This window comes from Bartonella sp. AA23NXGY, assembly GCF_042197165.1.
Classification (GTDB): Bacteria; Pseudomonadota; Alphaproteobacteria; order Rhizobiales; family Rhizobiaceae; genus Bartonella.
Window position 1 is genome coordinate 115343 of the sequence record NZ_JBHIRO010000003.1, and the last position, 57671, is coordinate 173013.

At 36.6% G+C, this 57671-nt stretch carries 49 protein-coding genes and 4 tRNA genes (1 of these 53 cut by a window edge); 26 read left to right on the forward strand and 27 right to left on the reverse strand.

All coding sequences use genetic code 11. The annotated features are described in order from the left end of the window. The first annotated feature begins 88 nt into the window (after positions 1 to 88). Complete coding sequence (gene parC, locus ACFINY_RS02655; RefSeq protein WP_375611541.1) at positions 89 to 2338, forward strand: DNA topoisomerase IV subunit A; 2250 nt, start codon at positions 89 to 91, stop codon at positions 2336 to 2338. Positions 2339 to 2804: 466 nt separating this feature from the next. On the opposite strand, the gene ACFINY_RS02660 is transcribed toward parC, so the two are convergent. From ACFINY_RS02660 to rpe, 10 genes are all read right to left on the reverse strand, one after another. After that, entirely contained in the window at positions 2805 to 4061 is a 1257-nt protein-coding gene (locus ACFINY_RS02660; RefSeq protein ID WP_375611542.1) for a multidrug effflux MFS transporter, read from the reverse strand. Between the two features lie 71 nt (positions 4062 to 4132). Further along, positions 4133 to 4465: a Grx4 family monothiol glutaredoxin gene (grxD, locus tag ACFINY_RS02665; RefSeq protein ID WP_375606638.1), complete on the reverse strand. Its 333-nt coding sequence runs from the start codon at positions 4463 to 4465 to the stop codon at positions 4133 to 4135. Positions 4466 to 4563: 98 nt separating this feature from the next. Next, the gene (locus ACFINY_RS02670) at positions 4564 to 4797 is read right to left on the reverse strand and encodes a BolA/IbaG family iron-sulfur metabolism protein (RefSeq protein ID WP_375611543.1); all 234 of its coding nucleotides are present in this window, start codon (positions 4795 to 4797) and stop codon (positions 4564 to 4566) included. A 58-nt stretch (positions 4798 to 4855) separates the two neighbouring features. Next, positions 4856 to 7066, reverse strand: a complete 2211-nt coding sequence (purL, locus tag ACFINY_RS02675; RefSeq protein ID WP_375700801.1) for a phosphoribosylformylglycinamidine synthase subunit PurL — start codon at positions 7064 to 7066, stop codon at positions 4856 to 4858. A 293-nt stretch (positions 7067 to 7359) separates the two neighbouring features. After that, entirely contained in the window at positions 7360 to 8031 is a 672-nt protein-coding gene (gene purQ / locus ACFINY_RS02680) for a phosphoribosylformylglycinamidine synthase subunit PurQ (protein WP_375611545.1), read from the reverse strand. Between the two features lie 11 nt (positions 8032 to 8042). Next, positions 8043 to 8282, reverse strand: a complete 240-nt coding sequence (purS, locus tag ACFINY_RS02685) for a phosphoribosylformylglycinamidine synthase subunit PurS (protein ID WP_375611546.1) — start codon at positions 8280 to 8282, stop codon at positions 8043 to 8045. A 78-nt stretch (positions 8283 to 8360) separates the two neighbouring features. Continuing rightward, positions 8361 to 9125: a phosphoribosylaminoimidazolesuccinocarboxamide synthase gene (gene purC / locus ACFINY_RS02690; protein ID WP_273791179.1), complete on the reverse strand. Its 765-nt coding sequence runs from the start codon at positions 9123 to 9125 to the stop codon at positions 8361 to 8363. 173 nt (positions 9126 to 9298) lie between these two features. Continuing rightward, complete coding sequence (locus tag ACFINY_RS02695) at positions 9299 to 9847, reverse strand: RBBP9/YdeN family alpha/beta hydrolase (protein ID WP_375611547.1); 549 nt, start codon at positions 9845 to 9847, stop codon at positions 9299 to 9301. Between the two features lie 68 nt (positions 9848 to 9915). Continuing rightward, complete coding sequence (purB, locus tag ACFINY_RS02700; RefSeq protein ID WP_375611588.1) at positions 9916 to 11223, reverse strand: adenylosuccinate lyase; 1308 nt, start codon at positions 11221 to 11223, stop codon at positions 9916 to 9918. After that, positions 11223 to 11909, reverse strand: a complete 687-nt coding sequence (gene rpe / locus ACFINY_RS02705) for a ribulose-phosphate 3-epimerase (protein ID WP_375645756.1) — start codon at positions 11907 to 11909, stop codon at positions 11223 to 11225. The genes purB and rpe overlap by 1 nt, the downstream gene beginning before the upstream one ends. 146 nt (positions 11910 to 12055) lie before the next feature. Between rpe and ACFINY_RS02710 the strand changes: the two genes are divergently transcribed. Together ACFINY_RS02710 and dksA are read left to right on the forward strand one after the other, a co-directional pair. Next, positions 12056 to 12595: a flavin reductase gene (locus ACFINY_RS02710; protein WP_375611549.1), complete on the forward strand. Its 540-nt coding sequence runs from the start codon at positions 12056 to 12058 to the stop codon at positions 12593 to 12595. A 300-nt stretch (positions 12596 to 12895) separates the two neighbouring features. Beyond that, complete coding sequence (dksA, locus tag ACFINY_RS02715; RefSeq protein WP_015856486.1) at positions 12896 to 13312, forward strand: RNA polymerase-binding protein DksA; 417 nt, start codon at positions 12896 to 12898, stop codon at positions 13310 to 13312. 52 nt (positions 13313 to 13364) lie between these two features. Here the strand turns inward: dksA and ACFINY_RS02720 are convergent, their stop codons facing one another. Then, positions 13365 to 13841, reverse strand: coding sequence for a hypothetical protein (locus tag ACFINY_RS02720; RefSeq protein WP_375700802.1), 477 nt, complete (start codon positions 13839 to 13841; stop codon positions 13365 to 13367). Positions 13842 to 14058: 217 nt separating this feature from the next. Between ACFINY_RS02720 and ACFINY_RS02725 the strand changes: the two genes are divergently transcribed. Further along, complete coding sequence (locus ACFINY_RS02725) at positions 14059 to 16593, forward strand: response regulator (RefSeq protein WP_375700803.1); 2535 nt, start codon at positions 14059 to 14061, stop codon at positions 16591 to 16593. A 281-nt stretch (positions 16594 to 16874) separates the two neighbouring features. On the opposite strand, the gene purN is transcribed toward ACFINY_RS02725, so the two are convergent. Both purN and purM read right to left on the reverse strand, forming a co-directional pair. Further along, positions 16875 to 17486: a phosphoribosylglycinamide formyltransferase gene (gene purN, locus ACFINY_RS02730; RefSeq protein WP_375613082.1), complete on the reverse strand. Its 612-nt coding sequence runs from the start codon at positions 17484 to 17486 to the stop codon at positions 16875 to 16877. Continuing rightward, positions 17483 to 18574, reverse strand: coding sequence for a phosphoribosylformylglycinamidine cyclo-ligase (purM, locus tag ACFINY_RS02735; RefSeq protein WP_375611553.1), 1092 nt, complete (start codon positions 18572 to 18574; stop codon positions 17483 to 17485). The genes purN and purM overlap by 4 nt, the downstream gene beginning before the upstream one ends. 158 nt (positions 18575 to 18732) lie before the next feature. Between purM and ACFINY_RS02740 the strand changes: the two genes are divergently transcribed. The 5 genes from ACFINY_RS02740 to ACFINY_RS02760 all read left to right on the forward strand — a co-directional run bounded on the left by ACFINY_RS02740 (position 18733) and on the right by ACFINY_RS02760 (position 21928). Next, entirely contained in the window at positions 18733 to 19944 is a 1212-nt protein-coding gene (locus ACFINY_RS02740; RefSeq protein ID WP_375700804.1) for an AI-2E family transporter, read from the forward strand. Next, complete coding sequence (gene hdaA, locus ACFINY_RS02745) at positions 19941 to 20630, forward strand: DnaA regulatory inactivator HdaA (RefSeq protein ID WP_375671874.1); 690 nt, start codon at positions 19941 to 19943, stop codon at positions 20628 to 20630. Before ACFINY_RS02740 ends, hdaA begins: the two co-directional genes overlap by 4 nt. A 710-nt stretch (positions 20631 to 21340) precedes the next feature. After that, positions 21341 to 21417 (forward strand) — tRNA-Pro (locus ACFINY_RS02750). An 89-nt stretch (positions 21418 to 21506) separates the two neighbouring features. After that, the gene (locus ACFINY_RS02755) at positions 21507 to 21812 is read left to right on the forward strand and encodes an ETC complex I subunit (protein WP_375611556.1); all 306 of its coding nucleotides are present in this window, start codon (positions 21507 to 21509) and stop codon (positions 21810 to 21812) included. 39 nt (positions 21813 to 21851) lie between these two features. Beyond that, positions 21852 to 21928, forward strand: a tRNA-Arg gene (locus ACFINY_RS02760). A 1842-nt stretch (positions 21929 to 23770) separates the two neighbouring features. Here the strand turns inward: ACFINY_RS02760 and ACFINY_RS02765 are convergent. From ACFINY_RS02765 to ACFINY_RS02775, 3 genes are all read right to left on the reverse strand, one after another. Then, positions 23771 to 23845: transfer RNA gene (locus ACFINY_RS02765), tRNA-Val, on the reverse strand. Between the two features lie 97 nt (positions 23846 to 23942). Further along, complete coding sequence (cpdR, locus tag ACFINY_RS02770) at positions 23943 to 24305, reverse strand: cell cycle two-component system response regulator CpdR (protein ID WP_005773448.1); 363 nt, start codon at positions 24303 to 24305, stop codon at positions 23943 to 23945. Between the two features lie 841 nt (positions 24306 to 25146). Continuing rightward, a complete protein-coding gene (locus tag ACFINY_RS02775; RefSeq protein WP_375611557.1) occupies positions 25147 to 26064 on the reverse strand; it encodes a serine aminopeptidase domain-containing protein in 918 nt (305 codons plus the stop codon). Positions 26065 to 26322: 258 nt separating this feature from the next. On the opposite strand from ACFINY_RS02775, the gene ACFINY_RS02780 reads away from it, so the two are divergent. Continuing rightward, positions 26323 to 26790, forward strand: coding sequence for an Hsp20 family protein (locus ACFINY_RS02780; RefSeq protein WP_375611558.1), 468 nt, complete (start codon positions 26323 to 26325; stop codon positions 26788 to 26790). A 251-nt stretch (positions 26791 to 27041) separates the two neighbouring features. Here ACFINY_RS02780 and ACFINY_RS02785 read toward each other — a convergent pair. Continuing rightward, positions 27042 to 27118: transfer RNA gene (locus ACFINY_RS02785), tRNA-Pro, on the reverse strand. A gap of 606 nt (positions 27119 to 27724) precedes the next feature. Between ACFINY_RS02785 and ACFINY_RS02790 the strand changes: the two genes are divergently transcribed. Continuing rightward, the gene (locus ACFINY_RS02790) at positions 27725 to 28090 is read left to right on the forward strand and encodes an iron-sulfur cluster assembly accessory protein (RefSeq protein ID WP_375633160.1); all 366 of its coding nucleotides are present in this window, start codon (positions 27725 to 27727) and stop codon (positions 28088 to 28090) included. 70 nt (positions 28091 to 28160) lie between these two features. Here the strand turns inward: ACFINY_RS02790 and mazG are convergent, their stop codons facing one another. The 8 genes from mazG to ACFINY_RS02830 all read right to left on the reverse strand — a co-directional run bounded on the left by mazG (position 28161) and on the right by ACFINY_RS02830 (position 41863). Beyond that, positions 28161 to 28976, reverse strand: a complete 816-nt coding sequence (mazG, locus tag ACFINY_RS02795) for a nucleoside triphosphate pyrophosphohydrolase (protein ID WP_375700805.1) — start codon at positions 28974 to 28976, stop codon at positions 28161 to 28163. Positions 28977 to 29009: 33 nt separating this feature from the next. Beyond that, positions 29010 to 29939: a lipid A biosynthesis lauroyl acyltransferase gene (locus ACFINY_RS02800; RefSeq protein ID WP_375611589.1), complete on the reverse strand. Its 930-nt coding sequence runs from the start codon at positions 29937 to 29939 to the stop codon at positions 29010 to 29012. 6 nt (positions 29940 to 29945) lie between these two features. After that, a complete protein-coding gene (locus ACFINY_RS02805; protein WP_375633158.1) occupies positions 29946 to 30974 on the reverse strand; it encodes a zinc-binding dehydrogenase in 1029 nt (342 codons plus the stop codon). Between the two features lie 57 nt (positions 30975 to 31031). Then, a complete protein-coding gene (locus ACFINY_RS02810; protein ID WP_375633157.1) occupies positions 31032 to 32306 on the reverse strand; it encodes a beta-ketoacyl-ACP synthase in 1275 nt (424 codons plus the stop codon). A gap of 15 nt (positions 32307 to 32321) precedes the next feature. Then, on the reverse strand, positions 32322 to 33497 hold the full coding sequence (locus ACFINY_RS02815; RefSeq protein ID WP_375629402.1) for a beta-ketoacyl-ACP synthase: 1176 nt from the start codon (positions 33495 to 33497) through the stop codon (positions 32322 to 32324). Positions 33498 to 33507: 10 nt separating this feature from the next. Further along, a complete protein-coding gene (locus tag ACFINY_RS02820; protein ID WP_005773457.1) occupies positions 33508 to 33792 on the reverse strand; it encodes an acyl carrier protein in 285 nt (94 codons plus the stop codon). Positions 33793 to 33981: 189 nt separating this feature from the next. After that, positions 33982 to 36300, reverse strand: a complete 2319-nt coding sequence (locus ACFINY_RS02825; protein WP_375611563.1) for an NADP-dependent malic enzyme — start codon at positions 36298 to 36300, stop codon at positions 33982 to 33984. Between the two features lie 1003 nt (positions 36301 to 37303). Next, positions 37304 to 41863 (reverse strand): hypothetical protein, encoded by a 4560-nt coding sequence (locus tag ACFINY_RS02830; RefSeq protein ID WP_375700806.1) that lies wholly within the window; start codon positions 41861 to 41863, stop codon positions 37304 to 37306. Between the two features lie 655 nt (positions 41864 to 42518). Between ACFINY_RS02830 and hfq the strand changes: the two genes are divergently transcribed. The 4 genes from hfq (at position 42519) to ACFINY_RS02850 (ending at position 47350) form a co-directional block, all read left to right on the forward strand. After that, the gene (gene hfq, locus ACFINY_RS02835; protein WP_005773461.1) at positions 42519 to 42758 is read left to right on the forward strand and encodes an RNA chaperone Hfq; all 240 of its coding nucleotides are present in this window, start codon (positions 42519 to 42521) and stop codon (positions 42756 to 42758) included. 53 nt (positions 42759 to 42811) lie between these two features. Then, positions 42812 to 44155 (forward strand): GTPase HflX, encoded by a 1344-nt coding sequence (gene hflX, locus ACFINY_RS02840; RefSeq protein WP_375611565.1) that lies wholly within the window; start codon positions 42812 to 42814, stop codon positions 44153 to 44155. Between the two features lie 144 nt (positions 44156 to 44299). Then, on the forward strand, positions 44300 to 46126 hold the full coding sequence (locus ACFINY_RS02845) for a hypothetical protein (protein WP_375611566.1): 1827 nt from the start codon (positions 44300 to 44302) through the stop codon (positions 46124 to 46126). Between the two features lie 132 nt (positions 46127 to 46258). Continuing rightward, positions 46259 to 47350 (forward strand): COX15/CtaA family protein, encoded by a 1092-nt coding sequence (locus ACFINY_RS02850; RefSeq protein WP_375611567.1) that lies wholly within the window; start codon positions 46259 to 46261, stop codon positions 47348 to 47350. Positions 47351 to 47370: 20 nt separating this feature from the next. Here the strand turns inward: ACFINY_RS02850 and argC are convergent, their stop codons facing one another. Further along, complete coding sequence (gene argC / locus ACFINY_RS02855; protein ID WP_375611568.1) at positions 47371 to 48303, reverse strand: N-acetyl-gamma-glutamyl-phosphate reductase; 933 nt, start codon at positions 48301 to 48303, stop codon at positions 47371 to 47373. A 322-nt stretch (positions 48304 to 48625) separates the two neighbouring features. Between argC and glyA the strand changes: the two genes are divergently transcribed. The 6 genes from glyA to nusB all read left to right on the forward strand — a co-directional run bounded on the left by glyA (position 48626) and on the right by nusB (position 53165). Next, entirely contained in the window at positions 48626 to 49939 is a 1314-nt protein-coding gene (glyA, locus tag ACFINY_RS02860) for a serine hydroxymethyltransferase (protein ID WP_375611569.1), read from the forward strand. A gap of 11 nt (positions 49940 to 49950) precedes the next feature. Next, positions 49951 to 50433 (forward strand): transcriptional regulator NrdR, encoded by a 483-nt coding sequence (nrdR, locus tag ACFINY_RS02865; RefSeq protein WP_375611570.1) that lies wholly within the window; start codon positions 49951 to 49953, stop codon positions 50431 to 50433. Next, on the forward strand, positions 50426 to 51556 hold the full coding sequence (ribD, locus tag ACFINY_RS02870) for a bifunctional diaminohydroxyphosphoribosylaminopyrimidine deaminase/5-amino-6-(5-phosphoribosylamino)uracil reductase RibD (protein ID WP_375611590.1): 1131 nt from the start codon (positions 50426 to 50428) through the stop codon (positions 51554 to 51556). Before nrdR ends, ribD begins: the two co-directional genes overlap by 8 nt. Then, positions 51538 to 52155, forward strand: a complete 618-nt coding sequence (locus tag ACFINY_RS02875) for a riboflavin synthase (RefSeq protein WP_375611571.1) — start codon at positions 51538 to 51540, stop codon at positions 52153 to 52155. Before ribD ends, ACFINY_RS02875 begins: the two co-directional genes overlap by 19 nt. An 81-nt stretch (positions 52156 to 52236) precedes the next feature. Beyond that, the gene (locus ACFINY_RS02880; protein ID WP_375611572.1) at positions 52237 to 52692 is read left to right on the forward strand and encodes a 6,7-dimethyl-8-ribityllumazine synthase; all 456 of its coding nucleotides are present in this window, start codon (positions 52237 to 52239) and stop codon (positions 52690 to 52692) included. 2 nt (positions 52693 to 52694) lie between these two features. Further along, positions 52695 to 53165 (forward strand): transcription antitermination factor NusB, encoded by a 471-nt coding sequence (nusB, locus tag ACFINY_RS02885; RefSeq protein ID WP_015856452.1) that lies wholly within the window; start codon positions 52695 to 52697, stop codon positions 53163 to 53165. A 73-nt stretch (positions 53166 to 53238) separates the two neighbouring features. Here nusB and ACFINY_RS02890 read toward each other — a convergent pair whose 3' ends face one another. Beyond that, positions 53239 to 53718 (reverse strand): outer membrane protein assembly factor BamE, encoded by a 480-nt coding sequence (locus tag ACFINY_RS02890; RefSeq protein WP_375651283.1) that lies wholly within the window; start codon positions 53716 to 53718, stop codon positions 53239 to 53241. A gap of 221 nt (positions 53719 to 53939) precedes the next feature. On the opposite strand from ACFINY_RS02890, the gene ACFINY_RS02895 reads away from it, so the two are divergent. The 5 genes from ACFINY_RS02895 to ACFINY_RS02915 all read left to right on the forward strand — a co-directional run. Then, the gene (locus ACFINY_RS02895; RefSeq protein WP_375651251.1) at positions 53940 to 54497 is read left to right on the forward strand and encodes a DUF177 domain-containing protein; all 558 of its coding nucleotides are present in this window, start codon (positions 53940 to 53942) and stop codon (positions 54495 to 54497) included. A 149-nt stretch (positions 54498 to 54646) separates the two neighbouring features. Then, positions 54647 to 55717 (forward strand): phosphate acyltransferase PlsX, encoded by a 1071-nt coding sequence (gene plsX, locus ACFINY_RS02900; protein WP_375651249.1) that lies wholly within the window; start codon positions 54647 to 54649, stop codon positions 55715 to 55717. Positions 55718 to 55766: 49 nt separating this feature from the next. Further along, positions 55767 to 56741 carry a beta-ketoacyl-ACP synthase III gene (locus ACFINY_RS02905; protein WP_375611575.1) on the forward strand — a complete coding sequence of 325 codons (975 nt, stop codon included), beginning with the start codon at positions 55767 to 55769 and terminating at the stop codon, positions 56739 to 56741. A 77-nt stretch (positions 56742 to 56818) separates the two neighbouring features. Next, positions 56819 to 57133 (forward strand): integration host factor subunit alpha, encoded by a 315-nt coding sequence (locus ACFINY_RS02910; protein WP_273791377.1) that lies wholly within the window; start codon positions 56819 to 56821, stop codon positions 57131 to 57133. Positions 57134 to 57329: 196 nt separating this feature from the next. After that, positions 57330 to 57671: the 5' portion of a MerR family transcriptional regulator gene (locus tag ACFINY_RS02915; protein ID WP_375607116.1), read on the forward strand. 162 nt of this gene lie beyond the right edge of the window; 342 of the gene's 504 nt are visible here — the first part of the coding sequence; it begins with the start codon at positions 57330 to 57332; the stop codon falls past the right edge of the window.

Genomic DNA, 57671 nt, shown 5'->3' on the forward strand with positions numbered 1-57671 from the left:
TAATAAAAAAGTCGACTCATAGAAGATTTCATTAAATAAATCCTATAAAATAATTTCTTATTATTGTGGGAATTGTTGTTTTAATACTATGTCTGATAAAATGAATTTACCTTTTGATAAAGAACATATTGAACCAATAGAATTACGTTCTGCTTTACAGGAACGTTATTTGGCTTATGCACTTTCTACGATTACACACCGTGCATTGCCTGATGTACGTGATGGATTGAAGCCGGTCCACCGGCGGATTGTTCATGCGATGCGTCTTCTCAAACTAAATCCTGGACAGTCTTATGCGAAATGTGCGCGGATTGTTGGTGATGTCATGGGAAAATTTCATCCTCATGGGGATGCGTCTATTTATGATGCCTTGGTGCGCTTGGCTCAAAGTTTTGCTGTTCGTTATCCGTTGGTTGATGGGCAAGGCAATTTTGGTAATATTGATGGTGATAATGCTGCTGCCATGCGTTATACGGAAGCACGTATGACTGAAGTGGCTGCATTGTTACTTGAAGGAATTAATGAGAATGCTATTGATTTTCGTTTAACCTATAATGAGGAAGATGAAGAGCCGGTTGTTTTACCAGGAGCTTTCCCTAATCTTTTAGCAAATGGTTCTTCTGGTATTGCTGTTGGTATGGCAACATCTATTCCACCCCATAATGTTGCTGAGCTTTGTGATGCAGCACTCCATTTGATTGCGCATCCCGATGTAAATGATGAGGAATTAAATCAATTCGTTCTTGGTCCTGATTTTCCGACGGGGGGAATTTTAGTTGAACCTAAAAAAAGTATTGAGGAATCCTATCGTGTTGGGCGTGGATTCTTTCGCTTGCGTTCACGTTGGCATCAGGAACCTGGTAGCCGTGGTTCTTATGTGATTGTTGTGACTGAAATTCCCTATCAGATTCAAAAGTCACGTCTTATTGAAAAAACTGCGGAATTGTTGCTTGCACGCCGATTGCCAATGCTTGAGGATATCCAAGATGAATCAGCAGAAGATATCAGAATCGTGCTTGTTCCTAAAAATCGGTCGGTTGATCCGGAGCTCCTTATGGAGTCTCTTTTTAAATTGACTGACTTTGAAGTAAGATTTCCCCTTAATCTGAATGTTTTGTCTTTGGGAAAAATACCCAATGTTCTTTCTTTGCGAGAAAGTTTGCAGCAATGGCTTGAACATCGTCAAGAAGTGCTTATTCGTCGCTCTTATTATCGGCTTGATCAAATTGATAGCCGATTGGAAATTCTTCATGGATATCTTATTGCCTATTTAAATCTCGATGAGGTCATTCAGATTATTCGTGAAGAGGATGAACCGAAAAAGAAGCTGATTAATCGGTTTGAATTAACAGAAAATCAAGCTGAAGCTATTCTTAATATGCGCTTGCGTTCTTTGCGTAAACTTGAGGAATTTGAAATTCGTAAAGAATTTGAAAGTTTGAAAGCTGAAAAAGAAAAACTACAGAATTTATTAGCTTCTCCTATAAAACAGTGGAAAATAATTTCAGAAGAAATCAAAAAAGTTCGAAACACTTTTGGTCCTGAAACACTTTTGGGGAAAAGACGTACGACGTTTGAAGAAGCACCAAGACATGATCTTGATGATATTCAACAAGCAATGATCGAAAAAGAACCGATTACTATTGTTATTTCTGAAAAGGGGTGGATGCGTGCTTTGAAGGGACACTTGAACGATTATAAAGCACTTTCTTTTAAAGAAGGAGACAGTTTAAAGTTAGCCTTTCCAGCATTTACGACCGACAAGATTGTGCTGATCAGTACGGGGGGGAAGTTTTTTGCTATTGGTGCAAATAATTTACCTGGAGGGCGGGGACATGGTGAACCTATTCGTCTCTTAGTTGATATGGATGATGAGCACGATGTTCTCACAGCTTTTGTGCATCACGCCGAGGAAAAATTTCTCTTGGTTTCATCTCACGGTAATGGTTTTATTGTTTCTTCTGCAGAAGTGATCGCCAATACACGAAAAGGAAAGCAAGTGATGAATGTGAAAGCTCCTGATAAGGTAAAGCTTTGTGTTCCGGTAAATGGTGATCATGTTGCTGTAGTCGGTGAAAACCGTAAAATGCTTATTTTTTCTATTGAACAAATACCAGAAATGAATCGCGGTAAAGGTGTTCGTTTACAGCGTTATAAAGAAGGTGGTGTTGTTGATGCCAAGACTTTTAATTTATCAGAAGGCTTAAGTTGGCAAGATACAGCTGAACGAATCTTTAACCGTCAAGCTGATGATCTCATTGAATGGATGGGAATGCGTGCGGGCGTCGGGCGTTTGGTTCCAAGAGGATTTCCAAAATCAGGAAAATTTATCAATTAAATGTATTTTATAAATGGGAAAATTCCCTATGGTTTTATGATTATGTAAGATATTAATTTATAAAGATAATTTATTATTTTTTATATTGAACGAAAGACCTAAAGCGTAAGTTTTTCTCTTATTTCGATCTTGTTCAGGTTAAATCAATCAAAACTGTTTGTTTTCCTATCATGAGATGAGAGACCAGCCCGTCTTCATAAAAACTATTGAAGAAAAGAATAAAAATATTTTTTAATAAACCGTTTCACAGACAAGAGTTGTTGCAACAATAGTATGTTTGTTTTTTTACATTATACCATTTATGGGTGCTGTCGTGAAATGATTTGATATTTCGAGAGCTGTACCTTTAAACAAACAATGTGAATGTTTAACACAAGAGTGTTCTATTTGGAGATGTTTTATTTTGTCTGATAGGTTTATTTTCTTATTGTTCAAGAGAGATGTTATTAATCTTTCGTAGTAATATTTATTCGTTAGGATTACTATGATATTGCCTAAAAAGATGACCACGTTCAGCCCATAAGACGAGAAGTATGGCAGTGAGACTCAGAAAGAAAAATCCTGCTGAGTTTGGGATGGTTGTTTCATCAAATTGTTGGGCAATAAAAAAGCTAAGTCCTGCACCGATAGATGTTTGAAGAAAGCCGGATACAGAAGAAGCTGTTCCAGCTATTTCTCCTACAGGTTCAAGAGCGAGTGTATTGAAATTAGCCATAATACCACCGCAGGTAAACATTAATATACAATATAACGTCATATAAAAAGGAAAAGGGATAACACCACCTGCTAAGATGGACCCAATAAACCAAATGCATGAAGTGGCACAAAAGAGCAAAAGCATAGTATGAGCAATACGCCGCATTCCAAGGCGTCCAACGAGTTGAGAGTTAAAGAATGATGATAGAGCTTGAAATGCAGCACCAACTGCAAAAGCAATAGGGAACCAAAGTCCTAGATTATAGATCCCTTCATATGTTTGTTGTGATGTATTAACGGCGGTAAAGATACAGCCTAAAATAATGGAAGTTGCAAGTGTATAGCAAAGTGTTGTACGATTGGTTATTACAATCCATAAGTTGTGTTTAACTGAAGAAAAGGAAAGAGAGCGTTGCGCATAAAGAGTTTCAGGCAAGCGCAGTTGAATCCAAATCATCAGTCCTAAACCAATCATTGCCATGAAAATAAAAATATATTGCCAATGTCCAAGAAGTAAAATGATCTGTCCTGTTGCGGGACCAACCATTGGTGCAACAAGAAAAACCATCATAACAATAGACATAACTTCTGCCATTTTTCGACCACTGTAAAGATCACGTACGACGGAAACTGTAAGAACTCGCATAGCAGCCCCTCCAATTCCTTGCAAGATACGTAAAATAAGTAAGAGAGAAAAATCAGTTACAAAGGCACAGCCAATCGCCGTAAATGAATAAAAAGCAAGCCCGAGAAGAATAAGTTTACGTCGTCCATACCTATCGCTTATTGGACCGAAAAATATTTGAGCAATACCATAGCTAATAAGATAACTCGAAATGATATAATGTTGATCATTTTCATTGAGAACATTTAAGCCGTCTAAAATATCGGGCATAGCTGGCAGCATAATATCAACAGCTATAGCGTTAATAGCCATGAGCGAAGCAATAAGAATAACAAATTCTTTATAGCCAATTTTGTTTCTAATCGCATCTCTATGCGTTTGTTCATCGACTGAATATGACATATGGCATCCTTGAAATAAAAATTTCGTCTGAAAACAGCTCTTTTTAAGAGTCTGAATAAAATGAAAGATACCTATGATTGATTACATGGAATATTTTTTTCTTTCAAAAGTTCCTGTAACTCATTGTTTTGAAACATCTCTTTAACAATATCACAGCCTCCGATAAATTCACCTTTGATATAAAGCTGTGGAATTGTTGGCCAATTTGAGTAATCTTTAATCCCTTGACGCAATTCGTTAGAAGTTAAGATATTAATCCCTTTATAATTCAATCCTAAATAATCAAGAATTTGAACAACTTGTCCTGAAAACCCGCATTGCGGAGCGTCAGGTGTTCCTTTCATGAATAAAATGACGTCGTTTGTTTTAATTTCGTTGTCAATAAAATCATGAACAGTGGTCATTTTTATCCCTCGATATTTCAGATTTTTATCAGTGTGTAATTTATATTCATACTGCTTTTAATCGTATTAAATGTGTGAATGCAAGAAGAAATTTTAGATTATTTTGGGACATTTGTTTGCAACATTAAGGCGTGAAGGTCATTTCCCATATTGCCTTTAAGGGCATCATAGACCATTTTATGTTGTTGAACACGGGTTTTACCACGAAAACTTTCAGAAATAACTTCTGCAGCATAATGTTCCCCATCTCCAGCAAGATCACGAATTCTTACAGTAGCATCAGGAATGCCTTCACGAATAAGCGTTTCAATTGCATGGGCACTCATTGCCATCATTATTCTCCTATGTTGTTCATTTTTTATAAAGGCTGTTTAAGAGAAAAAACAATTTTTATTCTTCACCCATAAATTGTGGAAACCAGTTTTCATAGGCTTTTGTGAGTTTGTCTACTGAAAGTGTTAATATCCCATCTATATTAAGAGAAGTACCCTCGACTTGACCTAGCTCTGTTAAAGAAACTGTATTGATTTGTGCACGCTCTTTAAGACTATTAAGAGAGTGAGGTTTGACGGCTAAAAGATAACGTCCTTGGTCTTCTCCAAAAAGTTCTGCATGATGGGGTGATTTATTGCTTAATTTTACTTTGATTCCTTTACCTGCTTTAATGACCATTTCAGCAAGTGCTATCGCTAATCCTCCGTCAGAAAGGTCATGGGCGGCGTGAATAAAACCACGATGTATGACATCTCGAACAAATTGACCATGCTTTTTTTCAAGTTGTAAATCTACAGGGGGGGGGGGGCCTGCATCAATATTTAAAATGTTACGTGCATAGATTGATTGTCCTAAATGGGAGCCGCAATTTCCTACTAAAACAAGAATATCTCCATTTTGCATACCACTTATTGTTACCATTTTAGACCAATCATTAAGAAGGCCTACCCCAGCAATTGTGGGGGTTGGAAGAATGGCTTCTCCATTTGTTTCGTTGTAAAGAGAAACATTGCCTGAAACGATAGGAAAATCAAGGATTCTACAAGCTTCTCCTATACCTTTAATAGCAAAAACCAGCTGTCCCATAATTTCAGGTTTTTCAGGGTTACCAAAATTGAGATTATCTGTAGCAGCCAGTGGTGTTGCACCTGTCGTACTAATGTTTCGCCAGCATTCTGCGACAGCTTGTTTCCCCCCTTCATAAGGGTCTGCTTCACAATAGCGAGGTGTTACATCAGAAGAAAAAGCAAGAGCACGTTTGCTGTTGTTTCCTACACGGATAACGCCTGCATCACCTCCTGGACAAACAAGGCTATTTCCTTGGATAAGGGTATCATATTGTTCATAAACCCATCGCCGAGAACTTTGATCAGCAGAATTCAATAAGCTCAGAAGCGCATCACCAAGATTTTCAACTTTTTTGACGTCTTCTGCTTTCAAGGGTGTTTTTTTTGCCGGCTCACTCCAAGGACGATCATAAACAGGCGCTTCATCACCAAGCTCTTTGATGGGAAGATTGACAACTTCTTCCCCTTGATGAAATACACGAAAACGTAAATCATCGGTTGTTTTTCCAATGATAGAAAAATGTAGTCCCCACTTATGAAAAATTGCTTCTGCTTGCTTTTCTAGTTCTGGTTTAAGGACCATGAGCATACGCTCTTGACTTTCAGAAAGCATCATTTCATAGGCTGTCATGTTTTCTTCTCGAACAGGAACTGTATCAAGATTAAGCTGTATCCCCAGATTTCCTTTTGCTCCCATTTCAACGGCAGAAGAGGTGAGTCCTGCTGCCCCCATATCTTGAATAGCAACCACGGCTCCAAGTTCCATGAGCTCTAAACATGCTTCAAGGAGACATTTTTCTGTAAAAGGATCACCGACTTGAACAGTTGGGCGTTTTTCACTGATTGAAGAATCAAATTCAGCAGAAGCCATTGTTGCTCCACCGACACCATCACGTCCTGTTTTTTCACCCAGATAAACAACAGGGAGTCCAATACCTTGTGCTTTAGAATAAAAAAGGGCGTCTGTCTTTGCAATACCGGCGACAAAAGCGTTAACAAGGATATTGCCATTATAACGCTCATCAAAATTTACTTCTCCACCAACCGTTGGAACACCAAAAGAATTGCTGTAACCACCTATTCCAGAAACAACACCAGAAACAAGATGGCGTGTTCGTGGGTGGTCAGGAGCACCAAATCGCAATGCATTCATAGCAGCAACAGGACGGGCTCCCATTGTAAAGACATCACGTAAAATACCACCAACACCTGTCGCTGCACCTTGATAAGGTTCAATATAAGAAGGGTGGTTATGGCTTTCCATTTTGAAAACAACACATTGTCCTTCGCCAATATCGACAACACCAGCATTTTCACCAGGTCCTTGGATGACACATTTTCCTTCTGTCGGAAGAGTTTTTAGCCATTTTTTAGATGATTTATAGGAACAATGTTCGTTCCACATTGCAGAAAAAATTCCTAGTTCAGTAAATGTTGGTTCTCTACCAATTAACGTTAGGATACGTTGATATTCATCTTCTTTTAGCCCGTGTTGTGCAATGAGTTCTGATGTAATAGTGATGTTATTGCAAGGCTTCATGAGTATTTATCCGTCAAATTAATCGAAATTTAGTATTTTTATTTTTTAAACCTAGCAGCTTATATTATAAACAATAATGTTGTTTAATAATAAAAATATTTATAGACAGTAAGCTGAAGATTTTGTCCGTTTGTTTGGTGGGATTTAAGACTAAAAATGGTCTTAAATAATTATGTGTTTAGAAAATAATATCCATTGTTGTTTGTGAAGAGCTTTGTTTATAGCTTTATGAAGCAAGAAATGGTATAAATCCTTATTTTTTTAAATTATGGAGCGCGAGTATTTTTGCAGCATTATCCATTTACTAACTCTAAAGCACTTTGAAAAAGTAAACGACCGTCAGTACCTCCGTGGGCGGGTTCAATAAAGTTTTCAGGATGGGGCATCATACCAAGAATATTACCAGCTTTATTAACAATACCAGCAATATCTTTCATTGAGCCGTTCGGGTTTGTATTTTCTGCATAGCGAAAAACAATTTGTTCATTGTCTTCCATTTGTTTCAATGTTTCACTATCAACAAAATAATTTCCGTCATGATGGGCAACAGGACAACGAATAATTTGTCCTTTAGAATAATATCGAGAAAATTTTGTCTTGGCGTTGACGACTTCAAGCTTGATTTCACGACAAACAAATTTTAAAGAAGCGTTACGCATTAAAGTACCGGGTAATAATCCTGCTTCCAACAAAATTTGAAATCCATTACAGATACCTATAATTGTCGTACCTTCTTGTGCTTTTTCACGAATGGCTTTTAAGATGGGAGTTCGCGCTCCAATCGCACCACATCTTAAGTAGTCGCCATAAGAAAAACCACCAGGAATAATAATAACATCTACATCTGGAATTGTTGTTTCTGTTTGCCAAATTTTTAGTGGCTCAACTCCCGTTATATGATGTAATGCTGCAACCATATCTCGATCACGATTTAATCCAGGAAGTTGAATGATGGCAGTTTTCATGAGCGTTTCACTTACAGAAGTTCGATTGTATAATTTTCAATGACAGTATTTGCGAGTAACTCTTCACACATTTGTTCAAGTTTTTTCTTTGCAGTTTCAGAAGGTAAATCATCAAGAACAATATCAAAAACCTTTCCTTGACGAATAGATTGAATGCCTTCGAAAGCCAAACTTTTTAAAGCACCGACAATTGCTTCTCCTTGTGGATCAAGAACGCTTTCTCTTAAAGTAACTGTAATGCGTGCTTTCATTTTTTGCTTCCTGCTTTTTAAAAGAACCTCTCCTTTGAAGAGGGGTGTTTGTATAAGGTGATGTTTTTTACCTTGTTTTTACTTTACGAGAACGGGACCACTTGGTCGTGTTGGTTCGTTTTCATTCATAATACCAAGACGTTTAGCAACTTCTTGATAGGCATTAATAAGCCCTCCCATATCACGACGAAAACGGTCTTTATCCATTTTTTCTTGTGTGTGCATATCCCATAGTCGTGCAGAATCAGGAGAGATTTCATCAGCAAGAACAATGCGCATTGTTTCATCTTCCCACAGGCGACCAAATTCCATTTTAAAATCAATTAATTGGATGTTAACACCGGCAAAAAGCCCAGAAAGAAAATCATTAATACGAATTGAAAGTTGCATGATATCTTCTATCTCTTGTGGGACAGCCCACCCAAAAGCTGTGATATGTTCTTCCGTTACCATAGGATCATCGAGAGAATCATTTTTATAGTAGAATTCAATGATGGATTGCGGAAGCGGGGTTCCTTCTTCCAGTCCTAAACGCTTAGCAAGAGAGCCGGCAGCAACATTGCGAACAACAACTTCCAACGGAATGATTTCCACTGCTTTAATAAGCTGTTCGCGCATGTTTATACGTTTGATAAAATGTGTTGGGATGCCCAAACGTCCAAGATGGCTAAAAATATGTTCCGAAATTCGGTTGTTTAAAACGCCCTTTCCGTCGATAATTTCATGTTTTTTTGCATTAAAGGCAGTTGCATCATCTTTAAAAAATTGAATATAAGTTCCTGGTTCAGGTCCTTCATATAAAATTTTAGCCTTGCCTTCATAAATACGGTGGCGACGATTCATCATGATTCTCTATTTATCTTGAGAGGTTTTTAATAACATTAATAAATGATACTATCCTAATTGATAGAATTTCTCAATGATATTGCTATGATACTTTTATAATTTTTATCATTACACGTTTACCCAAAGGTGAAGATACATAAGCGATGAGAAAGAAGATCACCTCTTTTGGATCAAATTTTTGCAAGAAAGTGAGAGAGGACCATAAGCCCTTCAGGCCAAGGTCCGTGTCCGGATTCTGCGTTAATATGGCCAGAATACCCAGCATCAACAAAGAGTGATCCCCAATCATTGGCAATTTTTTCTGCTACTGAAAATTGACAAAACTCATCGTTGCGACTGGCTATGACAATAGAAGGAAAAGGAAGCTTTTGGCGATGATAGGGGCCAAATGTCATTAAATGTTTGGGACGTATTTTTTCATTGGCGACATCTGGAGGTGCAACAAAGAAAGCGCCACAAATTTTTTCTGTATTTTGTACAGTTGCATGAATAACACTGGGAACTCCTAATGAATGAGCAATAAGCATAACAGGCCTTTGAGCTTTTGCGATGGCGGTTTTAACTTTGTTAACCCACTCTTCACAAACAGGCTTTGACCAATGGAGTTGTTCAATGCGGCTGGCTGTCGACAATTTTTTTTCCCAGCGCGTTTGCCAATGATCTGGACCAGATCCTTTGTAGCCAGGAACAATAAGAATATCGAGTTGATTTGCTTTCATGAATTGTTTTCTTTGTTACAACAGATTTTTGATCATAGGTTGAATGGATTTTGGTTTTCTATGTCGCTTTATTGTTCTTCAAAAACACGTTTAAAAATCGTATTGATATGTTTGGTGTGGTAAGAAAGATCAAATTTTTCGCGAAGTTCTTCTTCACTTAAAGCTTTGGTAACATCTTTGTCGTTGAGGAGTTCTTCTAAAAAATCTTTTCCTTGTTCCCAAACTTTCATCGCATTTCGTTGTACAATCCTATAAGAATCTTCACGACTAATCCCTGCTTGTGTGAGTGCTAAAAGAACCCGTTGTGAGTGAACAAGACCGCGGAATTTATTGAGATTTTTTTGCATATTTTCTGGATAGACAATGAGATTTTCAATGACAGATGTGAGGCGAGAAAGAGCAAAATCAAGTGTAATAGTCGCATCTGGAGCAATATAACGCTCAACAGATGAATGGGAAATATCACGTTCATGCCAAAGAGCTACATTTTCCATGGCTGGGAGTGCAAATGCACGTACCATACGGGCTAATCCAGTTAAATTTTCTGTTAAAACTGGATTACGTTTGTGAGGCATTGCCGATGAACCTTTTTGCCCAGGTGAGAAATGTTCCTCTGCTTCAAGAACTTCTGTTCGTTGTAAGTGGCGTATTTCTATTGCTAGCCTTTCAATAGAGGAAGCAATAACACCAAGTGTTGCAAAAAACATAGCATGACGATCTCTTGGTATTACTTGGGTGGAAACCGGTTCAGTACGCATCTTCAAGGCTTTTGCTACATGTTCTTCAACGCGTGGATCGATATTAGCAAAAGTTCCTACAGCTCCTGAAATCGCGCAAGTAGAAACTTCTTCTCGTGCAGCAAGAAGACGTTTGCGACAACGGGAAAATTCAGCGTATGCAAGAGCAAACTTGATTCCAAATGTTGTCGGTTCAGCATGAATGCCATGACTCCGCCCAATGGTGATTGTCTCTTTATGCTCAAAAGCACGTCTTTTTAATGCTTCAAGAAGTTGATCTATATCCTCTAGCAAAATATCACTCGCACGCATCAATTGAATGTTCAGCGTTGTATCGAGAACATCAGATGATGTCATGCCTTGGTGGATAAAACGTGCCTCTGGTCCAATGAATTCAGCTAGGTGGGTTAGAAATGCGATAACATCATGTTTGGTAATTGCTTCAATTTCATCAATGCGATTGACATCAAATTTAGCTGCTGCCCCTTTTTCCCAAATGACTTTGGTGGCTTCTTTCGGAATAATCCCTAAGTGAGCAAGGGCATCACAGGCATGGGCTTCAATTTCAAACCAAATACGATATTTTGTTTCGGGAGACCAAATTGTTACCATTGCAGGGCGGGAATAACGTGCGATCATCATTTTTTTCCTTGTTGTGAGAGGATTGCGGCTTGGCGCAATGCACTAATACGTGTTTTGTAAAGCTCTTTATTGCCATCTTTATAAATTGCAGAGCCTGCGACAAATACATTTGCACCAGCTTTTGCAGCTATCCCAATTGTATCAACGGTGATACCACCATCAACTTCAAGATCAATAGGGCGGTTTGCAATCATGTTTTTAACGCGCTTAATTTTATTTTTTATTTCTGGAATAAAACTTTGTCCACCAAAACCGGGATTGACCGTCATGATGAGAATGAGATCTAATTGATCAAGCAAATATTCCAGTACATGTTCAGGGGTGCTTGGATTGAGTGCGATTCCTGCTTTTTTCCCCATTTTTTTGATTGTTTGTAATGAACGATGAAGATGTGGACCTGCTTCAGCATGAATAGTTATAATATCTGAACCTGCTTTTGCAAAAGCTTCTAAATAAGGGTCTACTGGTACGATCATCAGGTGGACATCAAATATTGCTTTTGTTAATGGGCGCAGAGCTTTGACGATTTCAGGACCAAAGGTGATGTTAGGAACAAAGTGCCCATCCATAATATCAAGATGAAGCCAATCTGCACCAGCATCAACAACATCTAACATTTCTTGTCCAAGTTTAGAAAAATCAGAAGCCAAGAGAGAAGGCGAAATGAGATGAGAATGGGGCATTAAAATCTCCTTAGATTGGCAGTTTTTATCATATCGCTGTGTATACACAAATATTTTTTGTGTTATGACGGAAAAGAAAAAATATGTATTATAGGTCTTTTTATGGAAAGATTGCTTGAAATTTTAAAGCTTTATAAGTGAAAGATATGTCGAATCATAAAACATATTTGATGCCTGAACTTCAACATAAACATACTATTGCGGTTTCTTCCCAAGAATATCGAGATGCCATGAGTCTTTTTGCAGGAGCTGTGCATATTGTGACAACAAATGGTATTAAGGGAAGACGTGGGGTGACTGTTTCGGCGTGTTGTTCTTTATCTGATGATCCTCCAACCCTTCTTGTTTGTCTCATGCGTCATAATTTAAAGAATCAGGTGTTTATGGAGAATGGAAATTTTTGTGTTAATAGCTTGGCAGGAAAACATCGCTCATTAGCGGATGTTTTTTCGAGGCGTTGCAATTCTACACAAAATGAGCGTTTTGATGTTGCTCAATGGGGAGCTTTGCAAACGGGGGCGCCTAGTCTTTCAGATGCTCTAGCGTCGTTTGATTGTCGTTTGATTTGTTGGCACGAACACGCAACCCATTGTGTTTTGATTGGTGAGGTTGTTGCAATCAACTGTAATAAAGAAAAAGATGCTTTGATGTATTTGAAACGTGAATATCACACTTTGCCTTTATAAAGATTTTATTTTTTGCATTGATGAAATGATTTATTGTTGCTTCATTTAGATTTTAAACAATGTAGAGAGTAGGGGAGGGATGGCTCTGATTTCCTTCTTTTTAAAGTTTTTCAATAAGCGAGAAAAATGATTCTGGATGAGATTTGATCAAGAATTCAATCTACATAAAAAAGCGATCAAACCTAAACAGTGCATTTAGATATATTCGTCGATTGTTATGAAAAAACATTTTACTCTTGTGTTGATGGGTATTGCACAATATATAGACCGCACATAGCATATGTGGAGGTTTTTTATTGCATGAGCGAAGAGATTGATGGTCAATATCGCCCTAGTGAAGATGAGCCTTTTATGAATGAGCGGCAAAAGGCGTATTTTCGTGCTAAATTGGTTTCTTGGAAGAATGATATATTAAAAGAAGCTCGTGAGACTTTGGAAAATTTGCAGGAAGAGAATGTTGGTCAGCCCGATTTGACTGATCGGGCTTCTTGTGAAACTGATCGTACAATCGAATTACGTGCTCGTGATCGTCAGAGGAAACTTATTTCAAAAATAGATGCTGCTTTAGAGCGCATTGATAATGGGACATACGGTTTTTGTGAAGAAACCGGCGAACCCATTAGTATCAAGCGTCTTGAGGCTCGGCCGATAGCCGTTTTGTCATTGGAAGCGCAAGAACGTCACGAACGACGTGAAAGAGTTTATCGCGATGATTAAGGTTATTGAGATGATAAACAAATGAAATTCGTGGTGATGAAATTGTATATTTTTATTTTTGAGGGATAGGAATGAATAAAGATGGTTCTTGCCGCCCCTCAATTTCGGCGGTGATGGCTGAATCTTTTACTCCTTGATTCGTAAAAGGAGAGGGACTTTTATCCGATACATCGTTTCTTTCTGGAGGGGCGGAATTTAGATGTGTGTCTGTTTCTCTTTTTTGTATTTTTGATGTACCAGTAATATCGGATTCTACAACCACATCTGTTAATCCGCCAATAAGGAGCAAATGTTCTTTATTATCGCAACGGACTAAAACAAGGCGGCGTGCTCGATCTATAGAAATTACTTCACATAATGCTAATCGTGATAGACTTTTTTTTCTATTAATGCTGTATCTTCCTGTACTTAAGCGACGTAAAAACACGATAATTACGGTAATAGCTGCGATTGTTATTATAAAAAGCAAAAAGCTTATCGTTATGTTTGCAGCAGATACACCTATCTGCTCTGATAACCAGATATACATAGATTTTCTCCCATTTTGGATGGAAATATTATTTTTTATTGAGATAAATTTATAAACATACCCTCAAAAGATTCACTTATAATGTAAGAAATAAACTTTTGAATATTAAGCGAGCTTATCTTAGATAATATCATAGTATATACTTTATAACAACATAACAACGAATATAAAGGAAGTTTGTGACATAAGAAATAGCTATAAGCTAAGGCAAAGAGAGATGGATAAAGATTTTCAGAATAATGAAAGATCAGCGTCTTCGTTTCACCGGAGAGTTGTGATTTTTGGTATTGTTTTTGTATTAGGTTTTCTTTTCATTGTGGGTATTTTAGGTTTTTTTTATCCACAAAACTATTTGCAACAGGCGATATCAATATCTTTTTTGATTCTAGCAATGATCGGTGTTGCAACACTCGTTTTGTGTGGAATGGGAATTTTAAGATATCATGTGTGGTCGCATGAAGATTTTGATTTTAGCATCTTTAATAGGAGCGATGATGCAATTGTAATCTCTGATCTTTCTGGTTTTGTTTATTATTCTAATCAAAACTATCGAAAAATTCTGACCTATAAGCCTGAAGTGTCTTGTTATAGGGTTATTGCGGATCTTCCAGGAGCTGGTGCACTCTCGTACCGCTTAAAGGTTGCAGCCTGTAATAATCTTGCAGCGCAAGAGGAATTGAGAGTAGAACAACCAATTTTTACCGATTCTACACCAAAAAAATCTGTTTGGTATAATATTTCCGTTCAACCTATCACAAAACAGAAAAAAAAGCTTTTATTTTGGCGTATTACTGATATTTCGCACTTACAACAAACGCGAGAAGTTTTTTTCTCGAACCTTCAAGAGGCTATCAATCACTTGGATCAAGCTTCTATTGGTTTTGTATCCGTTAATAGACAAGGAACTATTCTTTATGCCAATGCGACTTTTGCCGAATGGTTTTCAATTGATTTAGCGAATTTCTCAATTGGTCAATATAATTTTGATTCGTTATTTGATAGCGTTGGCGCTAAGAGCTCATGGAGTGATATCTGTTTACAAACCAACAGATATCAAAGTTCAGGTTACTCTTTACCTTATAGGTTTTCGTTATGTTTAAATTCACACACGACTTGTGAGAAAATATTCCATTGTCTTATATCTGTTTCTTCTCTCTTAGAAGAGGAAGCCATTTATCGTGTTGTGATCATTCCACAACAAATACAAAAAGAAGAAAATGATCAATTAAAATTACCCAGTATATTAGGAGAATATTTTGATGCGAGTCCTTTTGCAATAGCCGTGGTGGATCATGCAGGGCAATTGGTTCATATGAATAAAGCTTTTTCATCACTCACGGGATGTATGGACAAAGCTGTCAATTTTTATGATGTTATTTCTCGTCGTGATTGTGTGCAGTTAGAGCGTTCTTTTCAGAGAATTGCGACAAATAAAAATTATTTTGTTTCTCTAGAAACTGTTTTAGAAAAAAATGAAGAATGCCATTTACGTCTCCATGTTATGTCTGTACCGCCCTATCACGGTGATGCATTGCAAGATTTGCTTATTATCTCTGTGATTGAAACAACCGAACAAAAAACGCTTGAAGATAAAATGATGCAAAGTCAGAAGATGCAAGCTGTAGGACAATTGGCTGGCGGCATTGCTCATGATTTTAATAATGTTTTAACAGCAATTTTAATGTCGTGTGATCTTCTTTTAAATACGCATCGTAGTTCTGATCCTGCTCATGCTGATCTGATCAATATTAAAAATAATGCTAATCGTGCAGCTGCTCTTGTCCAGCAATTATTAGCTTTTTCTAGAAAGCAAACACTTCGACCTGAAGAAGTTGATTTTACTGAATTTTTATCAGATATCCGCAATCTTATTTTACCACTTTTGGGGAATAATATTCAGTTAAAAATTATCCATGGAAGAGATTTGTGGAGCGTTGAAGTTGATCAAGCATCTTTTCAGCGTGTTATTATGAATTTGGTTATTAATGCGCGTGATGCCATGTTAGATGGAGGTATTGTTACGATTGCGACAAATAATATTACAAAGCAACAAAGTGCTGAATTTAATCATCTTGGATTAGCAATTGGCGAGTATGTGCAATTGACTATTTCAGATACAGGGGCTGGTATATCTGCTGCTATACAAGAAAAAATGTTTGAGCCATTTTTTACAACAAAAGAAGTTGGAAAAGGAACAGGACTTGGTTTATCAATGGTTTATGGAATTATCAAGCAGAGCGGTGGGTACATTTATTGTGAAAGTAAAGAAGGTGAAGGAGCAACATTTCATATTTTTCTTCCCCGTTATATCCCCAATATAAAAGGAGAAATTTCTCAAAAGATTGAAAAAGATGAAGAGAAAGATAAAAATATAGACTTAACAGGATCTGCGACTGTTTTATTGGTTGAAGATGAAGATGCGGTCAGAATGGGGGGGGTAAGAGCTCTTCAAATGAGAGGATATACGGTTTTAGAGGCAGCAAGTGGGGTGGAAGCACTCTCTATTCTTGAGGAACAAAAAGGAGAAGTTGATATTATTGTTTCCGATGTGGTGATGCCAGAAATGGATGGGCCCACTTTATTGAAGGAAGTCCGTAAAAACTATCCTGATATCAAATTTCTTTTCGTTTCTGGATATGCAAAAGATGCCTTTGCTAAAAATCTTCCACAAGATGCTGTTTTTGGTTTTTTATCTAAGCCTTTTACACTCAAACAGTTAGCTGTAACAGTTAAAGAAACACTTTCGTCATAAACAAAAATTTATGCAATAGAAAATTGCGTATTTTAAGATTTTTTAGGCGAAATACGAGAGTATTTTGATAAATAGAGCTTATGATAATGTCATAGAATTGAATAAAGAAGAAAAATTTTAAAAATGAACTAAAATTCAAAAAATTACATATTTTGTGCAAAAATTTATGAAGAGATGGACTCTATTATGTCAATATTTCATAGAGATTTTCAATTGTAGATACTGAGCAAAAACTATGTGTAAAGCATTGAAATATGCTGATTAATAGATTGTTGATACACTCAAAAAGATAAAAGCTGTTGTTGCGTATCGACCATTTTGCTCTTCCCTTCAATAAATGCTTTTAAGGCTTCGGGATAGAGTTTATGCTCTGCTTTAAGAACTCTTTGTGCTAAGCACTCAGCAGTATCATGGGGATAGACTGGAACGGCTGCTTGGGCAAGGATTTTTCCTGCATCCATGTCTTCTGTAACAAGGTGAACAGTGCAACCCGTGATTTTTACACCTGCTTGTAAAGCTTTTTCATGTGTGTTTAAGCCTTTAAATGAAGGCAAAAGAGAAGGATGAATATTTAGAATTCGTCCTTCATAAAGTTTTACAAAACGTGGTGAGATAAGGCGCATATACCCTGCAAAGCAGAGAAAATCCGGTTTATATTGATTTAAAATTGTAAAAATATTTTCTTCATGCTCTTCTTTTGTTTTGTAAATTTTACGATCAACAATATGAATAGGTAAGTTATGGTTTTGCGCTTTTTCAATACCGTTGGCACGCGGATTATCGCAAATAACCGCGACGATTTCAGCAGGATATGCCGTTTGTTGGCTAGCTTGAGCAAGGGCGACCATATTGGATCCATTACCAGAAATGAAAACGACGATTTGTTTTTTCATAAATGCAGTACCCCTTTATAAAGTATTCCTTTATTTTGATCTTGGCATTTTGTTAAAATGCCAAGGGGAGTTACAGTCTCTCCTTTTCTTTCAAGAGCTTGTGTAATTGTTTCAGCTGCATGCTGTGCTACGATAATGATCATGCCAATACCACAATTAAATGTTCTTAACATTTCTGTTTCTTCTATTTTACCTTGTTTGGCAATCCATGAAAATACTGCTGGAACATTGATGCTAGAAAGATTAATTTCAGCGCAGAGAGAGGATGGAAGGACACGTGGAATATTTTCAGGAAAACCTCCACCCGTAATATGAGCAAGAGCTTTAATCCCTTCATATTTTCGCATGATGGGAAGAAGCGATTTTACATAAATGCGTGTTGGTGTAAGAAGCGCTATACCAAGGCTGTTTTCAGGGGAAAAAGGGGCAGGGTCATTCCATTTGAGATAATTTTGCTGGATGATTCGTCGAACAAGCGAAAAGCCATTGGAATGAATTCCAGAGGAGCTTAGACCTAATATAACATCACCTTCTATCAAATCTTTTGAAGGGAGTAGCTTGCTACGTTCGCATGCTCCTACAGCAAAACCGGCTAGATCATAATCTCCCTCTGCATACATTCCTGGCATTTCTGCAGTTTCTCCTCCAATAAGAGCAGCACCGGCTTGTTTACATCCTTCTGCAATACCAGAAACAATCGCAGCCCCTTGTTCAGGGTCGAGCTTTCCAGTTGCAAAATAATCCAGAAAAAAGAGCGGTTCAGCTCCTTGTACAAGTAAATCATTGACACACATAGCAACGAGATCAATACCTACAGTATTATGGTGACCTACTTCGATAGCAATTTTTAATTTTGTTCCCACACCATCATTGGCTGCTACGAGGATAGGATCTGTAAAGCCAGCGGCTTTTAAATCAAAAAGGCCACCAAACCCACCAATTTCTGCATCTGCTCCGGCTCGTTTTGTAGCGCGTATAAAGGGTTTGATTTTTTCTACCATGGCATTACCCATATCGATGTTTACACCGGCTTTTGCGTAGGTAAGGCCGACTTTGGATTTATTCTTTATAAGATCTTGATTGCTCATTGGAGCCTTCCTTTAATGGAAAATCAGGTTTTGATATTATGCAATGCCATGATAGAGTTCTCTCTGCAAGAGATATTGATAAGAAAATAAGCAACTTTTCTTGTAGCTTATTTTGAAGTTGTTTATAATTTTTTGTGAAGATTTTTTTAGGATATTTTATGAGCAAGATATCAGATAATCACGGACAGTCTTCTTGGCAACTTATGAGAAAGAAAGTGAGTGAGAATACATCTCGTGATCGTTATAAGACTTATGTGCCAGCGTATACTCAATTACCGTTGCCGAATAATATGAAAAGACAAATCTTTTTTTGGCTTGGTACGCTGATTTTTTTCATTCTTTTTATGTTTGTTTTTGGATCGATTTTGCTTCCTTTTGTGGCAGGGATTGTGTTGGCTTATTTTCTCAATCCCATTGTTCAATTACTTGAAAAATTTGGTATTCGTCGTGTGTTTGGGACTGTCCTTATTACCTTATTTATTGTTATTACCTTTGTTGCTGCTTTAGTTATTTTGATTCCTGTTATTAGTTGGCAAATACAGCAATTTATGAGTGATGGTTTACCTGTTTATATTAATCGTATTCAAACCTTTTTTGTTGAGCATGATTTTGATTGGTTAAGGCGCTATTTTGGAAGTGATCCAAATGAATTACGGAATAATATTAAAGGATTTTTGGGCGAAGGTTCGGATTTTATTACGTCTCTTTTGAATTCACTTTTAAAGTCAGGAAAATCTATCGTTAATATCGTTAGCCTATTTGTTGTGGCACCTGTGGTGGCATTTTATATGTTATTAGATTGGCCACGTATGGTAACAGCAATCGATTCGTTAATACCGCGGGATCATCTGGAAACCGTTCGTAGTATTTTTCATGAAATGGATAGAGCTATTGCAGGCTTTGTTCGTGGACAAGGAACAGTTTGTCTCATATTGGGAGGCTATTATGCTATTGGTTTAACGATTGCAGGACTCAATTTTAGTCTTTTGATTGGTATGTTTATTGGTCTTATTAGCTTTGTTCCTTATATCGGCACAATGAGTGGTTTGGTCCTTTCTGTTGGTATTGCATGGGTCCAGTTTTATCCCAATAATTGGGGGGGAATCATTGTTGTGATGGCACTTTTTTTAATTGGTCAATTTATTGAAGGTTATATTCTTCAACCCAAGCTTGTAGGTTCATCAGTGGGATTACATCCCGTATGGTTGATGTTTTCACTTTTTGCTTTTTCTTCACTCTTTGGTTTTACTGGTATGCTTGTTGCTGTTCCTGCGGCAGCGGCTGTTGGCGTTTTAGTTCGTTTTGCTCTTCATACTTATCTGAGTTCTCAGATGTATTCGCGAAGCGGAAATTCGGAGCCGCTAAAATGAATGGGCGTGAAACGCAATTATCTTTAAATTTTCCTTATGATCCGATTTTTCAATTTGAGGATTTAGTGGTAACGGAAAGCAATCGTATGGCTTTTCAGCTTATTGATCACTGGCCCAATTGGAGCTTACCTATTGCAGTTTTGGTTGGTAAAGAAGGATCTGGAAAAACGCATTTTTCTAATATATGGCTCCAAAAAGCAGATGCTTTCAGGATTCAGCACAATGAACTTGATCAGGCTGTTACTATGGCTTCTTTAGGCAGATCATTTTTAATAGAGGATATTGATACAGGTGAAATCAATGAGACAGAACTTTTTCATTTAATTAACAGTATTAAGCAAGCAAATCTTGATGCACGACAGGCTACTTTATTGATGACGGCACAAACACTTCCTTCCGCTTGGAATTTAATGTTAAATGATCTAAAAAGTCGTCTTAATTCGGTGATGTTCGTTGAAATTAATCAGCCTGATGATGCATTGTTAACAGCTGTTGCATTTAAGCTTTTTTCCGATAGGCAACTTATTGTACATCCAGATACGGTTTATTATCTTGTAAGCCGTTGTGAACGTTCTTTATTTTCATTGAAGCGTGTTGTTGATTCTGTTGATCAGTTGGCATTACAAAGAAAAAGAAAAATAACACGTGCTGTTATTGCTGAAGTTTTAAATAGAAGAAATCCGTAAATACTCCTTATCATGGCTTAATTATTCTGTCCTTCTATTATCGTTTCAATATGTGGAAGACAAGTCATTTAAATTTTCTTCTTTTTGGATATCTATATAAGAGTAAAAAATAGTGTTTTTTACTCTTATCGTGTTTTTATTTTAAATAGCTTTGAGATTTTATTGTATGATGTTGAATTCTTACCATCTTCGCATTTGAAAATTTTTCTAAAAAGAGCGCTTTATTTTATTTATAATAAAACCTTTGTGCTTTGAAAAAATGTTTGTTGTTTATGGGTTTGGATTGTAGAAGATTCTAGAATTTTTAATAAAAGAGTCTTTGGGAAGATAGAAAAAGAGGGGAAAAAAGCTTAATACAGCTGAATTTTTTGGCTTATGTTCTCTTTGGGAAAGTTTTTCTATGATATTTAAGTCATTTTTTCTAAAATTGTATCTGTGGAATGTGTTTTGATACAATGAGAGCTTGCTTAAAACAGGATAAAAATTATGAAATCCTTATAGAGAAATTCGTTATTTTTTAATATAGATTGGATTTTCTTACGGAAGTTATTTTCTACTATTTGTCAATAAATTTGTTATTGAGTAGGGGGAAAAATTAAAAAATGTGCTTTTTTGTAAAGAAATGCAACAAAATTAAAAAAAAGTGTGTTTTTCTCTTGCACTTCTGTTGTGAAAATTTTAGGAAATGTGCATCAAGTAAATGTAAATGGCGGAGCGTAGCGCAGCCTGGTAGCGCACCTGATTTGGGATCAGGGGGTCGTAGGTTCGAATCCTATCGCTCCGACCATATTTGATTGAGTGTGTGAGAATGACCCAATTGGGTACTTGTGGTGAGAAACTATCATCCAAGCGTTGTGTAATCTGAAGGAAAAAGGCATGATCGCACGTATTTATAGTCCTGCTAAGACAGCTATGCAGTCAGGTAAGGGGAATACAGGTTTTTGGATTCTAGAGTATGAGCCAATGAAAGCAAAAATGCTTGAACCTCTTATGGGCTACACGGCAACGTCTGATATGAATAATCAGGTAAAGATTCGATTTAATAGGAAGGAAGAAGCGATTGCTTTTGCACGTAAGAATGCTATCTCTTACCGTGTAGAAAAGAAACATACATCGATTCGACGTGCTATTTCTTATTCTGATAATTTTCGCAGTGATCGGCAGCATTCTTGGACACATTGAATTGAAGATGCTATTTTGAATTGAGAAAATAATCAGTTGGGTCCCGTAGCTCAGCTGGATAGAGCAACGGCCTTCTAAGCCGTGGGTCACAGGTTCGAATCCTGTCGGGATCACCATGTTTAAATGATATTTATAGGCTATAAAAAGTTAGAGAGTTTTCCTTTTATTCTATTAGCTTATTTTTCTGTATAATCCCGAACCTTTTTGATGTTTTTTGGTTTATTTTGCTGCTACACGTTTTCTGTTGACTGTTTTAGTATAAAATGATGCTGTTTTCTCTTTTTTCAGTAAAAATTGCTTTTGATTGCTGAAACTTTAGCATTGCATATTCTTGCCGCGTGTTGCTACTATATCACATGCTTTAGGAAACAGATTACAAAAACTCTTTTTTATGAGCTTCTTTTCATCTTTCTGAAAATGAATATTTTATTTCTTAGATTAGATTTAAGCATTGCTGCTAGTGCTGGTGAAATTGCCAAAAAACATCTATTGTGATTTTTTTATTTTTTATGAATAATATTATTACGTTTTTTAGCATGATCTTTGGTAAGATCGATTTTGATTAGATACAAGGCATGATGGATTCGATTTAGAACTGTTTATGATGAGAATTTACAGATGGCACAAGAGGTGGAAAATATCTTCTTGTCTTGGAAGCTGTGATTCATAACAAATTACTTCTTTATAGTTTTTTCGTATAAAAAGATGTTATATCTGCCGTCCAGATAAGATATTGTTTTTTTTCAGTGAGAGACACTTGCGGACAATTTGATTTAACATGATTGTCACTGTTTCTCAGGTAGGGTTGTAGGTTTCATCAATGTTTAGGTTTTCTTAGTCTTATAGGTTTAAGAATATACACTGTATATTTATATGAATGAAGATAGGTTGTATCTTAGAGTTAAATTTTTAGATTTCATATTTACATTTTCAAATGTTTTTTCTTATTTCTTTATAGCTTGTACATCATGTGAGAAGTATTTTAATATTTTGGATAACAATCACATTAAAATGTTATGCAGATGAGCTCTGAAGATCTAAACTCACACGGTTCAAGGTGATCATTATATCAATAGGAATACAGTGTGAAGAGAATGCCATTTTACAGGCTTTGTTTTAAGAGATATCTCTTAAAGCTCACTTCGCGCTGGCGCTCGTGAATGGTACAATGATAAATCCATTGAGCTCCATCATCTTTACACTTATGAAGAAATAAGCTGACATTATCATACACTTTGCCTATTTGTCAGCCTCCGATGTTGCAATAGATCTCAGCACTTGAGGCATTTATCGGCATTTTTGTGCTTTTTTATACAATTTTTACTTAATATTAATTCCTCTTATGACGTGTAAGAGAGACGGTTTTGTTTAATTCAATATAAATAGGTTTGAAATGAGAAAACATTACGATATTCGGATTTCTCATTCAACATGGCAAACAATAAAACATGATTATAAATCAAATGTATTTTTAGAATGAAAAAAATTGCTTTTATCGTGTTTTTTACTCTTTTTAATATTTTATTATAATCTGTAATTGGTAAACTCAAAATACAGCTCTAAGGTTAAGTGTTTTATATCTATCGAAGTGACTGTGGTTATATCTAACTGTTTGGACAACAAGTTGTATACCAATAGACATGAAAGAATTAAGAAAAACAGGGGATAGATCAGGAAACAAACAATATTTTTTAGAACGGAAGCCTATGCTTGTGGAAAGAATTTTAAAATCAAACTTCTAATCTGTTGCAAAATGAGGCTGTTATTACGTTTGTGATACTTTTAGATGGCTTCCCCTAAGAGGCACTATCAGAACGTAAAAAATATTAGAAACACTCCGTAAAGTATGCCCTTTGTAGAGGCATGTTGCAAAATCTTATTTCCGAATCTTTATTTACGCATCCCGTACCTTGGAAGAATACGATAATTCGATAATTTATTTATACTATAAAGTTGAATGGTGGGCGTGACAGGGATTGAACCTGTGACCCCTACGATGTCAACGTAGTGCTCTCCCGCTGAGCTACACGCCCATTCATTGATGTTGCATACACCATATAGAATGCCAAACGTCAATGCCTAATTTAATTTTCTCTTTCAACAGATGCAAATAACTTTAAAAAATACTTTTTAAGCAGCGATAAGGATCTTTTCAACTTCATTGACGAGTTCACGTAAGTGAAATGGTTTAGAGAGAACCTTTGCATCAGGAGGGGCATCACTATTTGAATTGAGTGCTACCGCTGCAAAACCTGTAATGAACATTACTCGTAAATCAGGGTCAATCTCAGTAGCACGTCGTGCGAGTTCGATTCCGTCCATCTCTGGCATCACAATATCAGTCAGGAGAAGGGAAAATGGTTCTTCTTGTAAACGTTCATATGCGCTAATACCATTATCGAAGTCGGCGACTTCGTAGCCTGCACGTTCTAGGGCTTTTACGAGAAAGCGACGCATATCGTTATCATCTTCTGCGAGCAGGATTCGTTTCATGATTATATTCCAATGGCTCCATTTGTCAGAGTTTTGCCGCATCAATTATACAATATAGAGTATTTATAAAAAAGATGGTAAAATGCTCATAATTGAAATGAATGGCAAAATGGTTAATTCTTATATTCTGATTCAAAATACAGCATATTCGTTGTGAGTTGGTTAAATTCGAAATATATGTGATTTTGAAAAAAGAAGGGGTTCTCTAAAACTACTAAGATGATTCTTTACTATCTTTTCTTTTAAAGTTACTGATTATTATCAGAATTCCATTAAAAAACTTATGAAAACCGTTATTGTAGGGTTTTCATATATCGAGAAATTAGAAGAATATTATGTTAATTTATTGTTTTTAAAAAGTTCTCCTAAGAAATAGAAATTTTATAGTTATTTGTTTTTATAGAGATTTGTAATAAATATTATAAATGCGCTTTATTTCCAGTTTTTTCCTTAAATAGATGAAAACTATTATTTTCCTAGAATAATATTAAATTATCACTTAATAACAGATCAAAAATAGTATTTTGATGCTTTATTTGTAAATATGTATCATGTTATATTAAGATAGATTTATTATTTTTATTTATATAAATAGTTTTTTTATTAATTTATTTTTTATGATGTAAAATAATATTGTTTAATGTAATGATATACTTTGTATATTAGTTTTTTAGTAGAATGCGTGGTGAATATTTAGGTTATGGCTTGCCTGTAAAGGCTAGAAAACAAATCATATGAGTGGTTGGAAAGAAAAATCTATTATATTTAAAAGTGTTTGTAGATCCAATGCTCGTAGAAACTTTCTTTTTTGATGGGGCGGAGCGAAAATTAAGGTTTAATGTTATTTTACAGATACATTATCGGGAATAAAGGCATCAAATGCAGCCCAAAATTGTTTTTTATAATCTTCGTTAATCATAATTGTATCCAGTTCAGCGCCTGTAATAGTAATACTTTCTGTTAGACGTGTGTGTTGGCATAATTGCCGCACTTCAATGTTGTTTGCAATATTGTTTTGATTGGCAAGAATAAAGAGTGTTGGGATTCGTAAATCTCCATGAAGTACATTTCTCTTCATAGAATCAATCGCATTAAATACTGAAGCCATCCATTGGGATGTTGGGGGCTTAATGGAAGGGAGCGGCACTTTATGTATGTGTCCCAATTGTATATTTTTTTGTTTTGTCTTGTTTAATTTTTTACTATCTTTCGCTGGTATAAAGCCAAGACCCATATCAGAAAGAAATTGTGTTAATTTATGTTGAAAACTATTCGTTTTATTGCCGAATGGAGCAAAAAGGGGAGAAACACAGAGCAATCTATTAAACTGATGATTAATGAGATCTAATCCGCTAAGTGCTATCAATCCACCTATGCCATAGGCGAGCATAGAGTAAGGTGGCGGACAATTAGGATAAACAATATTTTTAAGAAATTTATATAAGTCATTAATATCATTATTTATATCAAAACAATGATGTCGGCTTTGTTTTCTTATCTTGAAGGATGTTTTTTCTTGATCAAAGCAGTCAAATATTGCTGTATGAAAACCGCGTTTAGAAATTTCATTTATTAATAAAAAATATTTTTCTAAAGTATTTGCGTAGCTTTTGAGAATAACAATTGTTCCCTTAGATTTTTCCACCTCAGGATATGTTATAGCAAAACGAATTTCGTGATCTATTGCTATTTTAAGAGTATCATGATGGATATTAAGAGAAGTGGAACCCCAATCTATGGGATAAAGAGGTGTTTTCAATTGAAATCCTTTACAGTGTATTTGCCACTTAGTACTTTGACATTTATGTAATGAAGAAAGAGGATTAAAAAAGGGGTATATTGCTTTTTAGATAGTTTTTATCAATTTAGGTCCCAAAGAGTTGAAATAAAGAAAAACGATTACTAGATAATATAGTGCGGTTGCCATAATGGGGCCGCAGGTTCACAAGTAAGTTTGCCATATGGGAACTTTGTGAATTAGTTATAAATTATAGTCGCTCTAGAGGAGGGCAATATTATGCGTCAAGTAGATTTTTCACCATTTTATCGTTCCACAGTAGGTTTTGATCATCTTTTTAACTGGTTTGATTCTAGAACACAACCAGAGGAAGTTTCTTCTTATCCCCCTTATAATATCGAGCGTTTAACTGAAGATTCTTATAGAATTTCTATGGCTGTTGCTGGTTTTTCTCAAGATGAAATTGATATTGAAACGCATTGTAACCAGCTGATCGTTAAGGGAGACAGAAAGTCTAAAAATGATGATGAAGAGCGAGAATTCCTTTATCGAGGTATTGCTTCGCGTGCTTTTGAACGGCGGTTTCATTTGGCTGATCATGTTAAGGTTATTGGGGCAGAACTTGGAGATGGGCTTCTTCATATTCAGCTTAAAAGGGAAATGCCAGCTGAATTAAAACCCAAAAAGATAACCGTACAGATGTCACCATCCATTACAAAAAATGATAACAGCGACGTTATCGTGTAAAGAAAATTTAGAAAATATGAGATCGGATAATTATAAATTTTTCTGAAAAATAAAAAACGCGAGGCAAAAGGTCTCGCGTTTCGTATGTGTTTTCCTAAGAACGAAGCGCATTTTAATAAAAAAGCTTATCTCGAATTTATGATAAAATATCATTGCACATTATTCTACGTTGAAGAAAAAGTTCATGTGTGTGCAATTGAAATGCATAATGATTCACTTTTTAAGTAAGCTTATTTATAGCATTTTAAAAATGGTCGGAGCGGCGGGATTTGAACCCACGACCCCTTGACCCCCAGTCAAGTGCGCTACCAAGCTGCGCTACGCTCCGAGTTCGTGTAAAACGATTAAATGACTGTTTCTTTAAAGGCAAGAGAAAAAATAAACAGAATAAAATCTAAAATGCTCTTGCACTTAGAGCTTTTGAAAGTAAAAATTTTGGACATCAATATTTTGTTGTTAATTCAAGATAAATAACGAATTTGTAAAATTCTTTGTGATCATTAAATTTTTAGCTCTATAGTTAATAGATGTATGCATTTAATTACTTTTGAGATTGTGAGGAGGGGGGTAAGATTGGTGTAGAAGGTATGAATTGGAGCAAATGAGTGCTGAAGGTATATTTTTTTCTTACCTAATCGTTACTTTTCTAAAAAGATAAAGATTTTCAAAAGAAGAGGAGTGAATATATGGTTTTGAAAAGTTTTCGTTTTTTAGAGTTTTATAGACGAGGTATTTTCATTTTATATGGATAAAAAATTGTAAGTTCTGGATTGTATAATCACAAATCTCATTTTACGGGTATGTATTTTTATCCAAATAAACAAGATCAGAATGCTTTAATTTATGTTTTGTTGTTTTTTTTCTAAAATATCAGATAAAATATTATAGAGGAAAAACTTTCAAAGTGTCTATTGAACTAAGAAAAGAGTAAACTATGAGCCGTTTTTCGGTAATAAATTTGACGCAAGCAGCAGTGGATCGTGTTAAAGCGATTATGGATGCAAAAGATGCACAGGGTATTCTTGTTGGTATCAAAAAAGGTGGTTGTGCAGGGATGGAGTATACAATTACTCTTGTCAAAGAAAAGGGGATAGCTGCGGATGTTGTTGAAGTGAATGGTGCCCGTGTTTTTGTAGCACATGATGCGGTATTATTTTTATTAGGAACGCAGATGGATTATGAAGTGACAACGTTGCGGTCTGGTTTTGTCTTTAAAAATCCTAATCAAGTTTCAGCATGCGGGTGTGGCGAATCGGTGGAACTTCGTCCTGCTACGCAGGATCAATATAAAACAAATTGAGCTGAGCTAAATTATAATTTAGTAATTTTAGAGGGGCTTGTTCTTTTAGGTAGAAGAAATCTACTATTTTTTATCGTTCATTTTTAGCTTGCTTCCAAAGTGCTTCCATTTCATTCAAGGATGCGTCAGTGAGTGTTTTAGATTGAGTGGATAGCTTTTCTTCAATATAGGCGAAACGATTTCGAAATTTTATATTCGTTTTTTTTAATGCTTTTTGTGAATCAATCGCTAAGTGGCGCGCGAGATTAAGAAGTATAAAGTAGAGATCTCCAAACTCTGCTTCTATTTCTGAGTTTTGTTTACTTTTGATGGCTTCTTTGAGCTCTTCCAGTTCTTCTTCTATTTTTTCAAAAACTTTATCACTTTTTTGCCAATCAAAACCTACTTTAGCTGCTGCTTCTTGTAAAGCAAGTGCCTCTTGGTTTGCTGGCTGGATTTGTTTTACTGTTGCGAGTATGCTTGTGGAGGAATTGTTGTTTTTTTCTTCGCACATTCTTTTTTGTTCAACCTGTTCTCTTTTTTTTATATATTCCCACTCCTCTTTTATAAATCCTCGTTTTTTTTGCTCGGCATTTCCAAAAACATGAGGATGGCGTCGAATCATTTTTTCCGTGATTGCATAAACAACATCTTCAAAAGTAAAGCTGCCTTCTTCTTGTGCTATGGTAGCATGATAGACAACTTGTAAAAGAAGATCACCAAGTTCTTCACAGAGATCCTTTCGATTTTTTCGTTCAATGGCATCGATGACTTCGTAAACTTCTTCGAGCATATAGGGTATGAGGGATTCAAAAGTTTGTTTTTTATGCCAGATACAACCATTATCAGAGTTTCGTAATGCAGTGATAATTGTAGTGAGATCTTTGATATCTTTTGAGGCTAACATTTTGCACTTCCTTTGTAAGCAATAGAGCTTATGTTAGATGTCCCAACGTCTATGTAACCACATCCATTGTCCAGGATATTCACGGACCCAAGATTCAACAATATCATTTAATTTTTGCGTAGAAGCAGCTATATCGATATCATTTTTTTCATCACGTGGAAGTTCTACATGTTCATATAACTCTAAACGATGACGTCCACTAGGCAAACGAATACAACGTGCTGGATAAATATCACAGTCATATTGTCGAGCAAGTTTTATAATTAAGGGGTTTGTTTTAAGAGGTCTGTTAAAAAATGTTCCCATGATACCGCGGCGAAATTTTTGATCAACGAGCATACCAACATTTTCACCTTCTTCTAATTTGGCTGCTAATGCCCATGCTGCTCCGGCCTTGGAGGGAACAAGGTGTCCCATAGAAGTTTGTCGTGCTTTAAGGATTCGTTTGGCAACATAGGGATTATTGGGTGGTCTAAATAATACCGTAACATTAAGATCAAAACTTTGTGCACAAATAGGCAGAAGTTCAAAATTTCCAGTATGTGCGGTGAAAAAAATATGTGGTTTTTTTTCATTTTTTAATCGCTCAAATATTTCAGTGCCTTTAACCTCAATGAAACCTGGCTCGTCTGCATGAGGATCAAAATCAAAAATTTTATCAAGAAAAATATATTCGGCTAGGAAACGTCCTATATTTTCCCACATTTCTATTGCAATCGCACGGAGTTCTTGCTCTGTTTTTTCTGGATATGCACTCCTAAGGTTTGCAAGTGTGATTTGATGACGATGTACAAGGGGACCAATTTTTTTTGCTAACCAAGCAAAAAAAGAAATTCCCATTTTGGCTGGAAAACATTTTAGAATAAATAAAGAACCAAAGAGTAGATATGCCCATAACAAGTAGGATATTTTTTTAGCTATAATTTTAATACGATATATGAGATTTTTAAGAGAAAGCTTCATCATGATTTAATCGATTTTAAGGATAATTTTACCAAAAACATCACGACTCTCCATTCGTTTTAAAGCTGTATCAATTTCATCCAGCCCAACAATTGTATCAATGACAGGGTGTACGGCTTTTTGTGCCATTTTTTGCATGGCATTTTTCATATTTTCCATACGGCAGCCAAATGAACCGAATATCTTGAGCTGTTGCTGGAATAATTGCATGAGATTTATTGGTGCTGAAACACCAGAGGTAGAACCGCAAGTCACTAAGCGTGCTCCTTTTTTCATACATAACAGAGAACCGTTCCATGTATCGACACCAACATGCTCAAAAACAACATCAACACCTTTTTTTTGGGTTAATTTACGCACTACACCTTCAAAACGATCTTTACGATAATTAATCACATGATCTGCCCCAAGAGAGTGCGCTTTTGCAATTTTTTCATCTGAACCTACAGTTGTGATAACTGTACAGCCCATGTGTTTTGCAAGTTGAATGGCTGCAGAACCAATACCTGAGCCACCAGCCTGTACCAGGATTGTTTCTCCTGCTTGTAGTTTTGCGTTATCGAAAAGCATATGTTCTACGGTACCAAAAGTAATTGGAGCAACTGCTGCTTGCAATTCATCACATTGGGGAGGTGATGGAACTAATAAACGTGCTGGCAAATTGACAAGCTCACACGCAAATCCATCAAGGTGAAAACCATAGACGCCCTTTACATTACTGCAAAGATTATCCCGTCCTTCATGACAAGCTTGGCATACTCCGCAGGTTTGTGCACCATAAATTGAGACAATCTGTCCAAGTTGGAGATGTTCAACGCCATCTCCTATTTGTATAACCTCACCAGAGGCTTCTGCACCAATGATGAGTGGCATTTTTCTTTTCGCAAAAGCCATGCCACGCCATCCCCATACATCAATATGATTAAGAGCAACGGCTTTTATCCGCACAGTTACTTCACCTATACTAGGTGAAGATGGCGGGGAAATATTGGTGATTTCAAGCCGACGATCATCGAAGAGTTTCAGTGCACGCATTATCATCCCCCTTAAATATATTATTGGTTAGCGTTATAAAATTTTATTATTAAAGGATTATCCTTTATATGCAGTGATAACAAGACTCATATTTTGACCACCAAATCCAAATGAGTTTGACAAAACCGCATTGACACAGGACTTACGGCTATGATGAGGAACAACATCTAAAGGGATAGTAGGGTCAGGATTATCATAATTTATTGTCGGTGGAAGTATTCCCGATTGAATGGTTAAAAGCGAAAAAACCGCTTCTATTGCACCAGCAGCAGTTAATGTATGCCCAATCATTGATTTATTAGAAGAGACAGGAATATGCTCTAAAAGATCACCGAATACTGTTGATAATGCAAGATATTCCATTTTCTCATTTTCAGGTGTTGAAGTTCCGTGGGCATTAATATAGTCAATTTCATTGATGGTTATTTTTGCATCGTCTAAAGCTTTGCGAACGGATTCAATTGCTGGTGATGCATCGGGTTTTGAACGTGTACGGTGAAAGTCATCGGCGGTTTCTCCACAGCCAGCTAAAATTCCTAAAACTGTAGCATTACGGTTTAATGCGCTTTGAAGAGATTCAAGAACAAGAGCGCCTGAGCCTTCTGCCATAACAAAACCATCTCGATCACGGCTAAAGGGTTTTGCTGCTTTTTCTGGAGGCTCATTCTGAGTTGAAAGAGCAGATAGTAGCGAAAAACGAATAAGAGATTCTGCTGAAACTGATCCATCTGTCGCAATTATGAGAGCTCTATTTGTCTCTCTCCGTCTAATAGACTCAACACCTAATTGAATTGCTGTTGCACCAGATGCACAGGCAGTGGAAAGTGTAACAGGAAGTCCTTTTGTGCCAAATGTTTTTTGAAGTTTTTCTGCAATTGCACCAAATTGTGTGGATTCAAAAAGCGTCTCATGGAGTTTATCCTTACAGACTTTAAGAAGATGTGCATAAGAAGGCTCATTATTGAATTCTTCCTCTTGATCAAGACTAAAACGTGCTTTCCATTCAAGTTCAACAGGAGGAGCAGCTAGAAAGAGTGGTCCATTAAAATTTTTTTTATCAATAGTAGCTTGTTCTAAAGCTTCTTCAGCAGAAAGATGTGCAAGCTTCTCAGAGAGAGCTGAAGCACCAAGTGTACTTTCTTTAAGAAAATCAATTGTTCCAGCAATATATGTATTTAATCCCTCAACGGGAAAACGTGTTATTTTGTGGATACCACTTACACCGCTAGTTAATTTTTGCCAATTTTCATGTTTCCCTTGTCCCAGTGATGTGACAATGCCTGCACCAGTTATTGCTACAAGTGGACGCCCAAAATGATCATGATATTTCACTATAGAAATTCCCCTTCAAACAGCAGTAAGACGCACAATACCTTCAGCTCTTTTTATACCAATCGTTGTAACAAATATTTCACGTACTTCTTTAGAAAAAGGTTTTTCATGAGGACTTAACACTGGAAAACCGCGTTTTTTTTCAATTGAAAGTGCTGCAAGAGCTAGAGCTAGAGGAAATTGTGCTTCCCGCATATAACCAAATAATGTTGTAATGCCACGGTAAGATAGATCAGCATTATCAAGAGCATTTTGTTCTGCTTTTGTTGCTTCGTGAGCTCCTGAGGCTGCTGAAATGGCTAAGGCAGATTTAGCGCCCGCAGTTTTTAACATTGTTGCAATTGAATCTCTAAGTGGAATTTTGGTTCTATCTGTTTGGTCTGTAATAATTTGGCTAATTTCAGCATAAGCACGTGCGTTGCGTTTTTTGGCATGTTCTCCACTTTCAATAACTAGGAAGATCCCAGCAGAACCTGCTATGACACCGCCGCCTGGATAGATTCCACGATCCCACACGGGGCTCCATCCATTATGGGTTAAAAGACCACCAAGCTCATGCGCCAACAACATATCATAACTTTGTGCATTATAGGAACTTCCTACAAGAGCATGGGTACTTTGACCTGATTTAATACGAGCTACAGCAATTTGAAGTGCAGAAAGACCACTGCCTTCTTCTCCCATAAATGTACGAGATGATCCAGTGACTTTATGAACAATTGAAATGTTTCCTGCCAAAAGGTTTGAAAGTTGTGCCAAAAATAATGTTGGACGAAGTTCAGTTGAAAGAGCAACATTTAACATAGAAGCATGATCGGCAACAGCGCGCGCTTTAGAAAGAATCTGTGTATCAACAGTAATATCACGTTCTCCCCCACTTGCCGCTACGATCATATCCATTGTTGAAGTGAGTTGTTCATTATTTTTCATGCCGGCATCATCAAGAGCAAGACCAGCCGCATAGGTACCAAGACGCTGCCATGTTCCCATTTGCCGTTGATCACTTTTTTTAGGAATTTGTAAACTCCAATCAATTTCGGGCAATTTATGAACCGTGTAAGGTGAAAAAGTTGTATAATCTAGGTTTGGTGTACGGATTGGATCATTTAAGAGATTCCAATGTTGATCAGTTCCTTCCCCCAGAGAGCTTATGAGACCTATACCAGTGATGAATACAGATTGATCATGCATGGCGAAAAAACTACTCCGCCTGTTTTAAGGCAACGAGATCATCAATTTTTGCACAAAGGTTTTTAAGAACAAAGTATTCTTCTGTTGCAACGGTACCTTCGTTGACTTCTTGTGTCCATTGTTCTAGAGGGACTTTTATTCCAAAAGCTTTATCAATAGCGAAAACAATATCAAGAAAATCAAGACTGTCGATTCCTAAATCGTCAATTGTATGACTCTCAGGTGTAATTGTATTGCGATCAATTTCACTGATTTCTGCAATGATATCAGCAACTTTATCAAACGTGGAAGGCAATGTACGGATTCCTTATTATAGAGTTAGTAAATTCAAAATACATTTAATATTATTCTTCTAGCCTTTTTTCTCTTTAAAAAAAAGACTTAATCCAGAATATAGCTGTCTTTATCTATAGAGAAAAGAGGTTTACAGTACATGAAATACTATATCTCAATATTTAAAAAACTTTGAAATTTTATTGCGCATTTATTTTACGAGACTATTTTTTCTATTGGCAGCAAGGACAGCAAGGGCTGTTATATTAACAACTCCCCGAGAAGTTACTGAAGGTGTTAAGATATGGGCGGGACGTGCTGCCCCGATTAGAATAGGACCAACATGGAGTGCATTTGTGAGGCTTTTAACAGTGTTGAGCGTGATATTGGCTGAATCAAGTGTTGGAAAGACAAGCAAATTAGCTTCACTTTTAAGACGAGAATTAGGAAAAACACGATCACGAAAAACTTTGGAAAGGGCAGCATCAGCATGCATTTCACCATCTGCTTCTAAATCAGGGTGTAATTTGGCAAGAATTTCTGTTGCACGTCGCATTTTACGCGCACTTTCTGTGTTTTTAGAACCAAAGTTTGAGTGTGATAATAAGGCTGCTTTTGGTGTTATTCCAAATGCTTCAACTTCTTGAGCTGCCAACACAGTCATTTCAGCGATTTCTTCTGCAGAAGGATTTTCATTGACGTAAGTATCTGTGAGGAAAAGAGTACGTTGTTGAGAGATAAGCAAACTCATAGCAGAAAAACGGTGAACATGAGGATCAAGACCGATAATTTGTTCAATCAATTCAAGTTGACGTTCAAAGCGTCCTTCTAAGCCGCAAATCATTGCATCTGCTTCTTCACGCATAACGGCAAGGGCAGCAATAGCCGTTGTTGATGTTCTCACTACTGTTTTTGCCATTTCAGGCGTAACACCACGCCTTCCTGTATAATGAAAAAATAAATTAACATAATCACGAAAACGTGGATCATCTTCAGGGTTTGTTAATTCAAAATCTATACCAGGACGAATTCTTAAACCAAAGCGTTTCAATCTTGCTTCTACGACATGTGGACGGCCGATAAGGAGGGGCGTTGCTGTTTGTTCTTCAATGACAACTTGTGCTGCACGAAGGACGCGTTCATCTTCACCATTGGCATAGATGACGCGTTTACGTTTTGCTGTTTTTGCTGCAGCAAAAACAGGTTTCATTGTTAAACCAGAAAGAAAGACAAATCGATTGAGGATATCATAGTAGGCCTCCATATCTTCAATGGGACGAATGGCGACACCAGTTGTCATTGCTGCTTTAGCAACAGCGGGGGCAATACGCAGTATTAAACGCGGATCAAAAGGAGAGGGGATTAGATAGTCTGGTCCAAAATTGGGTGGTTCTTTTGAGTATGCACGTGCTACAACATCTGAAGTTTCTTCACGTGCAAGGGCAGCAATCGCATGAACAGCGGCCATTTTCATTTCTTCATTAATTGCACTAGCACCTACGTCTAATGCACCACGGAAGATATAGGGAAAACAAAGGACATTATTAACTTGATTGGGATAATCAGAGCGTCCTGTGCAGATCATTGCATCTGGTCGTATAGAGCGTGCTTCTTCAGGCATAATTTCTGGTACTGGATTAGCCAGTGCTAAAATGAGTGGATTTTGAGCCATTCTTTTAAGATATTCAGGCTTTAAAACACCACCTGCAGATAGGCCTAGAAAAATATCCGCATCATCAATAATATCAGATAAAGTTCGTGCGTCCGTTTTTTGTGCGTAATTGATTTTCCAACGATCCATAAGGGTCTTGCGACCTTCATAAACAACTCCCTCTAAGTCACTAAGCCAAATATTTTCAACTTTTGCCCCAAGACGAACCAAAAGATTAAGGCAAGCGAGGGCAGCAGCACCTGCACCTGAGGTAACTATTTTTGCATTTTCAATTTTTTTTCCTGAAAGATTTAAGGCATTTAATACAGCCGCAGAAACAATAATGGCAGTTCCATGTTGGTCATCATGAAAAACTGGAATTTTCATTTTAGCACGAAGCTTTTCTTCGATGTCAAAACATTCAGGAGCCTTAATGTCTTCAAGATTAATACCACCAAATGTAGGTTCTAAAGTCGATACCGTTTGTACCATTTGTTCTATATCGGATGCATCAATTTCAATATCAAAGACATCAATATTCGCAAATTTTTTGAATAAAACGGCTTTACCTTCCATAACTGGCTTTGAAGCAAGAGGACCAATATTTCCTAAACCAAGAACAGCAGTTCCATTGGATATAACAGCGACTAAATTAGAACGGGAGGTATATTGAGCAGCAAGATTAGGATCTTCATGAATTGCAAGACATGGTGCAGCAACACCTGGAGAATAAGCAAGAGCTAAATCACGTTGATTATCAAGAGGTTTTGTTGCTTGTATTTCCAATTTTCCAGGTTTAGGGTACTGGTGATAAAAAAGTGCGGCACTGTCAAGTTCAGCTTTTGGTGAACTGAAATCACTATTTCGTTCTCTAGACATTTTTATGATATCCAAGTTAGCGTATGTGTATATGAGATGTTCCATCTACGATAAGGTTTTGTCCACTAATAAATCCTCATTTCTCTGAATATCAAAATGCATGAGTATGAGAAAATTCTTCTGGATCGTAAAACCAGTTTGATGATTCTTTTTGTTTGTGTGCATGAATAATTTCATTGATAGCAGCACGATTAGTTTTTTCTTTCCTTAATAAAACGCGTAAAAATTGATTAGTCTACAAACGAATAAAATATTACTAATAATTACATTACCAAGCCATTATTTTTTTTGCAATGCTTACAACTTAAGGAAAGAAAAGAAGAGTGTTTTCTATTAACTTCATCTTCTTTATTTAAATTTCTATAGGGAGGTAGAAGAAATTTTAAATAACAATTTGCAATTTATAAATTATTTTTGCAGCTATTTAAAAGGAAATTGGAACTTTAAAAATAGGAGTTGTTTTGTTTATTATTCAATTGAACTCTTAATAATGCAAACTTTATAATTTATAATGAATCATCTCGTATGTTGAATGAGAAATTTGAATACAATAAGATTCTTTTAGCTCAAACTCATCTAATATAATAAAAAATATTTACTTACATAATTCAAACGAGAGTAATATGTGGATAAAAAACATTAAAAAAAATAAATAGAAGTGTTTCTATGAGCTATTTTAATACAAAAGCATGAATTTTTTTCACAATTAATAAAAATAATTATTACCGATTTTGTACCTTTATGAAACTATGAAAAATAAAGGAGTTAAGAAAAAGATAAGGAAATAGAAAACATGCTTTATCATTCTTAGAATGATACGTTGTTTGATAAGCCATTACGCTTCTTTAGGGTTATTGCTTAGGATATCAAAGAAAACCGCATGCCAATTATCCCAACCTTTGAAGTACAAAGCTACAGTTGAAAAAAAAGCATTCTATGATGAGCCATTAAAACAACTGGAGAGAGAAAGTGGAAAAAATATCTTTTTCCACTTTCTTATTTGTTATTGGATTCGACCACTTGCATGAGCAAGCATAGTATAAACTTTTCCGGTATCTGATATCAAGTACTTGCGAACTGAGTTGGAAGAGCCAGAACTGCGCGATATATCACGTAAGAGCTTTTCGAAATCTGTAACATATTGATTCACTGAACGTTTAAACCCAAAATCGCTCATATATTTTTTCTTAATCATTTCAAATATTTTTTGTCCATTTAAGGTATAAAGGCGTTCTGTTACGATGTTTTTTTGTCCACGTTGATAATGATCCCATAGCTCAACAATGGCATTGTGATTAATAGCTTGCACTATACCAGAAGCTAATGAATTAAGAGAGCAGTTTGCAGGAGATGGTTTTGTTTGCACTGATGTTAAAACATCATCACTAGGGGGAGCATCATAAAATGTTTCTTCACGTGAAGCTCTTTCTAAGAGATTTGATACCCATTTATTTGGTCTTTTTTTGCTTTGATCTTGTTGCAAAATAGGCTTAGGTGGCACAATCTTTTTAACAGACTCAGTGGAACTGTCACTTTTTTGATTAAACATTGATGATGTAGGAAATGCTGACATTAGCTGTTTTTGTGCGCTCTTTTGATCATTTTGTATAACACTGACTAAATCTTGTAACGCTGTAATCTGTTCATTCAAAGCTGTGCGAATTGTTTGCGTTGTTTCTTTTGTTTTTTCTGGAAGTTTTTTTACATTTTCATTGATATCATTATTAATCTTTGAAAGCTCTAAACGAACTTCATCAGCGGAGCGACGTATATCTTCTGCTGCTTCTGAAAAACGCGTTGATGCTTCACTAACAAGCTTATTAAGTGATTGTTGGAATGAATTTGTGGAGTTACGCGCATTCTTATCAGAGCGTTCAAGTGCTAAGTTGAAGATTTTTTCATAATGCCCAATCATTTGATTAATTTCATGAGACTTTGAAACAAGAGCATCGCTTAATACAGAAAGCGTATTATGTTTTTCTTCAAGTGTTGCACTAAGTGAATTTTCAGACTGTTCAAGAACATGAATAGTTTGGGAAAGTGTCTTTGCATGTTCACCAAAACTGCTCGTTATATGATTAATTTGTTCAAAGGTACTCTTTGAAAGTCCTTGCAGAATTTCAACATTAGTATTGAGCGCTTGATTTGAAGCTGACAAACGCTCTGCTACTTGGTCCGTGTTGCGGAAAAAATTATTCGTACTCTCATTAAACTGCCCATCAATATTTTGAACAGCCGATAATAAAACATTACTATTTTCGTGAAAATTGTAAATTGATTGATTCAACTGTGTTAAGATGGATGAGACATTATTAACAAGCTCTTCCTTCATAATCGTTATTGTTTGAAGTGTTTCAGAGTTAGCTTTGGTTAAGCTATTCACTAAAGATTCATTATGTGCATAAATTCTTTGTTCAGCATCTTGTGTGGAAAGAGAGAGTTGTTCACCGATATGCTGTGTTAAAGAATCAATTGATTCTGTCGTATTTTGCGCTGCTTGATTTAAGTGATTTGTAAGCTCTGTTATTTTTCCAACATGTTGTGAAATTTGTGTTGTTGTTTGATTTCCAGCATCTTCCAGACGGCTCGTTACATCAGAGAGCTGATATCCTAAATTATTTTTAAGATTTTGCATAGAGTGATGAAGAACATCACAGCGTTCATTAAGAACTTGTTCTATTGCTGTTGTTGATGTGTGAATAGTTTCATTCAATAATGCTTGTGCATTATGGCTGGCTGTTGCGAAAGCTTCGACAGTATGCGCTGTTTGTTCAGACAGAACTGACAGAACTTTTTCACTGGTATCATAAACAGTTTTTTTGACATTTGATACAATGCGATTGCCTGATTCTGAGAGAATATTTTCTGCTTGTGCAGTAACATTTGTAACAGATGAAAGAATTTGTTCACTCGTAGAAGAAAGAATATCAGAAGCTTTTATAATCTTATTATGCAGGTTAGCTGTCACTGTATTAACAGAGTCTTCTAAGGTTACACGCATATTGTCAACACTGCTTTCCAGCGCTTGTTGAATTATCTGACTTTGCTCATTACTAATCATGAGAGACGTTTTTAATGTGTCAGAACGTTCCTCAATAACAGATGTTTGCATATCAATGGCTTCACAGATTTGGCTAAATTTTTCAGATAATGTTTCCTCTAGCGTTGTTGTCCGTTCAAAAATTTTGTGTGCACGATCTTCTAGATCTGTATCGAATGATTCCATACGTGTTTCAAGGGTTTCAAAGAAAACACCACTCGATTGAGAGAGCGTATTTTTTAAAATTTCGGCATGGCTTTCAAGGTTTTTGATATGATCTTGAACCGTTTCAGTAATGTTTTTATTATTGGCGACAATTGCACTCTCAACTAAATCTATTTGTTGTTTCAATGCAACATCGACACGTATATCACTTTTTGCAATGAGATTATGGATTGTTTCCATGCGTTGTTCAAGTGTGCGTGCTTGATCGGCAAGAACTTCATTGAGAGAAAAACTATTAATCGCTAAAGAATCGCGCAGAGCATCGGCACGGATATCAATATTTCTCGCTTGTGCTTCTAAAGCATCTTGGGTTGTATTACAACTTTGTACAATGACATCTTGTAACTTTTCAGTGCATTGAATGATGTTTGTAATATGATTTTCAGCTTGTTTATCAACGACTTGAACATTATCAGCCAAAACTTTTTCAATATGAGAAGTATTTTGGGACAAAACATCAATTTGATTTCTTAATGTATCCGCAATTTTATTTTTCTCGTTATCGAGCATGTCTGCCATAAGAGCTCGTTGATCAGAAAGTTGTACTTTAAAATCTTGTGAACGTTCTTGTATGATATCAACAATGGCATTGTCGACATATTGAATTTCTTCTCTCAGACTTTCTTTACTTTTATCAATTGCAGAAAGAATAGCTTCACGTCCATTTGTAAATGCATGGGTAATGTCTGCTGTTTTTTCTTGGAGGTTCTCATTTATTTTCAAGACATGAGCTTCCAAGAAGTTACCAAGTTTTTCAGCATTATCCTCTAAAGCCTGACTGCGTTCTATAAAGGAATCAATGATGGAATCACTATGTTCTTTAAGAGAAAGATCAACAGTTGCTAAACGTTGTTCAAAGGCTCCAATTGCTTGCGAGGTTACGTTATCAAATTTAGAAGAGAGTTTATGTGCTTGGTCGTCGAGCTTTAAGATCTTCTCATCAAAATTCTGTAGAGATTGATTATTACGATCAATAAGAGCTTTATCTAAGGCTTTAAACTTTTCATCAACAGCGTGCAAAGTTTGATCTGTTACTGCTTGTATATGTGTTGCAATTTTAGCAACATGTACTTCTGCTTTTTCAGCTGTTTCATTAAAAGTTTTTTCTATTTGTTTTTCATTATGATCAAATCGTTTTGCAAAGCCATCGAAGTTTTTTCCTAATTCATGAAAAAATTCCGTGTTTTTCTGCTGAATTTGTGTTGTTGTTTTGTTAAATTTTTCAACAAGCTGATTTGTTACGCCATCACCAGCATAGGAAAGTTTTTCAACGAGGTCTTCGCCTTGTTTTTGTAAAGTTTGAGAAAGGGTTTGTGCAAGCTTTTCAACATTGGTTACAATGTTAGAGGTAACCAAACCAAATTCATCACTCAGTTGTTCTTGGGTTCCTTTAATTGTTGATTGTACGCGATCTGCATGATTCAAAATGGCTATACGTTCGTTACTTAATTCTTTGATTAATGTGTGAATGCGTGATTCATTCTCAGCATAGGCTTGTTCTAGATTGTGAACTTCACCTTGTATGATTGCTTCAAGTTCAACAGCACGTCCGAGAGTACGTTCAATACCTTCGTTCATTGCCGCTACTTCTTCACGAATGGTTTGCCCTATAGCAATAGCTTGTTTTTCAGATAGATGTTGTGGTTCACTAAGGCGCTGTGCAGCATTGGTCATAAGAAGCGCAATATTATGCAAGTCGTTTGAACGTTTTGTTAATTGAGCAACGCCCCAAGATATAAGGATAGGAATTGCTGTTCCGGCTGCTACAGCAAGTCCTGTTGGGGAGGTAACAAAAGTGCTGATATTGGATAAGGAGCTGAGTCCGGTAGGTGCGAGCTTATGCGCAATAAAAGCTCCTCCCGTTGCCCATAAAGCACTAAGCGCTGTTGTGTACCAGTAGACTCGAGAGGAAGAACGCTGCTTGAATGGTCCAAAATTTACAGGGGTTGTTATATCATCATTTGCGGGAAGAAGTTTTGTAGGCAATAATGTATTATGAACAGTTCCACCTGAAATATCAGGTGAAGGTTTTGGAGCAAAAAGCTGTTCAACAACGGATTTATCAATAACAGCTTCATCATGAATATTAGAAACAAAAGTTGACGTACCGTTTTCAGCAAAAAATTCTTCTTCTGCCATTGCAATTTTTTGAATCAGATCATCGACATTAACAACATTTTCAGAATTATTGGATGATATCGTTTCAAATCCTGTGTCATCGAAATCAAAGTTCATAGCTTTTGTGAGGGCTTCTTCAACTTCGACTTCAAATGTTTGCAATTTTGTTCTGCGTGCCATACTCGCCTCGTACTCTTACAGCCGGAAAAGGGATACGTCCTCTTCCACATAATTTCTACATACTAGCTGTTAATTATTTAGAAAGGAATATGCTTAGGGAAAAATTTTAAAAACTTATCAAGATAAAGTTAACGCGGTTTCTTGTACCCTGTTTAAAAATGTTATAAAATATAGTAAAAACAATTTATTATTTAAATCTAACTAAAACAAAAATACTGTTTACAACTTGTGTTTATAGAAAGCTTTATAAGCCGGCAGTCTTTGAAATAAGGACAATTTAATAGCGGTTATATATACAGTAAGGTGCGAATGCCTTTCTTTAATATCGATAATCGTTAATAAATGTTGTTGTCCGCTTACTTTTATTGATTCTAAACGAAGCAGATTCATCATCACATATAGTCCGTAATAGCTTAGGATGTATAAAAGTATGCCTTTGAATTGTAAGCTCATAAAAAAGTAAACGTAGAAAAATTTTTAATTTAATATAGCTTTTCGTAAGTTGTACTTTATTATTGTCTTAAAGAGCCGTTTTTTCTCTAATTTCAGTTGTTTGTTGCTGAATTTTTAAGCTTCTACGTTGACAATTGGATATTTTTCAGTCGATATGCATGCACGAATATTTTTATGCAATCTAGATAAAGGTGTAAGAATAATGGCAGAGCGATCACAACACCTGCAAGATGTGTTTTTAAATACGGTGCGTAAGCAAAAAATTTCCCTTACAATTTTTCTTGTCAATGGCGTTAAACTCACGGGTATTGTAACTTCATTTGATAATTTTTGTGTTCTTTTGCGCCGAGATGGACACGCGCAATTGGTTTATAAGCATGCTATTTCTACGATTATGCCTGGACAGCCTGTACAGATGTTTGAGGGTGAAAGTCCTGAGTAAACATATCATTTTAAGATAGACCTCTTATCCCATTTAAAAGTACTTAGATTGCTATGATAAATGAAAATGAGAGATTAGGAGGGGTATTTTCGCAGAATACAGAACAGGTGCGCGCACTTGTTCTGATACCGATTTTTCAAGAAAATAGAAGTGAAAGCTCTTTGAGAGAGTGTTCTATATCTTCTCGTGTTAAAGAATCATTGGGGTTAGCGCGTGCTATAAGGTTAGAAGTTGTTAATTATGAAACGATTAATATTGCAACGCCTCGCTCTGCGACTCTCTTTGGAAAAGGTAAAGTAGATGCGTTAACCTGTTATATAGATGAATATTCTATTGAGCTTGCGATTGTAGATCACTTTTTAACGCCAGTACAGCAGCGTAATTTAGAAAAATTATGGAATTGCAAAGTTATCGATAGAACGGCTTTGATTCTTGAAATTTTTGGGGATCGTGCACGAACAAAAGAAGGAGTTTTGCAAGTAGAGTTAGCGCGTTTGTCCTATCAAAAAGGGAGGCTTGTGCGGAGTTGGACGCACTTGGAAAGGCAACGGGGGGGGCGTGGCTTCCTAGGTGGACCTGGTGAGACGCAAATTGAAGCAGATAGGCGTCTTTTACAAGAGAAAATTATTCGTATTCGCCGCGAATTGCAAACGGTTATTAAAACACGTGCACTTCATAGAGCAAAAAGGAAAAAAACATCTTATCCTGTTGTAGCAATGGTAGGATATACGAATACAGGAAAGTCAACTCTTTTTAACCGTTTAAGCGGTGCAGATGTTTTAGCAAAGAATATGTTATTTGCAACGCTTGATCCGACTTTGCGCAAAGTTGTGCTTCCCCATGGAAAAACTGTTCTTTTGTCTGATACTGTAGGGTTTATTTCTAACTTGCCAACGAATTTGATTGCAGCTTTTAGAGCAACCCTTGAAGAAGTGGTTGAAGCAGATCTCATTCTTCATGTAAGAGATATGTCAGATCTTGATCATCGAGCACATGCCCAAGATGTTTTAGAAGTGCTTTCAAGTCTTGATATCGATATTGATGATATGGAGCATATCATAGAAGTTTGGAATAAGATTGATATGTTAGATGAGCAAGCATTGAATGTTTTACAAACAAGCGCAAAGACGCGATTAAATCCTGCTCTCATGGTATCAGCACTTAAGGGGGATGGACTCGATCAATTATTAAGAGCCATTGAAAAGCGAATTTTTGGAGAGGTGCAAAGCATTGAATATCTTTTACAACCTCATGAAATGTCGCTTATTGATTGGTTTTATGAAAACTCTGCGGAAATAGTGCAAGAAGGGCATGATGATGGGTCTATTACCATTAGAGCGGTTGTTACTTCTGAAGCAAAAAAACAACTAGAGAGCCTCAAAAAAAATATGAATTAAGTTCTTTAAAGCTATTGTTGAACATTTGTGCTTAAATTTTATATTTTTATTATCTCAAAATAATATGACAGCAAGTTAAGAGGATAGTTACTACTTTCTCTTAATAAAACAATATGAAGAAGTATTTTGCTGGTTAAAATAAAGATGAGTCTTACATGTAATAAAAGACTATTCGTACGTACCGTATGGCGAAGCATTTTGATTGTTTTGCTATTACAAATGCTATGTGTATCTTTGATTTGGTTGTATTATTTTGTCCAGCCCCGTGGTTACCAAGCAACTTTAACATTTTCATTATCTGATTCTGTAGGAAAGCCATTACCAATTAAAAAGCAAGACAATGTTATCGCCTTTTTGTTTTCACAGCCTATGTTCTTCAATGATTCGAATTTTTCTTTAAGTGCTTCTTATAAGAAAAAAAATCATGAAAATATCCGTTTATCGCGTCATGGTGATTTTATCGATCTTACTTTTGAAGCCGAGACACTTGAAGCAGCTCAACGTGGGTTGGAAACTTGGTTTTCCGCATTTTCACAAGCAATCATAAAACAGAAACAATTCTTGTTAAATGATAAATTAGAAGACAAACAATATGATAATATTGCAATCCTTAATATCGTGCAGGAATTTCGTAAATCTATTGATTCTTTTATTCAGCGTGGTGTAAAACAAACAGAGCTTTATGATCTTTCGATGCAATTAACGCAAGCAACTTTAAAACGTATTCATTTAACAAGTTTGAATTCAACGATTAACATGATGCGTGAAAATGGGCAGTCTTTACTGTCTTTATCGTTTATTGCAGGCAATTCAGCAATTGCTGCTCTGGAATCTAAACGTGATCTCTTGGAAACACAAAGAGCACATATGGCTGCACAATTAGGGTGGACACATCCTCAAATTAAAGCGATGACTGCAGAATTAGAGACAGTTTCTCATCAATTAAAAAATAAAATTTTACAAATCGTTTATCAAGTTCATTCAGATGAGGTTATTGCAACGGAATTAGAAAAACAGCTTCAAAAAAGGGTGAGTTTTTTTGTAAAAGATCAATCCCAATCTTTGAATGAAATATTTAACGAGTTTGAAAATAAAATAAAAGCAGCAGTCGATGCCCAAAATGAAGCGATGAGCAAGTCTGCTCAACGAAGAGAAAAAATTATTGATTCATATCGGAGATTGAGTGATGATCCTTTTCTCTTACAAAATACAAATATCCACGTGGTCGTGCCAACAACGTTAGCACCAATTTCTTTTATGGCTCTTTATGGAAAAAATATTCTTGTGAGTGCATTGGCCAGTTTCCTTACTCTTTTGCTAGGAATATTGTTATTCTATCCGTGCTTTAAAAGGAAAAAAGACCAAATCTCAGAAGAGGATTTGAGATCAAAAGAAAATGGTCTTAAGAAGAATGAGAGTATTTTAGTCTCTCAAGAAATGAAAAATTTTGAAGCTTTTATTACGATAGAGGGATTATCTGATGTTTTGAAATGGCGTGCTTCAACCATTATTTCAATCATTGGACCAGAAGCTGCACGGACAGCGGCAAAGCTTTCACTTCATCTCACAAAAGAGAACAAAACAATTTTGTTGGTCGATATTTCTGGTCAACAAATAGAGAAAGTCATTGGCCCACATCGCGGACTGAGTGATATTTTAACGGGCAATGCCAAGTTGCATGATGTTATTTACCGTGATTATGATACGGGGGTTGATATTCTTCCTCAGGGGTTAACAAGTGCTATTTCAGCACAAGATTTTTCAAATGATATTTTTCATATATTACAAGAATTTAAAAAAGAATATGATTTTATCATCCTAGAGATGGCAAGCGAACCAAAATATGGGGTTGAGCAATTTGCAGAGCTAACAGACTATTATATTTGTAATACTGTTCTTAATGAACAAGAATGGATGATGCGTATGGTAGACAGCTTTCCAAAGACTGTTTATCGCGTTGTAGCATCATAAGCTTCGTAAAAAAGAAATATGTATCGCATGTTATAGTGGTACGCTTGTTTTTTGCTAAAGTTGTAGTACATACTAAAATAGATAACAGAGTTAATGTTTAAATTTTAAAATGCATTTTAGTTGGAGAGAAGCGTGGGGCAATCAGAGATGGCAGTAAAGGAATTAAACAATAGCATTTTAACGCCTGTGCAAAAGAAAAATAGAAAACAAATACAGATGTGGCTTTACTCTATTTTATTGCTTTGTTTAGCAATTGTCTTAGTGGGAGGCGCTACTCGTTTGACGGGATCAGGATTATCGATAACGGAATGGAAGCCAATACATGGCGTTATTCCACCGATTGGTGTGGATCAATGGCAAGAGGAATTTTTAAAATATCAACAGATAGCACAGTATAAGCTGCTTAATCCTGATATGACTTTAAGTGCTTTTAAGGTCATTTTTTGGTGGGAGTGGGCGCATCGTGTTCTTGGGCGTCTTGTTGGTCTTGTCGCTTTATTAGGGCTCATTTGGTTTTGGGCAACTAAACGTGTTGAAAAAAATATCTTACTCCCGATTATTGTTGTGCCTATTCTTATCGCCTTTCAAGGCTTTATTGGTTGGTGGATGGTTGCTTCAGGGATTGGACAAAGTAATTTAACAAGTGTGAGCCAATATCGTTTGGCATTTCATCTTATAACGGCATGTTTTGTGATTATTTTTGTTACTTATTTATCTCGAGGGCTTGCAGAATATTCAGAAAAACCAGCAAATAAAAAGGTGCAATATTTTGCGGCATGGCTCGTTATTCTCGTCTTGATAGAGATTTATTGGGGTGCTTTGGTTGCAGGGCTTCATGCTGGAAAAGTCTATAATACATGGCCCCTTATGGATGGTCAGATTATTCCTGATGGATTGTTACAGCATCGTCCTGTTTGGCTCAATTTATTCGAAAATCCCTTAACGGTTCAGTTTATTCATAGATTTTTTGCTTATTTTTTATTGATTGCCTCGGCTATTCATGCTTTCTATGTACAAAAAAATGTTCCCCGTTCAACCCACTCTCGTCGTGCATTTCTTATCTGTGTTATGATTATTATCCAAGCACTTTTAGGTATTTTGACACTATTACATGAGGTTCCGATAAGTTTGGGGCTCATTCATCAAAGTATGGCATTAGTCGTGTTGTGTTTTGTTGTTGCGCATTGGCGAGCAACAAAAGGGGCATATTGTGCTGTTGAATAAAAGCTTGTGGGTAGGGAGGTTTAGTCGCTTGCAAGTATTAAATCGAGGTTCTGGATAGCTGCAGCTGATGCGCCTTTTCCTAAATTATCGAATATGGCGCTGAGATTAAAAATACCTTCATGATCATTTCCAAATACGAACAGTTTCATACCATCTTTATTGGCTAAACATTCTGGATTAAGTCTTTGAAGTGAAGCAGTTTCTTCTTGTGATGCAACTAAAATGGTATTTTGTCCATCGTAATGGTTTGCGAGAATTTCGCGCAAATCAGAACAGTTTGCTGATTTTGTGAATAAATGGCGATGCAGAGGAAGATTCACAATCATTCCTTGGGGAAAACGACCCACACTTGGTATAAAAACTGGGGTTTGATTGATTTGTCCATAGATTTTAATTTCTGGCACATGTTTGTGTTCAAGATTAAGACCATAGATAAAATAATTGCCCTGAATATTTTGTTGAGATTGATTTTCCATTTGTAAAATCAACTGTTTTCCACCACCGGTATAGCCGGAGATTGCATTAATCGAGATAGGATAATCGGCGTCTAGCAGTCCTGCTTCACGGAGTGGGCGAATCAAACTAATGGCACCGGTAGGATAGCATCCGGGATTGGTTATATAATGTGCTGCTTGGATGCGCTTTCTTTGTCCTGCTGTCATTTCAGGAAAACCGTAAACCCAGTCTGGTGCAACACGGTGGGCTGTCGAGCTATCAATAATCCTAATGTTTTTATTTTTTTGAAGCCAATGAACCGTTTCGCGTGCAGCATCATCTGGAAGACACAAAATAGCAATATCGGCTTGATTAAGATAGTCTTGTCGCAGATGAACATTATGGCGATCTTTATGAGCAAGAGAGAGTAGTTTTAAATCTGTACGTCTTTCTAAGCGTTTTTGTATTTGTAGTCCGGTTGTGCCATGTTCACCATCAATAAAAACTTTGGTTAGCATTCTTATTTGCCTTCGTATTAACTTTGCCTATTATATTCAGCTTTTCACATTATAAATTATTTTTAATCATTAAATTATTGAATTTCTTTAGATTATAGATATTTTTTGTAAAAGGTGTAAACAAATAAGAGTGTAAAAAAAGAAATGTAATCTCATTTTTTACTATTCTCGAGAGGAAAGTTTTTCGCTGTTTTTATAACAAAGAATAAGATAAATATTTGCCTCATTATTTTTGAGTGTAAGTAGTTTAAAATGTTTGGTTTGCATGGTTTGCTGTGTTATCGTTCTTTGACTTTATTTTTTTATGTTAGGAATGTGTTTTATGACTCAGCAAGAAAATGACGCACAAAAGCGCTTTTTTAATGATAATTTACAAACTGTTGATGGTGCAATTTTTGACGCAATTAGAGGGGAGTTTGAGCGTCAACAACATGAAATTGAGCTGATTGCTTCAGAGAATATTGTTTCAAGAGCGGTCCTTGAAGCGCAAGGGTCTGTTTTAACCAATAAGTATGCAGAAGGTTATCCAAGAAAGCGCTACTATGGTGGGTGTCAATTTGTTGATGTCGTTGAAGATTTAGCTATTGAAAGGGCAAAACAGCTTTTCGGTGCTGCGTTTGCGAATGTACAGCCTAATTCTGGTAGCCAAATGAATCAAGCTGTCTTTTTAGCTTTACTTCAGCCTGGTGACACATTTATGGGGTTGGATTTAAATGCTGGAGGTCACCTTACGCATGGTTCACCTGTTAATATGTCAGGAAAATGGTTTGATGTTGTTTCCTATGGTGTGCGTCAAGAAGATCAGATTATTGATATGGATGAGGTTGAGCAGCTTGCAAAAGAACGTAAGCCAAAACTTATTATAGCAGGGGGCTCATCTTATCCACGGCTATGGGATTGGGAAAGATTCCGTGAAATTGCAGATGAAATCGGTGCTCATTTACTCGTTGATATGTCTCATATTGCTGGTCTTGTTGCTGGTGGCGTGCATCCTTCACCTGTTCCACATGCGCATATTGTAACAACAACAACACATAAATCGCTTCGAGGTCCCCGGGGTGGTTTAATATTGACAAATGATGAGGCTTTATCCAGAAAAATTAATTCTGCAATTTTTCCTGGTCTTCAAGGTGGTCCTTTAATGCATGTGATTGCCGCAAAGGCTGTTGCGTTTGAGGAGGCTTTGCGTCCCTCTTTCAAGAGTTACAGTGCCAATGTTGTCGCTAATGCGAAAACTTTAGCAAAAACATTACAGGGTAATGGTTTTAATATTGTTTCTGGTGGTACAGATAATCATTTGTTGTTGGTTGATTTACGTTCTAAAAATCTAACAGGTAAACGTGCTGAATTGGCTTTGGGACGCGCTCATATTACCTGCAATAAAAATGGCATTCCTTTTGATTCTGAAACGCCATCTATAACATCGGGAATTCGTTTGGGATCACCTGCTGCCACGACGCGTGGTTTTTTAGAAAAAGAGTTTATTCAAGTTGGTCATCTGATTTCAGAAGTTCTTGATGGTCTTCGGAGTGCAAAAAGTGATGAAGATAATCATGCCGTTGAAATGGCTGTTGAGAAAAAGGTAAAAGATATAACGAATCAATTTCCTCTTTACTCTTATCTTACCACTCGTTAAGGATACAAAGGATGCGCTGTCCTTACTGCCAATATGAGGATACACAGGTCAAAGACTCTCGTCCAGCAGAAGAGGGGGCAGTGATTCGCCGCCGCCGTGTGTGTTCCGTTTGTGGTGGTCGTTTTACAACTTTTGAACGTGTTCAGTTGCGTGAGCTCTTGGTTGCTAAAAAAAGTGGACGATGTGAACCCTTCGATCGTGATAAGTTAATGCGATCAGTTGATGTGGCTGTACGTAAGCGCAATATTGATCCTGATCATATTGAACGAGCAATTTCTGGCATTGTACGCCAGCTTGAAAGTTTGGGAGAACCAGAGATTTCTTCAGAAAAAATTGGGCATCTTGTGATGGAAGCATTGAAAAGAATTGATGATATTGCTTATATTCGTTTTGCTTCTGTGTATCGAGATTTTCGTAATGCAAGCGATTTTCACGATGTTATAGATGAATTGTCAAAGGGTATCGCGGATACAGAATCTCGTTTTGATGAATAAAAAAGTGCAAGATGAACGGTTTATGGCTGCAGCTATTCGTTTAGCAGAACGTCATGTCGGTCTTACAGGTGAGAATCCTTCCGTTGGTACGTTAATTGTGCGAAACGATAATGGTGCTGTGGGGGCTTTTATTGTTGGCTATGGCGTAACAGCTATTCATGGGAGTCCTCATGCGGAAGTGCAAGCTTTACACATGGCAGGTTCTTTGGCTCAAGGAGCGACTGCTTATGTTACTTTAGAACCTTGTGCGCATTATGGAAAAACTTCGCCGTGTGTGAATGCGCTTATTGATTCAGGTGTTTCTCGAGTTGTTATTGCGCTGACTGATTGTGACAAGCGTGTTGATGGTCATGGTATTGCTCTTTTGCGAGCGGCGGGTATTGAAGTGGTTGAGGGCATTTTAGCTGAAGAGGCTTTTGAATCCTTATGGACGCATTGGTGCATAAGGAAGATACAACGCTGTGCGGTCACTTTTAAAATGGCAATTTCTGCCGATAATGGTGTTGGAAAAAGAGAGAAGGGCAGCGTAAAAATTAGTGGAACACTTTCTCATGCCCATACGCATATTCTACGTGCTCAAAATAATGCTATCCTCGTTGGTATTGGTACTATATTAGCAGATGATCCACAACTCAATTGCCGCTTGCCAGGGATGGAGATGCGCTCACCAATTCGTATTATTTTGGATGCAGATTTATCTATCCCCCTTGATGCAAAAGTTGTCCAAACAGCCATAAAAATTCCTACATGGGTTATTTGTGATGTGGATATTTCAAAGAAAAGCAAAAAAAATGCATTGGAGCAATATGGTGTGTCTGTTTATTCGGTCGAGATGAACAATGGTTGTGTAGAACCCTTTGCTCTTTTACAGATGCTTTATAAACATGGGATTAATAGTGTTTTATTGGAAGGGGGTGTCAAGACAGGGGAAAAATTTTTGAATGCTGGTTGTGTTGATCATTTGATATGTTTTCATACCCCCATTGTTTTAGGCAAAAATCGTATTGAAGCCCCTCATTTTGGAAATTATCTCTCGCAGTTTCATGAGATTGAGACAAGAATGTTTGGAAATGACCGTTTTTATAAGTGGAGACGTAAGACATTATGTTCACAGGAATTATAACGGATATTGGTTGTGTTGAAGATGTTCAACCTTTAAAGCAGGGGATGCGTTTAAAGATTTCTACCCGCTATGCTATAGAAAGCTTAGCAATTGGGGCGTCAATTGCTTGTTCAGGAATTTGTCTGACAATTGTAGAGCGAGGATTAAAGCAAGAAGATTCCAATTGGTTTGTTGTCGAGGCGTGGGAAGAAACATTACGTTTAACGAATCTTGCACAATGGATAAAAGGAACTTTTGTTAATTTGGAACGTTCGCTTCGATTGGGTGATGAAATGGGAGGACATTTAGTTTCTGGTCATATTGATGGTTTGGCTGAAATCATTGATCAAAAAAATGAAGGGGATGCAATTCGCTTTTATTTAAAAGTTTCAAGACAATTTATGCCTTTCATTGTTAATAAGGGATCTATTGCACTTAATGGGACATCTTTGACTGTTAATGGTGTTGAGGATTGTGTTTTTGATGTTCTTATTATTCGCCATACACTTGAAATGACAACGTGGGGACAAGCTAAAATTGGAGATCGGGTCAATTTGGAAATTGATCAACTTGCTCGTTATGCTGCAAAACTTTTTACTTTAAAAAGAGAAGATGAATAAGCCAACACTCTATTGATCGTTTTCAGAATTTTATGCTTTATAACTTTGATTTTTTTGATTCGTTTTTTGTGGAATTCCATTATGATGAAAGAGATAGGTAAAAAGCCTCACGTATTGATTGTTGAGGCACGTTTTTATGAGGGGATTTCTGATGCACTTTTGAGAGGTGCAGTGAATACTTTGCAAAAAGCTGAAGCAAGTTATGATGTTGTAACGGTTCCTGGAGCATTAGAAATACCAAGTGCAATAGCTTTTGCTGAACAAAACAAGATATCGTATGATGGTTATGTTGCTCTTGGTTGTGTTATTCGGGGTGAAACATATCACTTTGAAATTGTTGCTAATGATTCTTGTCGTGCATTGATGGATTTAACTGTTCATCAGCACTTGGCTATTGGAAATGGTATTTTGACTGTTGAAAACGAAGAACAAGCATGGGTGCGTGCAAAACTAGATGACAAAAATAAAGGTGGTTTTGCGGCTGAAGCTGCTTTATGTATGATCGCTCTAAAAAAGAGATTTGGAGATAATCGTTAAATATGGCTGATATAAAAAGCAGACATTTTCCGCGTTCAGCCAATAAACGTGGAGCAGCAAGACTCGCTGCAGTTCAAGCACTCTATCAAATGGATATCGTGGGTTCGGGGGTGATGGAAACGGCAGCTGAGTATGAGGCTTATCGTTTGGGAAAAGATATTGATGGAGACCAATATCTTGAAGCTGATTTTCAATGGTTTTTGGCTATTATAACGGGTGTTGTAAAAGATCAAAAGCAGCTTGATCCGCTGCTTCATCAACAGCTTTCTGCAGAGTGGTCTCTTTCACGTCTTGATTCTATATTGCGAGCAATTTTACGAGCAGGTTTATGGGAGTTGATCAACCGTAAAGATGTTCCCGTTGCAGTTGTCATGAATGAATATGTTGACATAGCAAAGGCGTTTTTTGAAGGTGATGAGCCAAAACTTGTTAATGCAGTTCTCGACAGTATGGCAAAAAAAGTCCGCCTCTAAGAGGTACAAATCCCTATTATAGATCTGATATTATCAGACCTATAATATTGAAACGGTATGCAGACTATATAATTTAGTTATGGGGTGGCAAATTCACAGGGCCTTTTATAATTTGAATTAAGAAAGGATGTTCTTTCGTTACAGTTGGCGTTGTTTGTGTAATAAAATCAAACACTTGACCGTCTTGTAATCCGTAATTTGCAACTTTTGCAACCTGATTATTTTTACTGAAGTAAATGGCTAAAACTTTGCGATCAATAATCTTTGTTTTCATAAACTGCATCCCACGATAACGTGTCTGTGAGATGTAATAAAAAACTTCATTATCATATTTTGTTTTTAATGAAGGGGTTCCTAAAGTTAAAAGAACTTGCTCTTGACTTGAGCCAATAGAGATAGAACTTAGAGCATTTTTATCAAGAACATAGCCCTCTCTATAAATTTGGCTCGAACCTGAAGAATCAAGAAGGCTACACCCAGCAAGCATTCCTATGCTTGCTGTTGATAGACCAATCAATAATTTACGTTTGATTAAGGCTATTATGTGAGGCATTTGAAACAATGGTATCTCCTTTTTATACTGAGATGTAGGACAAGAAGGCAACCTCAAGTTTTTTCTAATTTTAACTTAATCTACCGTAGCTTACACTGAGTTTCCCTGTTATAAAGCAAATTATGCCATATAGAATTTCTTTAGAAAAGAAAAAAATGCATAAATACTTGAGATAAATAAAAACATATTGCTTTACGCGTTTTTATGTTTGGGAGTTGTCAATGAATGTTCAAAATGTTCCTCAAATGACATTTGCTTTGGCTTATCCAATATCTGTACGTTCTCTACCTGCTAAAGGTATAAGGGTTCATTTTTGTGCAAACAAAAAAGAATGTACACATTTAGCCCAGAACCATGATTTAATTGAAGTAAAATCTTGTGAGGGAAAATTCCATATTTTCCCGTGGAAAAAACGCGGAGTGCGTATAAAAGGTCTGTTGCAAGCGCGTATACTACAGTTATGTGTTGTTACATTGGAACCATTAGAAAATATCCTTTGTGAAAATATTGAGGTTGTTTTTGTTCCTGAAGATTCAAATTTGATGAAGCCCCAAATATCAGAGGATACAGGGGAATTGTTTTTAGATGTGGGGGGGCTTGATACTCCTGAAGTGTTTTATGATGATAAAATTGATATTGGCGCAATCATGGAAGAGTTTTTTGAGTTGTCTATTAATCATTATCCACGTAAAGAAGGGATAAAGATGAATATGGATGAAAATTTAGAAGAAGCAGAGCGAAAATTCTCTCCATTTTCTGTTTTGAAAAATTGGAAGTGATTGTAGAAACATACAAAAAATATCTATTGTATGCTAAACGGTATTTTCTGCGGAGCGATTTTCGCAAGATGTGCTGTGTGAGTATTCAGGAGCCAAAAATCATAATATGTATTTAAAGATGTAAATGAAAAGATGTGGGATATGCAAGCGTGATTAGAATTTCTGTGGATGTCATGGGCGGTGATTACGGTCCAGAAGCAGCTATTGCAGGAGCAGCAATTGTACAAAAATATTTATCAAATATTTATTTTCTATTTTATGGAGTAGAGGAGGCTGTTCGTCCGGTTTTAAAAAAATATCCCTGTTTGGATTCTGTATCGCGCTTTTGCCCTACAGAAAGTTATACACGCATGGATGAAAAGCCAAGCCAAGCACTTCGTAATGGACGTGGTAAATCATCAATGTGGTACGCCATTGAAGCGGTAAAAAATGGTGAAGCTGATGCTTGCATTTCTGCTGGTAATACGGGTGCACTCATGGCCATGTCTTATTTTTGTTTGAAAATGCTTGCAGAGGCTGAACGTCCTGGTATTGCGGGTATCTGGCCAACACTGCGCAGTGAGAGTATTGTTTTAGATATTGGAGCAACAATTGGTGCCTCTGCTAGTCAGTTGGTTGATTTGGCGGTTATGGGAGCAGGTATGTTTCGCGCTTTATATCACACTGAAAGACCAAGTGTTGGGCTTTTAAATGTGGGGGTGGAAGAGGTTAAAGGACTTTATGAAATAAAAAAAGCAGGAATGATATTGCGTGAAGTGCAATTAGAAGGATTGGAATATAAAGGATTTGTTGAGGGCAATGACATTGGAAAAGGAACAGTCGATGTTGTTGTAACAGAGGGGTTTTCTGGTAATATTGCTTTAAAAACCGCAGAAGGAACCGCGCGACAGATAGGAGAGATTTTAAACTCTGCAATGCGCAGTTCTTTTTTAACATCTCTTGGTTATTTTTTATCGCGGGGTGCTTTTCGTATACTGAAACATAAAATGGATCCTGATAGGGTGAATGGAGGAGTGCTTTTAGGTTTGAATGGTGTTGTTATAAAAAGTCATGGCAGTGCTAATGCTAATGGCTTTGCTTCTGCTATCCGCGTTGGTTATGAGATGGTTAACAACGGACTTTTACAAAAAATAACGGCTGATTTACGGCGATTTCATGAAAATAAAGAAACACTTTTTGACCAAGAAGATGAAGCAGTGATGAATGGAGAGTCCTTATGATAAGCTCTTATAATAGAAATGAAAAATTTGAAGAAAAGGTAAGAGCTGAATGATTCGGTCAATTATACGTGGTGTAGGAAGTGCTTTGCCGAAAAGAAGTTTATCAAATGAAGAGATTGCAAAGTTTGTTGAAACGTCAGATTCATGGATTGTTCAGCGTACAGGAATACGCCAACGTTATATTGCCAGTGAAAATGAAACAACTGTTTCTTTAGGAGTTGAGGCTGCGCAAGCAGCACTTACAAATGCTGGTTTAACAATAAAAGACATCGATTGTATTATTTTAGCAACGTCCACCCCGAATCGTACTTTTCCTGCTTCTGCTGTTGAAATTCAGCATGCTTTGGGAATGAGCCATGGATTTGCTTTTGATATTCAAGCTGTTTGCTCTGGTTTTATTTTTGCTTTAACAACAGGAGATTCTTATTTACGGTGTGGGGGAGCTAAAAGAATTTTAGTTATTGGATCCGATACATTTTCTCGAATTTTAGATTGGGAAGATCGTACGACATGTGTATTGTTTGGTGATGGTGCTGGTGCTGTTATTTTGGAAGCACTAGAAACTGAGGGGGGTATTGCTTTTGAGCGTGGTATATTGTCTGCGAAATTGCGTTCTAATGGTGCTTATATAGATAAGCTATATGTTGATGGTGGACCTTCAACAACACAAACGACAGGCTATTTGCGTATGGAAGGACGAGAAGTTTTTAAATATGCTGTTGGTATGATAACGGATGTGGTTGATGATTGTTTTGCAGCTGCAGGTATGGATTCTTCACAACTAGATTGGTTTGTACCTCATCAGGCTAATAAGCGCATTATTGAAGCATCTGCTAAAAAGCTGGGAATTTCACTAGATAAAGTTGTGATTACCGTTGATCAACATGGTAATACGTCTGCTGCATCAGTTCCGTTGGCTTTAACAACAGCTGTTTGCGATGGAAAAATAAAAGAAGGAGATCTTATCATGTTAGAAGCCATGGGAGGTGGATTTACATGGGGAGCAATTCTTATTCGTTGGTAAATTATGGCTACTTGACCATATTTCAAGAAAACGTATAAGTCATTTTGTAATTTTTAATATTTTAATAGGTGGTTATAATGACAAGTAAGACAGTAACGCGTGCAGATTTAGCGAGCGTAGTTTGTAAAAGAGTGGGCTTGTCACATACTGAATCAGCAGCTTTAGTCGAATTGGTTTTGGATGAGATTTGCAACTCACTTGTAAGAGGTGAAGCGGTTAAATTATCTTCTTTTGCAACTTTTCAGGTTCGCAGTAAAAATGAACGTGTTGGACGCAATCCAAAAACAGGTGTTGAAGCACCGATTCCGCCGCGACGTGTTGTGACGTTTAAGGCTGCCAATGTCCTTAAACAGAGAATTTTAGATTCGCATCGTGCAAAACAGAAAAAATGATATCTCATAAATAAATGCCATGGTATGTTTGGTATTTGTTAAAGAAATGTATAAAATAAGGGTCTTTATTTTTTAGAAAAAGACTGGTGAGTAAGGTATCAATGATGGTCTTATTTTTGACTAATCTTGTTGAGAAATTGAGACAGAATGAGTCATTGTGAAGTAATTTATTTTGTTTTAAATAAGGTGTTACAAAATGGATAAAAGCTCTGATGCTTTTCGCACAATTAGCGAAGTAGCGGAGTTATTGGAGCTTCCGCAGCATGTCTTAAGATTTTGGGAAACACGTTTTAGGCAGATTAAACCAATGAAACGTGGGGGAGGAAGGCGCTATTATCGTCCGGTCGATGTTGATTTGCTCAATGGTATTAAGCAGTTACTATATGATCAGGGTTATACGATAAAAGGTGTGCAACGCCTTTTGAAAGAAAATGGTGTTGCTTTTGTGACTGCATTGGGTAATGGTGATCTTGATGCTATGAATGTGGTCATAGAGAAGAAACATGCAGGACAAACTTCTGAAAATGCTAGCAATAAG

Bases quoted from the DNA above. Each gene is read 5' to 3' on its own strand.
- ACFINY_RS02805 (WP_375633158.1), bottom strand. From the start codon at position 30,974: ATGCGTGCACTGAAACTCTTCGATGATCGTCGGCTTGAAATCACCAAT.
- glyA (WP_375611569.1), top strand. From the start codon at position 48,626: ATGACTCAGCAAGAAAATGACGCACAAAAGCGCTTTTTTAATGATAAT.
- ACFINY_RS02845 (WP_375611566.1), top strand. From the start codon at position 44,300: ATGAGTCTTACATGTAATAAAAGACTATTCGTACGTACCGTATGGCGA.
- purQ (WP_375611545.1), bottom strand. From the start codon at position 8,031: ATGAAAACTGCCATCATTCAACTTCCTGGATTAAATCGTGATCGAGAT.
- hfq (WP_005773461.1), top strand. From the start codon at position 42,519: ATGGCAGAGCGATCACAACACCTGCAAGATGTGTTTTTAAATACGGTG.
- ACFINY_RS02825 (WP_375611563.1), bottom strand. From the start codon at position 36,300: ATGTCTAGAGAACGAAATAGTGATTTCAGTTCACCAAAAGCTGAACTT.
- ACFINY_RS02695 (WP_375611547.1), bottom strand. From the start codon at position 9,847: ATGAAAGCAAATCAACTCGATATTCTTATTGTTCCTGGCTACAAAGGA.
- ACFINY_RS02725 (WP_375700803.1), top strand. From the start codon at position 14,059: ATGGATAAAGATTTTCAGAATAATGAAAGATCAGCGTCTTCGTTTCAC.
- ACFINY_RS02780 (WP_375611558.1), top strand. From the start codon at position 26,323: ATGCGTCAAGTAGATTTTTCACCATTTTATCGTTCCACAGTAGGTTTT.
- parC (WP_375611541.1), top strand. From the start codon at position 89: ATGTCTGATAAAATGAATTTACCTTTTGATAAAGAACATATTGAACCA.
- nusB (WP_015856452.1), top strand. From the start codon at position 52,695: ATGGCTGATATAAAAAGCAGACATTTTCCGCGTTCAGCCAATAAACGT.
- purL (WP_375700801.1), bottom strand. From the start codon at position 7,066: ATGAAGCCTTGCAATAACATCACTATTACATCAGAACTCATTGCACAA.
- ACFINY_RS02910 (WP_273791377.1), top strand. From the start codon at position 56,819: ATGACAAGTAAGACAGTAACGCGTGCAGATTTAGCGAGCGTAGTTTGT.
- mazG (WP_375700805.1), bottom strand. From the start codon at position 28,976: ATGTTAGCCTCAAAAGATATCAAAGATCTCACTACAATTATCACTGCA.
- ACFINY_RS02710 (WP_375611549.1), top strand. From the start codon at position 12,056: ATGTCGAATCATAAAACATATTTGATGCCTGAACTTCAACATAAACAT.
- ACFINY_RS02875 (WP_375611571.1), top strand. From the start codon at position 51,538: ATGTTCACAGGAATTATAACGGATATTGGTTGTGTTGAAGATGTTCAA.
- dksA (WP_015856486.1), top strand. From the start codon at position 12,896: ATGAGCGAAGAGATTGATGGTCAATATCGCCCTAGTGAAGATGAGCCT.
- rpe (WP_375645756.1), bottom strand. From the start codon at position 11,909: ATGCCCCATTCTCATCTCATTTCGCCTTCTCTCTTGGCTTCTGATTTT.
- ACFINY_RS02815 (WP_375629402.1), bottom strand. From the start codon at position 33,497: ATGCATGATCAATCTGTATTCATCACTGGTATAGGTCTCATAAGCTCT.
- nrdR (WP_375611570.1), top strand. From the start codon at position 49,951: ATGCGCTGTCCTTACTGCCAATATGAGGATACACAGGTCAAAGACTCT.
- argC (WP_375611568.1), bottom strand. From the start codon at position 48,303: ATGCTAACCAAAGTTTTTATTGATGGTGAACATGGCACAACCGGACTA.
- ACFINY_RS02830 (WP_375700806.1), bottom strand. From the start codon at position 41,863: ATGGCACGCAGAACAAAATTGCAAACATTTGAAGTCGAAGTTGAAGAA.
- ACFINY_RS02890 (WP_375651283.1), bottom strand. From the start codon at position 53,718: ATGCCTCACATAATAGCCTTAATCAAACGTAAATTATTGATTGGTCTA.
- ACFINY_RS02800 (WP_375611589.1), bottom strand. From the start codon at position 29,939: ATGAAGCTTTCTCTTAAAAATCTCATATATCGTATTAAAATTATAGCT.
- hflX (WP_375611565.1), top strand. From the start codon at position 42,812: ATGATAAATGAAAATGAGAGATTAGGAGGGGTATTTTCGCAGAATACA.
- purN (WP_375613082.1), bottom strand. From the start codon at position 17,486: ATGAAAAAACAAATCGTCGTTTTCATTTCTGGTAATGGATCCAATATG.
- ACFINY_RS02755 (WP_375611556.1), top strand. From the start codon at position 21,507: ATGATCGCACGTATTTATAGTCCTGCTAAGACAGCTATGCAGTCAGGT.
- ACFINY_RS02880 (WP_375611572.1), top strand. From the start codon at position 52,237: ATGATGAAAGAGATAGGTAAAAAGCCTCACGTATTGATTGTTGAGGCA.
- ACFINY_RS02660 (WP_375611542.1), bottom strand. From the start codon at position 4,061: ATGTCATATTCAGTCGATGAACAAACGCATAGAGATGCGATTAGAAAC.
- grxD (WP_375606638.1), bottom strand. From the start codon at position 4,465: ATGACCACTGTTCATGATTTTATTGACAACGAAATTAAAACAAACGAC.
- ACFINY_RS02670 (WP_375611543.1), bottom strand. From the start codon at position 4,797: ATGGCAATGAGTGCCCATGCAATTGAAACGCTTATTCGTGAAGGCATT.
- ACFINY_RS02740 (WP_375700804.1), top strand. From the start codon at position 18,733: ATGAGCAAGATATCAGATAATCACGGACAGTCTTCTTGGCAACTTATG.
- ACFINY_RS02790 (WP_375633160.1), top strand. From the start codon at position 27,725: ATGAGCCGTTTTTCGGTAATAAATTTGACGCAAGCAGCAGTGGATCGT.
- ACFINY_RS02720 (WP_375700802.1), bottom strand. From the start codon at position 13,841: ATGTATATCTGGTTATCAGAGCAGATAGGTGTATCTGCTGCAAACATA.
- ribD (WP_375611590.1), top strand. From the start codon at position 50,426: ATGAATAAAAAAGTGCAAGATGAACGGTTTATGGCTGCAGCTATTCGT.
- ACFINY_RS02895 (WP_375651251.1), top strand. From the start codon at position 53,940: ATGAATGTTCAAAATGTTCCTCAAATGACATTTGCTTTGGCTTATCCA.
- cpdR (WP_005773448.1), bottom strand. From the start codon at position 24,305: ATGAAACGAATCCTGCTCGCAGAAGATGATAACGATATGCGTCGCTTT.
- ACFINY_RS02905 (WP_375611575.1), top strand. From the start codon at position 55,767: ATGATTCGGTCAATTATACGTGGTGTAGGAAGTGCTTTGCCGAAAAGA.
- hdaA (WP_375671874.1), top strand. From the start codon at position 19,941: ATGAATGGGCGTGAAACGCAATTATCTTTAAATTTTCCTTATGATCCG.
- purS (WP_375611546.1), bottom strand. From the start codon at position 8,282: ATGAAAGCACGCATTACAGTTACTTTAAGAGAAAGCGTTCTTGATCCA.
- purC (WP_273791179.1), bottom strand. From the start codon at position 9,125: ATGAATCGTCGCCACCGTATTTATGAAGGCAAGGCTAAAATTTTATAT.
- purB (WP_375611588.1), bottom strand. From the start codon at position 11,223: ATGATCGCACGTTATTCCCGCCCTGCAATGGTAACAATTTGGTCTCCC.
- purM (WP_375611553.1), bottom strand. From the start codon at position 18,574: ATGAGCAATCAAGATCTTATAAAGAATAAATCCAAAGTCGGCCTTACC.